Here is a 57,307-nt window from a genome sequence, read left to right on the forward strand (position 1 = left end):
CCGAGCCGCTGGACGCGCGCTTCGGCCGCGAGAGCGGTGCAGGCCGCCAGGTGCTGCCCGGCGAGCGTGGTCGCGACGGATTCTTCTACGCGCGCCTCGCCAAGCGCGCCGCCTGACGGCGCGATGCGGCGTCGCCCGTATCATCGCCCGATGCTCAAGGCTGCCGAATCCCGCGAACGCTGGCTGTTCTGGCTCGTCGCCCTGCTCGTGCTCGGCGCGGGGCTCGGCCTGCGCGACCCGTGGCCTGCCGACGAACCACGTTTCGCGCTGGTCGCGAAGCAGATGGTGGACAGCCACCAGTGGTTGTTCCCGATGCGCGGCAACGAGCTCTATGCCGACAAGCCGCCGCTTTTCATGTGGCTGCAGGCGGTCGCGCTGACGCTGGTCGGCAACCTGCGCGTCGCGTTCCTGCTGCCGTCGTTGCTCGCCTCGCTCGGCACGTTGGCGCTCGTGCGCGATCTTGGTGCGCGCCTGTACGACCGTCGCGCCGGCGCCTGCGCCGCGTGGGCGCTGCTCTTCACCTTCGCCTTCACCTTCCAGGCGCGGCGCGCGCAGATCGATCCGCTCCTCGTGTTCTGGGTGACGCTGTCGATGTACGGCCTGATGCGCCACCTCGTGCGCGGACCCGACCTGCGCATGTGGTACCTCGGCTGGTTCGCCGCGGGACTCGGCGTCATCACCAAGGGCGTCGGCGTGATCGCGCTGCTGGTGCTGATCCCCGCCGCGGTGCTGCATGCGCGCGGCTGGCTGCAGGTCGGCGCGCAGGGCTGGCGACGTCCGGCGACATGGCTCGGCCCGCTGCTGTTGCTGTTGCCGATCGCGCTGTGGCTCGCACCGATGCTGTGGACGGTCGAGCACAGTCAGGATCCCGCGCTGCGCGACTACACCGATAACATCCTGTTGCGCCAGACCGCCAAGCGTTACGCCGATCCGTGGCATCACCGCCAGCCGATCTGGTACTTCCTCGTCGTCATCCTCACGCAGTGGTTGCCGGCGCTGCTCGCCCTGCCGTGGATGTGGCGCGGCTGGCGCGATGCACTGCGCGCGCGCGACGGCCGGCTCGCGCTGCTGCTCGCCTGGGTCGCGCTCGTCGTCGTGTTCTTCAGCCTCAGCGCGGGCAAGCGCGAGGTCTACATCCTGCCGGCCTTGCCGATGTTCTGCGTCGCGCTGGGTGCGTGGCTGCCCGACGCGATCGAGCACACGAACGCACGCCGCTTCGCGTTCGCGCTTGCGACTGCGCTGGTGGTCGCCGTGGGCGTCGCTGGCGCACTGGTCGTGTTCGGGCATCCGGGCTTCGAGCAACGTCTCGACGAAGCGCGCGGTCTCGTTGGCGGGGCGGATGCGCTCGGCTGGGTGATGCTTGCGGTCGCGATGTGGGGGATCGCGATGCTTCTCGCCTTCGGCGTGCGACGTGGTGTCACCGCGCTGCTCGGCACTCTCACCGGGCTGTGGCTGCTGGTCGGCCTCGCTGCGCAGCCCTTGCTCAACGACGCCAGTTCCGCCCGCGGCCTCATGCAGCGCGCCGCGGCGTCGATGCGGCCCAGCGACGAACTCGCGCTGGTCGCGTGGAAGGAGCAGAACCTGCTGATGGCCGACCGTCCCGCGCGCACGTTCGGCTTCACCCGTGATGTCGCGGGGCAATTGCACGACGCGCTCGCGTGGCAGCACCTCGACCCGACGCGGCGCTGGATCCTGATGGAAGACGACGCGCTCGTTCCCTGCATCGATCGCCGGCACGCGATTTTCGTCGGCCACAGCAACCGTCGCGAGTGGTGGCTGGTGCCGGCGTCCGCGCAGGACTGCCTGCGGTGACGACGGGCACGCCGTGGCTGAGCGTGCTGATCCCGGCGCGCAACGTCGCGCGCTGGTTGCCGGAGTCGCTGGATTCGATCCTGTCGCAGGCCGATGCAGGCGTCGAACTCGTACTGCTGGACGATGCATCGACCGACGACACCGGCCGGATCGCGCGTGACTACGCGACACGCGATCCGCGCATTCGCGCGCTGCACAACGCGACGGCCGTTGGTGTCGCGACGGGGCGCAATCGGCTGCTCGACGAAGCACGCGGTGACTACTGCTGGTTCGTGGATTCGGACGACGCGCTCGCGCGGGGCGCCATCGCCGCCTTGCGCGCGGTCGTCACGACATCGGCGCCGGATCTCGTCCTTTGCGATTACCGCACGCTGCACGCATCGGGTGGCCTCCATCCCGGCGACTGGCGCCGCCGCAGCACGTTCGAGGGTGGTGCCAACCAACTCGCCACGCCGGAATCGCGCTTGACCGGCCTGCTGCTCGCGGGCCAGCTGCACGTGTGGTCGAAGATCGCGACGCGGGCGTGCTGGTCACGCATCCGATTCGACGACGGCCGCGTGTTCGAGGACGTGGCGCCCAGTCTCGACCTGGCGATCTACGCCTCGACCACTCTGCGTGCGCCGCTGGGCTGGGTGCGCTACCGCCAGCGCGACAGCAGCCTGGTGCACACGATCGACGCGCGCACGCTGCACGACCGGCTGCACTCGCTCGACCAGGTCGCCGAGCGCACTGCGCAGGCACAGACGCGCGAGCTCATGCTCGCATCCGCCTATTACCGGGCGCGCGGATTCGCCTGGCTGGCCCGTCGCCTCGACGAAAGCGCGGCCGACGCATCCTTGCGGGACGCGGCCCGTCGTGCGTTCGATCGTCACTTTCCCGATCGCGGCGCCGGCATGCTCACGGCATGCCGCGTGCGCGGATGGCACCTGCGCGCACGACGCCTCGCCCGTGATCTTGCGCCGCTGCGCAGTTAGACGCGCCCCTCGCTCAGAGCACCAAACCCAGCAGGCGGTACTTCGTCCAGACGTATCGCGCGTGCAGCAGGTGGAAGCGCAGACCGGCGCGCCCGTCGATCACACCTCCGCGCAGGACCAGGTTCTTGACCAGGTACATGGCCGCGGCTGCGCCAGCGCGCACCACGCCAGCGCGCTTGCCGCGCGCCGAACGTTCCCGCGCCCACAGGCGCGCATAGCACTGCAGCTTCTGCCAGTACTCGGCTTCGCTGCGCGCAGTGTCGTGTTCGAGCACGATCGACGACGGGCGCACCCGCCAGCCTTTCACGTCCAGGTACTCATGAACAGGAACGTCGCCATGCCGCAGCGTCCGCCGGAACAGGCGATGCACCGGTTCGCGCGCGAAGCTGCCGGCGCGCATCGTGTGACCAAGGAAATGCGTACGACGCTGCAGCAGCCAGCAGTCGGCGGTTTCGATCTCGCCGTCGAACAGCTTGCGCACTTCGGCGATCGCCGGCGGCTCCAGCCATTCATCCGCGTCCAGCAGCAAGACCCAGGGTTGCATCGCGCGCTCGATTGCCGCGTTCTTCTGACGTGCGAAGCCGTCCCAGTCGCGATGTTCGACGCGTGCCCCGAGGCGACGCGCGATCTCCACCGTGGCGTCCGTCGAGCCCGAATCCAGCACGATGATCTCGTCGCAGAGCTCGCGCATGGAGGCGAGGCAGCGCTCGATGCGGTCCGCCTCGTTGCGGGTGATGACGACGCCGGACAGGGGCAGCGGTGCGGTCATGGACGGTCGCCGACGAGGTCGGGCCGAGTATAGGCGGCCAAAGCGTCGCGCTTTAGGCTGTGCCTGATCAAGGAGTTCCCAATGGCCGTCGAGCGACCCCTGCGCGTCATCCATTTCGTCACCGGTGGGTTTTCAGGCGGTGCGACGCAAGTGGCCATTGCCCTGGTCAACGCGCATCGCGCCGGTGACGCTATCGAGCCATTGCTGGTGCTGCGACGCAAGCGCCGTACCGATCCCGCGCGCATCGCCGAGCTGCGCAATGCCGGGGTACCGCTCGAGGTCGTGACCGGCGCCGCGCATATCGCGACCGTCCTGTCCCTCGCGCGCCTGTGCCGGCGCTGGAAGCCGGATGTGCTCGTCGCGCATGGCTTCTCCGAGCATTTGTGGGGCCGCTACGCTGGTCTACTCGCGCATGTTCCGGCGCTCGTGCACGTGGAGCACAACACGCGCGAGCGCTATACGCCGTGGCGACGCGCCCAGACGCGCTGGCTGGCGCAGCGCACCGCGCGCGTCGTCGGGTGTTCGGAGGGCGTGCGGCAGGTGCTGCTCGGGATGGGCATGCCGCCCGAGCGCACCATCGCGATCCCCAACGGCATCCGCGTGACGCCGTTCGTGCGCATCGACATGCTGCCGGTTCAGGCGCGCGTGCCGGGCATCGTCATGGTTGCGCGCTTCTCCAAGCAGAAGGACCACGCGACGCTGGTGCGTGCCGTCGCAATCCTGCGCGAACGCGGCCTCGCACCGCCGGTGATGTTTGCCGGCGCGGGCAAGCGAGCGCACCGCGAACCGGTCGAGAAGCTCGCACGTGAACTCGGCCTGGACGATCAGGTGCAGTTCCTCGGCCTGCACCGCGACGTGCCGGCGCTGCTGATGCGTCATCGCCTGTGCGTGCTGTCGACGCACTACGAAGGCATGCCGCTCGCGTTGATCGAGGGCATGGCCGCGGGGTGTGCGGTGATCGGCAGCGCCGTGCCCGGCGTGCGCGAGACGCTGCACGACGGCGTCGACGGGCGGCTGGTTCCGGAAGGCGATCCCGCCGCACTCGCCGACGTCATCGAACATCTTCTGCGCGACGATGCTGAAGCCGCGCGACTGGCGGCCGCCGCACGCGCCGCCGCGCTCACGCGTTACAGCCGCGAGCGCATGGCGGCGGACTACGAAACGATGCTGCTGGACGTCGCCGCCGAGGCCGGCGTTACTCGCTCAGCACGTAGCTGATCGTCACCTGCTTCGGCGCCTGCTTGAAACGCGTGGCGATGGCGTCGCGACTCAGGCGGGCGATCTGCTCGTTGCTCGGGCCCGGCGGGATGCCGTCGAACATCACGGTGACGTTGGTGAGCGTGCCGTTCGCCCCGTTGAAGCCCACCTGCGGCTTCTTGCCCACCGACTTCTCGAGATCGGCCGCGACCTCCTGCGAGTGCGTGAAGCCTTCCTTCATCGTGTCCACCGCGCCGCAGCCCGTGAGCGCGAGTGCGAGCACGGCCGATCCCCCTATCGCCCGCATGGCATTCCCCCTCGTCAGTAGCAGTCCGGCCAGTACGGATTGATGCCGTCGGGCTGGATCGAAAATCGCTTGTACGTCCACTGGTATTGCGCGAGATCGCGACGCGCGACCCGTTCGATCGCGTGATTGAGCGCGGCGACCGAGGTCGCGATGTCGCGATCGGCGACTGCTTCGTCGACAGGCTCGAGGTGCAGCGCGAAACGCGGCCCACGCGCATCCTCACCGATGCGTTCGCACCACGCGATCAGCACCGTCGCGCCGGTGCGTGCGGCAAGGCGGCCAAGCAGGCTCATCGTCAGCGCAGGACGGCCGAAAAAAGGTGCGAATTCGCCGTCGCCCTGCTTGGGTTGCTGGTCCGGCAGGATGCCGACCACGCCACCGCCCTGCAGCCACTTGAACAGCTGGCGTGCGCCCGCGGCCTCGGCGCGGATCTGCGTGACGCGCGAGGCGTCGCCATGCGCCGCACGCACACGCTGCAGGAAGGCGTCGCCGATCGCAGACTCCGGCGGTGCGTAAAGGATCGCCAGCGGTGTGCGCGACGCGAGCCACTGATTGAGCAGCTCCCAGTTGCCGTAGTGCGGGGCGACGACGATGACGCCGCGGCCCGCGGCGATCGCGGCGTCGAGCCGTTCGGCGCCGTGGTGCTCGACGATGTCCGCCAGGTTCCGGCTATGCGGCCGCGTCCAGAAACGGAGCGTCTCCAGCGCCTGGCGTGCGGTGACACGGACGACGTCGCGACGCAGCGCCTCGCGATCGGCCGGCGCGGCGTCCGGCTGGATCAGTTCGAGGTTGCGCAGGGTGATGCGCGATTCCCGGCTGTTGCGGCGAAGCGCTGCGGCCGCGATGGCATCACCGAGCGCGGCGAGCCAGCGCCACGGCAGGCGCGCGGCGGTGGCGGCGAGGGCGTAGAGGAGGGCGGCGAGCACGCGCGGCATCCGGCCAGTCTACGGGCCACGATGTTTTCGGCGGGGTGCACCCGTGCGTCTGCTAGCCTGACTGCATGCCTGCCGACCGTCGTCCATGCTCGCCCTGATCCAGCGCGTGACCCGCGCGGACGTGGAGGTGGACGGTGAAACGGTCGGGGCGATCGGTCCGGGCCTGCTCGCCCTGGTGGGCATCGAGCGGGGGGACGGCGAGGCGCAGGTCGCGCGGATGGCCCAGCGCCTGATCGGCTACCGGCTCTTCGAGGACGAGGGCGGGCGGATGAACCTCAGCCTGGCCCAGACCGGGGGCGGCCTGCTGCTGGTCAGCCAGTTCACCCTTGCGGCCGACACCTCGTCCGGCATGCGGGCCGGGTTCCAGACCGCCGCGGCGCCTGAAATCGCTGAACCCCTCTTCAACCGCCTGGTCGAAGCCTGTCGCACGGCGCATCCAACGGTGGAAACCGGTCGTTTCGGTGCCCATATGGTGGTGAGCCTGGCTAACGACGGCCCGGTCACCTTCCTGCTGCGGGCCTGACCCGCTCAGCCTCCGGCCGCTTTTCCGGTCCAGTCCGGCAGGTCGCGCTGGTATAATGCACGGTTCCCTCGACCCCTTTACTCAGGTGGCGCAGCCCATGGCCAACGAACGTCAGACCCAGGTGTCGGACATCAAGCAACTGATCAGCAAGGGTCTGGAGCAGGGCTACCTCACCTACGCCGAAGTCAACGATCACCTTCCCGACGACGTCGTCGATCCCGAACAGATCGAAGACATCATCGGCATGATCAACGGCATGGGCATCCAGGTGCATGAAATTGCACCGGACGCCGAGACCCTGCTGCTCGCGGGCGAAGCCAGCGGCAACCGCGAAGTCGACGAGACCGCCGCGGAAGAAGCCGCGGCCGCGCTGACCTCGCTCGACACCGAGGGTGGCCGCACCACCGACCCGGTGCGCATGTACATGCGCGAGATGGGCACGGTCGAACTGCTGACTCGCGAAGGCGAAATCGCCATCGCCAAGCGCATCGAGGAGGGCCTGTCGCAGGTCCAGGCCTCGCTCGCGTCGTTCCCGGGCACGATCGCCTGGATCCTCGGCGACTACGAGCTGCACAAGGGCGGCAAGAAGCGCCTCGCCGAAGTCGTGGTCGGGTTCCTCGACCAGATCGACGAGGTGCCGGAAGTGCCGCCGGTGGCCGAAGTCGCCGACGCCGACGCGGAGGATGAGGACGACGCGGACGTCGACGGCGATGACGCCGCCGAGGAAGCCGGCCCGACCGGCCCGGATCCGGTCGAAGTCGCCAATCGCATGGGCGCGCTCGCCGATCTGTACGGCAAGTTCGAGAAGTCGCACGCAAAGAACGGCGCGGATCACAAGTCGACCAAGAAGATCCGCGAGGAGATGGCGGAAATCTTCGTCACGCTCAAGCTGCCGCTCGGCCTGACCGACGCGCTGGTACGCAACCTGCGCGATTCCGTCGCGAAGGTGAAAGAGCACGAGCGTCGCATCCTCGACCTGTCCGTGCGCATCGCGAAGATGCCGCGCAAGGACTTCATCCGCGCGTGGGACGGCAACCAGACCAACCTCGAGTGGGTCGACGAGCTGCTCAAGCGCAAGCAGAAGTGGGCGTCGGCGCTGCGCGACGTCAAGGATCGCATCGTCTTCGAACAGCGGGCGACGATCGACGAAGAACAGCGCATGAAGGTCACGCTGGCGGAGCTGAAGGAAATCAGCCGCGCGATGGCCTACGGCGAAGCGAAGGCGCGCAAGGCGAAGAAGGAGATGGTCGAGGCCAACCTGCGCCTCGTGATCTCGATCGCGAAGAAGTACACGAACCGCGGCCTGCAGTTCCTCGACCTCATCCAGGAAGGCAACATCGGCCTGATGAAGGCGGTCGACAAGTTCGAATACCGCCGCGGTTACAAATTCTCGACGTACGCGACGTGGTGGATCCGCCAGGCGATCACCCGCTCGATCGCCGACCAGGCGCGCACCATCCGTATCCCGGTGCACATGATCGAGACGATCAACAAGCTCAACCGCATTTCCCGCCAGATGCTCCAGACCTACGGCCGCGAGGCCACGCCGGAAGAACTGGCGAAGGAAATGGACATGCCGGAGGACAAGATCCGGAAGGTCATGAAGATCGCGAAGGAGCCGATCTCCATGGAGACGCCGATCGGCGACGACGAGGATTCGCATCTCGGCGACTTCATCGAGGACACGAACGTCATGTCCCCGATCGATGCGACCACCGACATCAACCTGTCGGAGACGGTGCGCGACGTGCTCGCCAGCCTGACGCCGCGGGAGGCGAAGGTGCTGCGCATGCGCTTCGGCATCGACATGAACACCGACCACACGCTGGAAGAAGTCGGCAAGCAGTTCGACGTCACCCGCGAGCGCATCCGCCAGATCGAAGCGAAGGCCCTGCGCAAGCTGCGTCATCCGAGCCGTTCGGAACAGCTGCGGTCGTTCCTCGACATCGACTGATCGATCGCGTCATCGCAATGCGCACGAGCCCGCCGATTGGCGGGCTCGTCGTTTGTGCAGCCGCTACAGCCGCTCCGCTCCGCGCCTATAGCTCAACGGCTAGAGCGGAGGACTCAGAGTCCGCTGGCGAACACTTTCCGATTGGCGTCGAAGGCTGCAAAAGTCCTCAAATTTCCGGGTTTTTCTGGCCCGATTACATGGGAATTACACAGCTGTGCTGCCAGTGGATGCTGGTCGGCTTTGAATTCGGGTCGTTGGCGCTTCGAATCTCGCGAAGTTCACGGCCAACGCCGCCCAGACGGAGGTCAGCATAGCGCCGCGATCTGCTACAGCAGATCGCCCGACCCGCCCAAGACGTCCGACAAGTCCGTTTTCATCTGGCGCACGGCGAACTGCAGTTGGGGGGCAATACGCGCCATTCTTGCGTGACGTGTCTTACCGAGCGCTAACGACGCCGGATAGGAGCCGCCGGGTTGCCGACCACCGTCTCTCCCGCCGCCACGCTGCGGGTGACCACTGCCCCCATGCCGATGACCGCGCCGCGTCCGATCACCAGCGGCGCATCTTCACTGCCGTGTCGGATCATCGCGCCGGCGCCAACATAGACGTCATCCTCAATTACGACGCGGCCGTTGCAGTGCACATTCGGGGCGAAGGTGACGAAGTGTCCGATCTCGCAATCGTGGGCAACGTACGAGTAGAGGTTTGCGTGGAAGTGGCGCCCGATTCGAGCGTTTGCAGTCACCGTCGTGAAGGGGCAGAGGATGGCGCCCTCGCCGATGTCGTTGTGCGTGAGCGACAGATGGTCAACGGCAGCGATCGTGAACGGCCGCACTTCAGCGGCCGTCATCTGAGTATCGATCTTGCGGCGTAGTGCCGAGTCAGCTATGGCGCAGCTGTATCGCTTATCGCCGGGATGATTGAGGAACTCCGCTTCGCTGATCACCAGCTTCCCGTTGATACGGTCCGCGGAGCCGGCGGTCGTCACGAACACGAGTTCGTACTTGTCGAACCCCTGCGCCAGCATCTCGTCGGCGACCGGCATGACCTCTCGCGCAAAGCCACCCGCGCCCATGATCCCGAACAGCGTCATCGACTTTTCCCGGAACATTAGGATGCCAAGCCTATCCTAGAGCTGCGCGCAACTGCGTCAGGCACCCTTTGCGTCGCGTCGCCCGTTCGTCCGATGGCAGCGTTCGACCCCAGCTGCCTACAGCGTCGAGGTCAGAGCCACCGACGTAGATCGACCCGCTGACGCTGTGCAGAAAGAAGCCTGGATCGGCACTGTCGCTGAGCGTGGCAGATCCCGAAACGCCACTTGGGGCGACTGCGCCGCCATTGGCCTGGTTGAGCGACGAAGACTGGAAGGCATGCGTCACGACGAGGCGCTCTGAAGACGCATCTGCTGCGACCATCAATCGCGAGGCTGCGGCGCTTGCGCACATGCTTAGGACGGCCCTGAAGCTGCGGCAGCTCATCGATGTGACGGCGATTGACCAGTCACGGCAATTCGCGCGATGTGTCGAGGGCGCTGAGGTGCCGAGCAAATATCACGCCGCAGACGATGCGCCGCACTGTGGCTGCCAACGCGGCGCACGCAGGACTCGACGCCGCTACCATTCAAGCCATTGGCGGATGAAAGACGCGTGCAATGGCCGAGCGCTACACGCGCGCCGCCAATCTGGTCGATGCAGTGGACGCCCTGCAAGCTCGACTCGCTGGCGGAGTTACACCAAAATTGCGGCGGCGTCGGGCTCAAGTGGCCTGAAAGCGTTTACGGGCCTATAGCTCAACGGTTAGAGCAGGGGACTCATAATCCCTTGGTTCCAGGTTCGAATCCTGGTGGGCCCAGCTTCCTGCGTGTCGTGCTGCCTGCCCTTCGGGCGGTTCAATCGGCGGCCTGTCGAAACAAGAGCGCTCTGCGAATCAGGCATCGAGCGGCGCGCGAGCATGCAATTGTGGAGCGCGCGCAATGACGGCGCCGATGCCCACGCGAGACGGTGCAACTAAGGAATACCGCCCGCACGTTCGGTCACGCCACCTCCAGCACCTTCACTGCCGGCGCGGCGACAGCATCCGTACGCGTTTCGCCGTCGACTTCGGTTCCCGCGTCTGCTTCCATCGTGCAACCCTTCCGGTTCGGACACGACATCTGCATGTAGTCCGCATCGAAGTTCAGGCGTTCGACGAGGAAATCCACGAACACACGGATCTTGGGCGATTGCACGCGGCCCTTCGGGAACACGGCACTGCAGTCGTATTCGGGACCGGTCCAACCGGCGAGGACGTGGCGCACCAAGCCCTGTTCGACGAAGCCCTTGATGGTGATGTCGCTGGACAGCATCAGGCCTTCGCCACACAGCAGTGCGCCGGTGAGGAAGCCCGGATCGTTCGCGACCAGCACCGGATCGACGCGGTATTCGACGCTGCGCTCGCCATCGGACAGCGGCCAGATGTAGGTGCCGTTGCGGCGGAACTTCGAGAACGTCAGCGCACGATGGTGTTGCAGATCGTCGGGATGCAGCGGTTCGCCATGACGCTCGATGTAGGTCGGGCTCGCGTACACCTGAGAGCGGAACGAGGCGAGCTTGCGTGCGACGAGATTCGAATCGGGCAGGTTGCCGACGCGCAGCGCGACGTCGATCTCCTTGTCGATCAGGTCGAGCGATTCGTTGGTGAGGATCATCTCGACGCGCACTTCTGGATGCTGCGCGTGGAACTCGCCGAGCAGCGGCGCGATCCAGTTGATGCCGATGGAATACGGCGCGGTCACGCGCAGCCAACCGCGTGGCCCGTCCTGCAGCTGGCTCACCGCGCTTTCGGCCTCGTCGAGTTCGCGTGCGATGCGCTGGCAATGCTCGAAATAGACGTTGCCCGCTTCGGTGAGCCCGAGCTTGCGTGTCGTGCGATGCAGCAGCTGCGCGCCGAGGCGCGTTTCCAAGTCCTGAACCTTCCGGCTGACGGTGGTCTTCGGCAGCCGCAGGGCGCGCGCGGCGGAGATGAAACTGCCGTGCTCGACCACCTTCACGAACACCAGCGTGTCGTTGAGATCGCGGGACATGCGACGGCTCCTGGCTTCGGGGCGTGCAGGATGGCACGGCATGGGGTCGGGGACTGTCCCGATTCCGGGATAATTATTCCCCGAAGTTGTGGCTAATCAAATCCGGGACGGAGGTCTAGCCTGCGCAGCCTCTGATCCGACTGCCGCGCGATGACCACCCCCTTCACCTTCCGGCTGCTGACGACCGCCTTCGTGCTGGTCGGCGCCTTCGCCGTGCTGACGCTTGGCGCGACGCTGATCCGGCACGTCGCGACGCTGCACGGGGGGCTGGCGTTGCTGGGCTGGGCACTCGGGTTCGCCGTGCTCCTGCCGGTCGGCGTCGCCGTCGCGGCGATCGTGGGTGCATCGGGCCTGCATTGGCCGCATCGTCCGATCGTCCCGAATGCGGGCTTGAAAGTCCCGGGAGCGGGACAATGAGCGGGGCACTGCTCGTGCTCGGTGCCAGCGGGACGGTAGGCCGCGCGGTGGTGGATGCAGCGGTCGAAGCGGGCCGTGCAGTCATCGCCGTGGCCCGCGGCTGCAGCGGCCTGAAGGCGCTGGAGACGCGGCATCCGGCCGCCGACCTCACGCTGCTGCGCGCCTCGGTGTCGAACGACCGCGGCGCCGTCAAGCTGGTCGCCCAATTGAAGCGGCTTGGTCGACCCATCGACGGCGTCGTGGTCGCGCTCAAGGGCGGTTCCGACCGCGGACGCGTGCTCGACGACGGCATCGACGCGTTGCATCGGCGCATCGACGAAGACGTCGCCCCGCACATCGCCGCCGCGCGGCAGCTCCTGCCGTGGCTGGCGGAGCAGTCGTCCGGCCTGCGCTACGTCGTGATCGGCGGACCTGGCAGCACGACGCCGTGGGCGGGCTACGGCCACCGGTCGGTCGCCGCCGCCGCGCTGCGAATGCTGGTGCGTGTGCTGCACGAAGAGGCGCTCGCCACCGGCGTGCGCGTGCAGCTACTCGACGTCGCCGCACCCGCATGCACCGACCTCAATGCCGCCCATGCGTGCCCGCAATGGCCGCGCGTTCGCGCGATCGGCGAGCGTGCGGTGGCGCTCGCCACGGCGCCGCGCGGCGTGAACGTCGCGCCGGTCGTCGAGTTCGAACCCGCAAGGCGACCTTCGCCGCGCGCCGCGACTTCGCGTGATCCGGATATCGCCGACGCGCGCGTTCTCCTTGAATCACTCACCTCTCATCTACCCAAGGACTTCGATCGATGAGCCGACTGCATCTTCTTTCGCGAGGCGCCGCACTGGCGCTCGCCATCACGACGCTGCTCGTCGCCGCGGGCTGCAGCAGCCAAGCCGAGCCCGGCGCCGCCGCAATGCCACCCCCGCCCGAAGTCAGCGTGGCGCAGGTGCTGTCCAAACCCGTCGGGCAGTGGGACGACTTCACCGGCCGCGTGTCGGCCGTCGACACCGTCGAACTGCGACCGCGCGTGAGTGGTTACATCGATCGCGTCGCGTTCGCCGAAGGGCAGGAAGTCCATAAGGGCGACCTGCTGTTCGTGATCGATCCGCGTCGTTTCCAGGCGAACCTCGACCGCGCCCTCGCCGAACTTGAACGCGCGAGGAGCGAAGCCCGCCTCGCACAGGCACAGGACCGCCGCGCCGCCACGCTGGTCGAAGCGCAGGCGATTTCGCGCGAGGAGTTCGAAAGCCGCCGTGCCGCGAGTGCGCAGGGTTCGGCCGCGGTGCGCGCCGCCGAAGCCGTGGTGGAAGCGGCACGACTCGAACTGCAGTACACGCAGGTTCGTGCGCCGGTGTCGGGCCGCGTCGGACGCGCGCTCGTCACTCGCGGCAATCTCGCACAGGCCGATTCGACGTTGCTGACGACGGTCGTCTCCGTCGACCCGATGTACGTCTACTTCGATGCCGACGAGCAGGCGTTCCTGCGCTACAAGCGCCTCGAGCGCGAGGGGCAGGGCGGTGCGCAGAACACCGTGCGCGTCGCGCTCGCCGACGAAACGGGCTATCCGCACGAAGCCAAGCTCGACTTCGTCGACAACCAGGTCGACCCGCAGACCGGTTCGATCCGCGCGCGCGCCGTCGTCGAGAATCCCGATCGTCGATTTACGCCCGGCATGTTCGCTCGCGTGCAGCTGCAGGGCGGCGCGACGCAGAACGCGATGCTCGTCGACGACAAGGCGGTATTGACCGACCAGGACCGCAAGTACGTCTACGTGCTCGGCCCGCACAACGCTGCGACGCGCAAGGACATCACGGTCGGTCGTGTCGTCGACGGCCTTCGCGTGGTGACCGCGGGCTTGAAACCCGATGACCGCGTGATCGTGCACGGCGTGCAGAAGGTGTTCTTCCCCGGCATGCCGGTGGTGCCCAAGCCCATCGCGATGGGTGCACCGCCGCCGTCGCCGGCGCTCGCCGCCCGCTGACGTTTTTGCTCCGTCGTTCCACCCGCCGCTTGCGCGAAACCGCGCAGGCGCGGGGCCCCTCGGCCCGGATTTCCGCCAAGGAACCCACGCATGGACTTCTCACGCTTCTTCATCGACCGCCCGATCTTCGCCGCGGTGCTGTCGATCATCATCTTCGCCGCGGGCCTGATCGCGATCCCGCTGCTGCCCATCGGCGAATACCCCGAGGTGGTGCCGCCGTCGGTGGTCGTGCGCACGGTGTATCCGGGCGCGAACCCCAAAGTCATCGCCGAAACCGTCGCGACACCGCTCGAAGAGGCGATCAACGGCGTCGAGGACATGATGTACGTCAAGTCCGTCGCCGGTTCCGACGGCGTGCTGCAGATGACGGTGACGTTCCGCCCGGGCACCGATCCGGACGACGCAGCGGTCAAAGTGCAGAACCGCGTGAGCCAGGCGCTCGCGCGTCTGCCCGAAGATGTGCGCCGCCAGGGCGTGACGACGCAGAAGCAGTCGCCGACGTTCCTGATGGTGGTGCATCTCGTCTCGCCGGACGGCAAGTACGACTCGCTCTACCTGCGCAACTACGCGCGCCTGCACGTCAAGGACGAGCTGGCGAAGGTGCGCGGCGTCGGCGATGCGCAGATCTTCGGCGGCGGCGACTACGCGATGCGCGTGTGGCTCGATCCGGACAAGCTCGCGTCACGCGGGCTCACGGCCGGTGACGCAGTGCGTGCGATGCGCGAGCAGAACGTGCAGGTGTCCGCCGGCCAGATCGGCGCCGAGCCGATGCCGAACAGTGATTTCCTGACGCTGATCAATGCGCGCGGTCGCCTCTCCACCGCGGAGGAATTCGGCGACATCGTGCTCAAGAACGGCGAGGACGGTGAGCTCGTGCGCCTGGCCGACGTCGCACGCATCGAACTCGGTGCGGGCGACTACACGCTGCGCTCGCAGCTCGACGGCAAGAACGCGGTCGCCATCGGTATCTTCCAGGCACCGGGCGCGAATGCGCTCGACATCCGCGATCAGGTGATCGCGAAGATGGACGGGCTCGCGAAGACGTTCCCCGCCGGCATCGAGTACCGCTCGGTCTACGACACGACGGTCTTCGTGCGCGATTCGATCAAGGCAGTGGTGTCGACGCTGCTCGAAGCCGTCGCGCTCGTCGTGCTCGTCGTCATCCTGTTCCTTCAGACCTGGCGCGCCTCGATCATTCCGCTAATCGCGGTGCCGGTGTCGGTGGTCGGCACGTTCGCCGCGCTGCACCTGCTCGGCTTTTCGATCAACACGCTGACGTTGTTCGGCCTGGTGCTCGCAATCGGCATCGTGGTGGACGACGCGATCGTGGTGGTCGAGAACGTCGAACGCAACATCGAGGAAGGCCTGAGCCCGCTGGCGGCGGCGCATCAGGCGATGAAGGAAGTCTCCGGCCCGATCATCGCGATCGCGCTGGTGCTGTGCGCGGTGTTCGTGCCGATGGCGTTCCTGTCGGGCGTCACCGGTCAGTTCTACAAGCAGTTCGCGGTGACGATCGCCATCTCGACGGTGATCTCGGCAGTCAACTCGCTGACGCTGTCGCCGGCGCTCGCTGCGCGCCTGCTCAAGCCGCATGGCGCAGCGAAGGATGCCCCGACGCGCCTGATCGACCGTCTGTTCGGCTGGTTGTTCCGTCCTTTCAACCGCTTCTTCAACACCAGCTCGTCGCGCTACCAGGGCGCGGTGTCGAAGGCGCTCGGCCGTCGCGGCGCGGTGTTCGTGGTGTACGCGGTGCTGCTGGTCGCGACCGGCCTGATGTTCAAGACCGTGCCGCCGGGCTTCATCCCGACACAGGACAAGGGCTACCTGATCGCGGGCGTGAAACTGCCGGAAGGCGCGTCGATCGAGCGTACTGACGCGCTGCTGCGCAAGGTGACGGATATCGCCTCGCACGTCGAGGGCGTCGAACACACGATCAGCTTCCCGGGTCTCAACGCACTGCAGTTCACGAACACGCCGAACACGGGCGTGGCGTTCCTGTCGCTGGAGCCGTTCGGCAAGCGCCATCGCTCGGCGGCCGACATCAACGCGGAGATCAACCAGAAGATCGCCGGCCTGCAGGAGGGCTTCACCTTCTCGATGATGCCGCCGCCGATCCTCGGTCTCGGTAACGGCAACGGCTACCAGCTGTTCGTCGAGGATCGCTCGGGCGCCGGCTACGGCGCGCTGCAGAACGCGGTGCAGTCGCTGCAGGGCGCGGTGTCGCAGACGAAGGGCATGAGCTTCCCGATCACGAGCTACCAGGCGAACGTGCCGCAGCTCGATGCCGACGTCGATCGCGTCAAGGCGAAGGCGCAGGGCGTGCCGCTGACGGAGCTGTTCGAAACGTTGCAGACCTACCTCGGCAGCGCCTACGTCAACGACTTCAACCAGTTCGGCCGCACCTGGCAGGTGATCGCGCAGGCCGACGCGCCGTTCCGCGACAGCGTCGAGGACATCGCCAACCTGCGCACGCGCAACATCCGCGGCGAGATGGTGCCCGTTGGCTCGATGGTGACCGTGCACCAGACGTACGGCCCGGACCCGGTGCTGCGCTACAACGGTTACCCGGCCGCCGACCTCGCCGGTGAAGCCGATCCGCGCGTGCTGTCGTCGGCACAGGCGATGGACACGATGGCCGCGCTCGCCGGCAAGGTGCTGCCGCACGGCATGGACATCGAGTGGACCGACCTGAGCTATCAGCAGGCGAGCCAGGGCAACGCCGCGCTCGTCGTGTTCCCGCTCGCCGTGCTGCTCGCGTTCCTCGTGCTCGCCGCGCTCTACGAGAGCTGGACGCTCCCGCTCGCGGTGATCCTGATCGTGCCGATGACGCTGCTGTCCGCGCTGGTCGGCGTCTGGCTTACGCACGGCGACAACAACGTGTTCGTGCAGGTCGGCCTCGTCGTGCTGATGGGCCTCGCGTGCAAGAACGCGATCCTGATCGTCGAGTTCGCTCGTGAGCTCGAGCTGCAGGGCCGCGGCATCGTGCAGGCCGCGCTTGAAGCCTGCCGCCTGCGCCTGCGCCCGATCGTCATGACGTCGATCGCCTTCATCGCCGGCACCGTGCCGCTCGTGCTCTCGCACGGCGCGGGCGCCGAGGTGCGCGGCGCGACGGGCATCACCGTCTTCGCCGGAATGCTCGGCGTCACCCTGTTCGGCCTGTTCCTCACCCCCGTGTTCTACGTCGCCCTGCGCAAGCTCGTGACGCGCGATGCCGCGCCCGCTGCCGAAGCGATCGACGCAGAACCTCTTCCCGCCTGACCCCGGAGAATCGACATGACCGCTTCCAACACCCGCATCGCCCTCGTCACCGGCGCCACCCGCGGCCTCGGCCTCGAAACCGTCCGCCAGCTCGCGAGCGAAGGGCTGCACGTCCTGCTCGCCGGTCGCGATCACACGCGCGCCGTCGCCGCCGCGCTGCCGTTCAAGGCCGACGGCTTGTCCGTCGACGCCATCGAACTCGACGTCACCAACGCCGACAGCATCCGCAAGGCGGCGCAGGAGGTCGCCGACAAGTACGGCCATCTCGACGTGCTGGTGAACAACGCCGGCGTGTTCATCGACGACTTCAGCCTGCCGCCGTCGCAGCAGTCGCTGCGCACGTGGCGTGAGACGTTCGACACCAACCTGTTCGGCGTCATCGCGACGACGCAGGCGTTCCTTCCGCTGCTACGCGCCGCGCCGGCCGCGCGCATCGTCAACGTGTCGAGCCTGCTCGGCTCGCTGACGTCGCATACCGATCCGGCGTCGCCGATCTTCGACTTCAAGATGCCGGCGTACGACGCCTCCAAGAGCGCGCTCAACGCATGGACCGTGCACCTCGCCCACGAGCTACGCGACACGAAGATCAAGGTCAACGCGGTGCACCCGGGCTCGGTCAAGACCGACATGAACGCACAGGGCGAGCTCGACGTGCAGACCGGCGCGCGTACGAGCGTGGAGATGGCGCTGCTCGGCGCGGACGGCCCGAACGGTGGCTTCCATCATCTTGGCGAGGTGCTGCCGTGGTGATCAAACCCCTCGTCCTTGCGACGGCGATGGTGCTGCTGAGCGCATGCGCGGTCGGGCCGGACTTCGTCAGGCCGGATACACCGGCGCCGGCGCAGTTCGTGCGCGGCGACGCTCTCGATGCCGGCGCGCAGCCGGCATCGCCCGGCGACATGCGCGAGTTCTGGCGCCAAGTCGGCGATCCCGTGCTCGACACGCTCGTCGACGATGCGCTGGCCGCCAACAACGACCTGCGCGTTGCACTCGCCCACTACGACCGCGCGAACGCGTTGCTGCGCAATGCACGCTTCGACCAGCTGCCGACCATCACGGTGCAGGGTGACGCGCGCGAAACGCGCCTGCCCGCCGACGAAGCTGCGAATGGCGACCGCACCCGGAAGTCGTTCCAGGCGGGTGCGGTGGCGAGCTGGGAGCTCGACCTGTTCGGTCGCGTGCGTCGTGACGTCGAGGCCCAGCGCTCGGAAGCCTGGGCCGCGGCGGCCGACCACGATGCGCTGCAGGTGAGCGTCGTCGCCGAAGTCGTGCGCACCTATGTCGAGCTGCGCGGCCTGCAGGCGCGGCTCGCGGTCGCACATGCGAACGCCGACAACCAGGCCGACACGCTCCGCATCGTCGAAGTGCGGGCGAAGGCCGGTCGCGATACGGACTTCGATCTCGAGCGCGCGCGTGCGTTGCTCGACTCCACCGAGGCCCGAATCCCGGCGCTCGAAGCGGCAGAGGGCGTGGCGATGCATCGTCTGGCGGTGCTGACCGGACGAACGCCGGATGCGTTGATCGCGACACTGTCGGCGCCATCGTCGATTCCCGCGATTCGTGCACAGCTCGATGGCGAGACGCCGGCGTCGGTGCTGCGCCGCCGGCCGGATGTCACCGCTGCGGAGTACCGCTTGCACGCAGCGACTGCCCGCATCGGCGTCGCAACGGCCGATCTGTTCCCGCGGCTGACGCTCGGCGCCCTGCTGGGTTCACGCTCGGGCGAGGCGAACAGCCTGTTTACGGCCGGGCAGGGCGCGGGTCTGGCGGCGCTCGGCATCGATTGGTCGTTCCTCGATGTTGGACGCGTGCGTGCGCGCATCCGGGCCGCGGGTGCCGATGCCGATGCGGCACTCGCGCAGTACCAGCAGACCGTGTTGCTGGCGCTTGAAGAGACCGAAGACGCGTTGCTGCGACACGGCCGCGCGGCGGTGGAAACGGATCGACTTGCCGACGCTGCGCGGGCGAGCACGCGCGCTGCCGAACTCGCGCGACTTCGCTACCAAGCCGGTGCGTCCAATCTGCTCGAGGTGCTCGACGCCGATCGCGTGCGCCTGCAGGCCGAGGATGCGCTCGCCGATGCGGAAGGCCGGCGTGGCGAAACCGGTGTGGCGGTATTCCGCGCGCTGGCGGCGGGATGGCCCGAGCACCAGGTGTTGCGCGTCGGGCTGCAGAAGGGAGCGCCCTGACCAGCGGGCCGGCGCCTGCGGGTTCGCCGGCCTACGCCTCGGCTTGGACGCGGTCCGATCTTCTTCCGGGTTCGATGTCGCCGGTGTCCCCTGACCGGCGCTGATTTCGGCACGGGCCGTCGATTCGCCCGTCAGAAGCCCGCGTGACGCCTCAAGGCGGCAGAGCGCACTTTTCTTCCGCCGTCCTGCTGCGTGTCGTCGAGGATCGCACCGCCCCAAGCCTGCGTCGGACAGCCGCATCCGCACGATGACGATCGCCGCGGGAATGCGGTCGCGGTGGCGAACGAATTCGCGCGGCAGTACTTGCGCGCCTGGCCCGTGCTGAAGGCAGTCCTTTCGGACGCACGGCCCGGACGGCATGGATCAAGACCGCACGAGCGCCCGATGAGGTGCCGCCGATCGCGTCACGATGATGCACTCGCGCGTCGCCTCGACGCTGCCCGTTTCGACGACACGTGCGAGAAACCGGACGCGCTCATCGGTGCCGTCTTCACTCGCCTGCGCGCCCGTCGCGTCGTCTAATGCGGCAGGTTCACGACGGACAGCGCATGGACGGTTCGCGAAAGGACAGCGGCAACCGCGATCTCGGCAGCGGCGGTTTCGTCCGCGTGCGCGGCGCGCGCGAGCACAACCTCAAGGATGTCGATGTCGACGTGCCACGCGATGCACTCGTCGTGTTTGCCGGCGTGTCCGGCTCCGGCAAGTCGTCGCTGGCGTTCGGCACACTGTATGCGGAAGCGCAACGGCGCTATTTCGAATCGGTGGCGCCGTACGCGCGCCGGTTGATCGACCAGGTCGGCGTGCCCGACGTCGACGCCATCGACGGCCTGCCGCCGGCGGTCGCATTGCAGCAGCAGCGCGGCGTCGCCAGCGCGCGTTCGACCGTGGGCAGCGTGACCACGCTCTCGAGCTTGGTACGGATGATGTATTCGCGCGCCGGCACCTATCCGCGCGGGCAGCCCATGCTCTATGCGGAGGACTTTTCGCCGAACACGCCGCAGGGCGCGTGCCCGCATTGCCACGGACTGGGCTACGTCTACGACGTGACCGAAACCGCGATGGTGCCGGACCCGACGCTCTCCATCCGCGACCGCGCGATCGCGTCGTGGCCGCCGGCATGGCACGGCCAGAACCTGCGCGACATCCTGGTCACGCTCGGCTACGACGTCGACCGGCCATGGAAGGATCTGCCCAAGAAGGATCGCGACTGGATCCTGTTCACCGAGGAGACGCCGACCGTACCGGTCTATGCCGGCTTCAGCCCCGCGGAAACGCGTGCGGCATTGAAGAAGAAACTCGAACCGGCGTACATGGGCACGTTCACCGGCGCGCGCCGCTACGTACTGCACACGTTCACGACCACGCAGAGCGCGTTGATGAAGCGGCGTGTCGCCCGCTTCCTCCAGGGCACGCTGTGCCCGGTCTGCAAAGGCAAGCGCCTGAAGCGCGAAGCGCTGTCGGTGACGTTCGCCGGGTTCGACATCGGCGAGCTGTCGCAACTGTCGTTCGACCGCCTGGCCGAGGTGCTCCGTCCGGTCGCAGAGGGTGGGGCGCCGCCAGCCGCCGCCGGCGATGCCGACGCCCGCGGCGCGGCCGCCACGAAGCGCGACCGCGCGAAGCGCGCGGCTGCGGGCGCATCCGCGCACAACGCGGCCCCGGATGTACACCGCACGCCCGCGATGTCGGAAGAAAAACGCCTCGCCGCGCAACGCATCGCGTCCGATCTCGTCGCCCGCATCGGCACGCTGCAGAACCTCGGCCTCGATTATCTGGCGATGGATCGCGCCACGCCCACGCTGTCGCCCGGCGAGCTGCAGCGCCTGCGCCTCGCGACGCAGATCCGCTCCAACCTGTTCGGCGTCGTCTATGTGCTGGACGAGCCGACCGCCGGCCTGCATCCGGCCGACAGCGAAGCGCTGTTCGACGCCCTCATGCATCTGCGCGACGTCGGCAATTCGCTGTTCGTGGTCGAGCACGACCTGGAAATGATGCGGCGCGCCGACTGGCTCGTGGACGTTGGCCCCGGCGCCGGCGAGCGCGGTGGCGAGGTGCTCTACAGCGGGCCGCCGGACGCGCTGCGCGAGGTCGCGTCGTCGCAGACTGCGCGCTATCTGTTCGACGACACGCCCGCACCGCAGATGCGGACACCGCGCGAGCCGACGGGCTGGCTGGAACTGAAGGACGTGCACCGCAACAACCTGCACGGCATCGGTGCACGCATTCCACTCGGTGTGCTCACCGCGGTCACCGGCGTGTCGGGATCGGGCAAGTCCAGCCTGATCAGCCAGGCCTTGGTGGAACTGGTTTCCGGCCACTTGGGTCACGAGCCCGAAGACGACGAACCCGATCCCGAGGCCGGTCCCAGCGTCGTGCAACGCACGCACGGGCACCTTGCGGGCGACGTCGACGCCGTGCGGCGCCTGGTGCGCGTCGACCAGAAGCCGATCGGGCGCACGCCGCGATCGAACCTCGCCACCTACACCGGCCTGTTCGATCACGTGCGCAAGCTGTTCGCCGCGACGCCGGACGCGCGACGTCGTCGCTACGACGTCGGGCGCTTTTCGTTCAACGTCGCGAAAGGCCGCTGCGAAACCTGCGAAGGCGAAGGCTTCGTCAGTGTCGAACTTCTGTTCATGCCCAGCGTCTATGCGCCGTGTCCGACCTGCCATGGCACGCGCTACAACGAGGCGACGCTGACGGTGAAGTGGAACGGCCGCAACATCGCGGAGGTGCTCGCCTTGAATGTCGACGAAGCCTGCACGTTCTTCGCGGACGAACCAGCAGTGCTGCGTCCGCTGGAAACGCTACGCGACATCGGCCTCGGCTACCTGCGCCTCGGGCAGCCGGCGACCGAGCTGTCGGGCGGCGAAGCGCAGCGCATCAAGCTGGCGACCGAACTGCAGCGCAGCCAGCGCGGCCGCGGGCTCTACGTGCTCGACGAACCGACCACCGGCCTGCACGCCGCGGATGTCGACCGCCTGATGGTGCATCTGCACAGCCTCGTCGACGCCGGCAACACCGTGGTGCTGGTCGAACACGAGATGCGAGTGGTCGCGCACAGTGACTGGGTCATCGATGTCGGGCCCGGCGCCGGGGAGAACGGCGGACGCATCGTGGCCTGCGGTGCACCGGACGTCGTCGCGACGTCGAAGGACAGCCGCACCGCGCGCTATCTCGCGAAGGCGCTCGGCGGCTGAGGCGTCGCCTCAACCGATGACGAGCATGTCGGAAATGAGCTGCGCGGCGAACTCGCGCGGCACCACGGCGCCGTGCGCGCGCCGCAACGGGCAGCCGAGGCGGCGCGACCACCGTGCCTCGTCGAGTCCGGCGCGCCCCACACGCATGCACTGCGCGAGTGCGCGTGCATCATCGATGTCGGCGTGGACGAGCAGCTGCCCGTTCTCGCGCCGGTACACGTCGACGAACACGCGTTCGACCGCGCGGGGCTTGCACTTCGCCAGCATGGCGTTGAGGTCATTCATCGCCGATCTCGGCCAGGCAGGACGCTTCGGCCAGCGCGTCCCAGTCCGGCTCGCGGATGGAGGCGTAGCCGTGCTGCCGGAGCGTTTGGCCAACGCCGGGTACGAAGTCGTGGAGGGCGATGTCGCATACGCCGGCGAACCGCAGGCTGCCATGGTCGAGGCAGGCTGCTGGCGGCCGCTGGTACGCGGGAACGATCACCAGCGCACGGTCGGTGCGCCGGAAGACGAGAAATTGCATGTTGGATCCAACCGAGTGCCGTGAATGGCGCGGAATCCGCTGAGCGCGGAGCGATCTCGGTTGCCGACCGGGAGGGCTTTGGAACATCCCACGTGGTAGAAGCGCCCGGGAATTGGGTCGCAGGGCGCTGTGCCGCCTCCGGCGGTCATTGCGTCGCGCGAGAGAAGCAGGACGCGAGTGCAAGGTACGCATCACTCGATGACGGCAACGGCACAGCGGCTGTGGCCGCCCGCTGCGCGTGCACATCGATGGACCGCGACGTCATCCGATCGCCGACCGCGGGATAGGCGGATTTACGGGGCGCCAACGCATCACCGGGAAACTCGGATCCTTCCGTCGTGCCCATGTCCATGCCCAAGGCCGCGACCCTGCTGGTGATTCGCCATGCGGAGAAATCCGGGGACAGGCATGACGTCGGTTTGACGCCGGCCGGCATGGCGCGTGCGCAGGCCTACGTGGCGTATTTCCAGAACCTTGCCTCGGGCGCGTCGCGACTGCCGCCACCGGCCTGGTTGATCGCCGCCGCCGATGCGCGCGACAGCCGTCGCTCGCGCCTCACGCTCGAGCCGCTGGCGGCCGCACTCGGCCTCGACATCGATGCACGCCTTGCCGACACCGCCTATCGCGCGCTGGCCGAACGCCTGCATACCGATCCACGGTACGACCACGCGACGATCCTGATCTGCTGGACGCACAAGAAACTGCGCGGACTTGCGAAGGCGCTCGGTGCGCCCGACACGCTGTTGCCCGACAAGTGGCCGGACGAGGTGTTCGACTGGCTGCTGCGGTTCGACTACGACGTCACCGGCGCGCTGACGGCGGCGAGCCTCATCCCGCAGCGACTCATGTATGGCGACAGCGACGATTAGCGAGGCACGTGTTTTCCGGCGCCACGCGTCTCCCCACGCGCTAGTGAAGGCTGACCACCTTGACCGCCGACGCCACCTCGTCGGCGGTGTAGCGCGTGTCGCCGGACACGTACCGGGCGTAGAGCGCGTCCCAGTCGACCTTCGGCGCAACCTCGTCGAGTGACGCACGGATGTCCGACCACGTGTACGCCCGTGCGCCGCGGTCCGTCTTTCGCCAGAGCGCAGCGAACACGTCGTCCATGCGGCGGTGTCCGCCCGTCGACTGGCGGATCAACGCATCCCAGCTGAGTGCGACGAGCGCGCCGCCGCTGTAGAGCGGCGGCCCCTTGTGCGTTCCCGGCGTGTCGAGTGGTGTCTGCAGGCGTCCCGCGGTACGCAGGTGCTCTGCGAAGGTCGCAGCGAATTCGGTGCTGGACACGGCGTCGGTCTGGCGGAGCGTCGTCGCCGCCATGTATTCGGTGAATCCTTCCTGGAACCATTGGCTGGACGCGTAGTCCGCGCCGCGCAGGCGCCAGCCGTTCCAGTAATGGAAGACTTCGTGCGCGAGCCGGCCCTGCCACGCCATCGCGTTTTCGCGGGTCCCGTCCAGCAACGCGTTCATTGCGAAGCTCGCCCGGAACGATTCACCGCCGGTGTCGTTCTGTGGCAGCAGGATCACGAGGTAAGGCGGGCGCCGTGGCAGCGGCATCGACTGGACGTATCGACGCAATGCGTCCTGCAGCGTGCGCCGGACGGTGCTTTCGCGGTCGCGCCACACGCCGAAGGTCAGCACGTGCAGGTCGACGTCCTTCGTCGACCAACGCGGAATGGTTCGGTCGGAGAAGGCGATCAGGTTGTCCGTCAGATCGTCATTCGAGGGCACCATGAACGTGGCGCGCGTGATCGGCGACCACGGCGTCTCGACGTGCCATCCGCGCGGGAGCGCGAACGTCACGCGCGCCGCACCCGTGCCTTGGCGGGTGATGAACAGCGAACGGCCGACGAGGGCGACGGCGTTCGCGTCGCGGAACATCGCTTCCCGCGGTGCAGGCCAGCCGGCTTTGCGCAGGCTGTCGTAATCGACGTCGTATTCAATGGTCAACGCGCCGCTGCACGCCGGTGCCAGTTGCCATCCCGCGCTTCCTTTCGCCACGAACGTGCAGGCGTCGCCGGCCTGGTTCCGAACCGTCAGGTTGCGCACGAGTGCCGGCCAGCCGCCGCTGGCGACGGGCTCCGCATCGCCGGGCCACGACTGCGCCATGCCGAGACGGTCGTCGCCCGTCGGAAGCTGCGCGTTGACGTGAATCCGCACGTCGTCGGCGCGCGGCCACGATACCGAGTACGTCCCCGCCGCCGAAGAGGCGAACGCTGGGGAAATGCAGATGCCGAGGACGAGGGCGAGAACGGCGTTTCGCATGCGGATGGCCTTCGGAAACAGTGTCCAAGAATGCCTCAGTCCATCCGTAATCCATGGCCACGACTCGTCGTCCCATTGCGCCGCCACCGCATCGCACGACATCAGTCCAGCCCGGCCAGGTCCCGCGTGACACGCGCCGCACTGCGCGCGTCGTCGGTGTGCCTGCGTTTCGTTCCCGACCACAGCGGCGTGAAGTCATCGCGTCCCCGCGCTTCGGCGTACGCGCGAAGGGGTGCGAGCGCTTGCGACGCCCAGGGGAATGCGGGCGGCAGGTTGGAGAGTGGACCGAGCTCGCGCATCAGGCGATTGGCGAGTCCGCGCGCCGCGCGGCCGCTGAAGAGGTTGGTGAGAGTCGTTTCCCGGCTGGCGTCGCGCAGTGCGGCGCGGTGCACGGTGCTCGTCGTCGCCTCCGGGCACAGCAGGTAGGCCGTGCCGACCTGCACGGCGGCGGCACCCGCGTCGAGCATGCGTTCGACGTCGCTGCGCTCTGCAATTCCGCCCGCGGCGATGACCGGAACGTGCAGGTGGGAGGCGAGCGCTTGGACGAGCACCTCCGTGGACGGTTGCAGCGCCAGATCGGACGTCAGGAAATGGCCGCGATGACCGCCGGCTTCGATGCCCTGCGCGATGACGGCGTCCGCACCGTGGTGCTGCAGCCAGCGTCCTTCTTCGAGTGTCGTGGCAGACGCCAGCACGACCGCACCCCATGCCTTGATGCGTGCAAGAAGTTCCGGCGCAGGCAGGCCGAAGTGGAAGCTCATGACGCGCGGGCGGTACCGTTCGAGTTGATCGACCGTCGCGGTATCGATCGGACGACGCGCGCCGGCGGTGCTCGGCGACGGCATGTCGAGGTCGAATTCGCGGTAGTAGGGGGCGAGCGCGTCACGCCAGCGCTGTTCCTGCGATGGGTCCGGCGCGGTCATCGCGTGGCAGAAGAAGTTGAGGTTGATCGGCGCGTCGAGTGTCGCGAAGCGCTCGAGCGCCGTGTCCAGTTGCGTGGAGCCCAGCAGTGCGCAGGGCATCGAACCGAGTGCGCCGGCGTTGGCGGCAGCGATCGCCAGCGTTTCATCCTGCACGCCTGCCATCGGCGCCTGGATGACCGGCAGCTCGACACCGAGCATGTCCTGAAGACGTGACATCGCCGTGGCCGTGGGGAACGGATGTGCAGTCTATGCCGCACGTCCACCCGTTGCGTCACCACGAAAAAAGCCCGGCTGGGGCCGGGCTTTTCGGTTGCGACGTGAATTGGCTTTACGCCGCCTGTCGATACACGAGGTCGAAGCGATCGAGGTTCATCACCTTCGTCCACGCAGCCACGAAGTCCCGGATGAAATCCGCTTCGCCGTCGCTCGCGGCATAGAACTCGGCCAGCGCGCGCAACTGCGCGTTCGAGCCGAAGATCAGGTCGACGAGGGTGGCGGTCCAACGCAATTCACCCGAGGCGCGATCGCGGCCTTCGAACACGCCGGCATCGGACTCCGATGGCTTCCAGGCGGTGCGCATGTCGAGCAGGTGGGTGAAGAAATCCGTCGACAGCGTGCCGGGGCGCTGGGTGAACACGCCGTGCGGCGTGTGGCCGGTGTTCGCGTCCAGCGCGCGCAGGCCGCCGACCAGTACCGTCATTTCCGGTGCGGTAAGCATCAGCAGATTGGCGCGATCGATCAGCGCGGCGGGGGCAAACGCCTGCGTGTCGGGACGCGCGTAGTTGCGGAAGCCATCGGCGGCGGGCTCAAGCACCTCGAACGAATCGACATCGGTCTGTTCGAGCGTCGCGTCCATGCGGCCCGGTGCGAACGGCACGGTGACGTCGTGTCCCCCCTTGCGTGCCGCGGCTTCCACCGCTGCGCTGCCACCGAGCACGATGAGGTCCGCCAGCGACACCTTCTTGCCACCCGACGCTGCGCCGTTGAAATCGCGCTGGATCGATTCCAGCGTCGACAGCACCTTCGCGAGTTCGGCCGGTTCGTTCGCGGGCCAGTCCTTCTGCGGTGCGAGGCGAATGCGTGCGCCGTTGGCGCCGCCGCGCAGGTCGCTGCCACGGAACGTCGATGCGGATCCCCAGGCGGTTTTCACCAGCTGCGGGATCGACAGCCCGGAATCGAGCAGGCGCTCCTTCAGCGACGCGATGTCGTTCGCATCGATCAGCGGATGGTCGACGGCGGGAATCGGGTCCTGCCAGATCAGGTCTTCCTTCGGCACCAGCTTGCCGAGATAACGCACCTTCGGGCCCATGTCGCGATGCGTGAGCTTGAACCACGCGCGCGCGAACGCGTCGGCGAACTTCGCGGGATTGGCCATGTAGTCGCGCGAGATCTTTTCGTAGATCGGATCGAAGCGCATCGCGAGGTCGGCGGTCGTCATCATCGGCTGATGGAACTTGCCGGGGATGTGCGCGTCGGGCACGTTGCGATTGGCATCGCCCTTGGGCTTCCACTGGTGCGCGCCAGCCGGGCTCTTGGTGAGTTCCCACTCGTTGCCGAACAGCGTCTCGAAATATTCCATGTCCCATCGCGTCGGCGTCGCGGTCCACGCGCCTTCGAGGCCGCTGGTGATCGTGTGTGCGCCGATGCCGGATTCGAACGAGCTGCGCCAGCCCAGACCGAGTTCTTCGACATTCGCACCTTCCGGCTCCTTGCCGACATGCGATGCGGGCCCCGCGCCGTGGCACTTGCCGAACGTGTGACCGCCCGCCACGAGCGCGACAGTCTCTTCGTCGTTCATCGCCATGCGACCGAAGGTGTCGCGGATGTCACGGCCGGAGCCGACCGGATCGGGAACGCCATTCGGGCCTTCGGGGTTCACGTAGATCAGGCCCATCTGCACGGCCGCCAGCGGATGCGCGAGTTCGCGTTCGCCGCTGTAGCGCTCGTCGCCGAGCCAGGTGGATTCCGGGCCCCAGTCGATCGGCAGCGGCTCCCACACGTCCTCGCGTCCACCGCCGAAGCCGAAGATGGGCCCGCCCATGGATTCGATCGCGACGTTGCCGGCGAGGATCATGAGATCGGCCCACGACAGGCGCTTGCCGTACTTCTGCTTGATCGGCCACAGCAGGCGGCGCGCCTTGTCGAGGTTGCCGTTGTCGGGCCACGAATTGAGCGGCGCAAAGCGTTGTTCGCCCGAACGCGCGCCGCCGCGGCCGTCGAAGATGCGATACGTGCCGGCGGCGTGCCAGGCCATGCGGATGAAGAACGGACCGTAGTGACCGTAATCGGCGGGCCACCAGGGTTGCGAGTCGGTCATCAGGTCGCGCAGATCCTTCACGACGGCATCGAGATCGAGCTTGCGGAACTCCGCCTTGTAGTCGAAGCCCTCGACCATCGGGTCGGAGAGATTGGCGTGCTGGTGCAGCACATCCAGGTTCAACTGGTCGGGCCACCACGCGGCGTTGTTGCGCGTCGGCTTGCGGTGATGCGCGACCGGGCACTTCGCTTCGACGTTCATTGCGGCTCATCTCCTGTGGCGTTGCACGAAGGCATGCCGGGGGGCCGGCACGTGGGGAGTTCGGCGATGCGCGATGTCGCGGCGTCATCGGCTTCGACGCGCCGTGGCGCGCCGCAGGATGCGCCGCGCGAAAGAAGCGCCGCGTCATCGATCTGCTAAACCTAGGCCGCTTGCGCCCATTTCGAAAATCGAATGTTCCGATCGCTCCCATAGCGGCGAGCTATGCGCGTGAAGCGGGTCATGGCGCGTCGGCAACCCCGTCTTGTGCGAGACCTCGCTACAGATCGGCCGCAAGCGGTGGTTCCGAGCGGCGGTGATCTCCAGCAGCCCGCCGCCGCTTCGTTGCGCAGTGCAGCACGGCGCTATGCGGTCCGCGCGAACCGTGCACGAGCGTCGCCACCGGCGACCGGCGCGTCCGCTTGCCGGGCGCTCAAGGCTCGCTGGCGTCACACGAAGCTCAAGCGAACGTTCTCGCGTGGCCTGCCGGTGACGTCGTTCGACACATGCACGACGTCGACCCGTCACACGCATACGGCAGCCGGTATCGGCATGATGCGGCGAGACGCGAGGGCGGGGAGGCCGTCGCGACGAACGAAAGGACGGGCATGACGTCACTGGGACTCGGTCGTTCGAGGATGGTGTGGTTCGCGGTCGCGCTGGTCGTGGCGGCGGTCGCCGTGCCGGTCGTGCTGTCCTTGTTGCTGGCGCGGGAACAGGCGCGCGTGGACCAGGCGCGGCGCGCGTCGATCTACGCCAGCGACGTGCTGCGCCGGAGTGACGACGCGGGCGACCAGATCGGCGCGGCGTTCCGTCGACTCGCGGCCACCCCGGATGTCGCGTCCTGCGGCCCGGCCGTGCACGCCGTGCTGCAGGGTATCGACGTCGGCTCGAGTTATATCCAGCTGATCGGCCTGGTGCGCGGCGACGCGATCTATTGCTCGTCGTACGGGCTGCACGATCCGCCGATCGCGCTGGGGCCGGTCGACTACGTGTCCGCCACGCGCGCGCGCGTCCGCCAGAACGTACAACTCGATTTCGCGGCCCCGCAGCGCTTCATCGTGATCGACAACGGACGGTTCGCGGCGGTGGTGCACAAGTCGCTGCCGGTCGACTCGACGGTGGTCGAGCCGGGCGTGTCGCTTGCCGTGGCGTCGGTGTCGACGGGCCGCGTGCTGGCGACCCGCGGGCGGTTCGACCGTGCGTGGATGCACGACGCGGCCGCTCTGGCCCCCGGCGCGCATCGCACGTTCAACGTGCGCGGACGCACCATCGCGCAGTACCGTTCGAGGAACTACGACGTGATGGCGATCGCGTCACTGGATGCGGGCAACTACAACGGCGCGCTCATCCGCATGGCGCGCGTGCTGGTGCCGATCGGCCTCGCGCTCGGCCTGGTGCTGGCGTACACGACGCACCACCTCGCGCGCCAGCAGATGTCGGCGGCCGCGGCGATCCGCTCCGGTCTTGTGCGCAACGAGTTCCACGTCGTCTACCAGCCGATCGTGCGTCTATCGGATCGGCGCTGGGTCGGCGCCGAAGTGCTGCTGCGCTGGCGACGCCCGGACGGCAGCCTGGTGCGGCCGGATCTGTTCATTCCGGTGGCGGAGGAGGCCGGACTGATTTCGGCGATCACCGAGCGCGTGATCGAACTCGTCGAGCCGACGCTCGCGCAGCTGGCGGCGCGCGAGGACGGCTTCTTCCTGTCGATCAACTTCTCGCCCCAGGACATGCATCGCGAAGGCACGCTGGATCTGCTGCGCGAGTTGCTGCGGCGCACCGGCGTCCAACCGAAGCAGGTGCACGTGGAGGTCACCGAGCGCGCCTTCGCGAACACGCTCAGCGCGCGCGACATGGTGCGGCGCATGCGCGACCTCGGGCTGCTGGTCGCCATCGATGATTTCGGTACCGGCTATTCCAGCCTGGCCGAACTCACCACGTTCGAACTCGACGCCCTGAAGATCGACAAGGCCTTCGTCGACACGGTGGGCAGTGACGCGGTGACCAGCCACGTCGCGTTCCACATCGTCGAGATGGCGCGCGGGTTGTCGCTTGGCATGGTCGCCGAAGGCGTCGAACAGGAAGGACAGGCCGCGATTCTCCTGAGCTGGCGCGTGCCGTTCGGTCAGGGCTGGCTCTTCTCGCGGCCGCTGCCCGCCGACGAACTGCTGGCGCGACTACCGGGCGTGGTCGACGTCGATACGTCGGCCATGGCGTCCTGACGCGCGATCAGTGCAGCGCGTTGCCGGGCGCGCCGAAGGCGAAACCCTGCGCGAATCGCACGCCCGCCTCACGCAGTGCCTGCGCCTCCATCGCGGTTTCCACGCCTTCCGCCACCACGGCCACGCCGGTGCGCATCGCGAACGCCATCATGCCGGCGACCAGTGCCTGTTTCGCCGGGTCGCGATCGACGTCGCGGGTCAGGCTCATGTCGAGCTTGGCGATGTCGGGGGCGAGCTGCAGCACGTGGCGCAGGCTGGAATAGCCCGCGCCGACGTCGTCGATCGCGATGCGTACGCCCGCATTGCGCAGCCGCGTCGCCGCGTCGATCACGGGCAGATAGTCGTCGACCGCCGCGTGCTCGGTGATCTCGATGACGAGACGTGAGGGATCGACGCGCGCGATCGCGTCGGCGAAATCCGCGTGTGCCACGGTGTCCGGCGATGCGTTGAGCGACAGGAAAGTGTCGCGCGGCAGCCGCTGCAGCAGCGGCAGCGCATTGCGCACCGACGCGAGTTCGAGATCGATGCCGAGGCCGACGGCGTGCGCCTCATGGAACCAGACGTCCGGCGTCGCGTGGACGGGCAGGTCGAAGCGGGCGAGGGCCTCGGCGCCGATCGCGCGCCCGCCGTCCAGCGGCACGATCGGCTGCATCACCATGCGCGGGCCTCCTGCGCGCAGCACTGCATGGACGGCCTCGTGCCGCTGCATGCGCAGATCGTGCGCGCGCAGCGACTCGCCGAGTTCATCGCCGACCAGTGCGGCGAGGAAATGCATGAAGCCGAGATCGCGGGCGCGGTGATCGGGTTCGGGCGGGAAGTTGATGCAGCAGAGCGTACCGAGCACGCGACCGTCGCGCAGCGTGACCGGCACGCCCATGTAGGACTCGATGCCGAGACGCTCGGTAAGCGGGATGTCGCGCGTGCGCACATCGACGCGGGCGTCGTAGATGACCTCGGGCAGCCGACCCTGCAACACGCGATGGCAGTACGTGTCCTCCAGCTCGAAGCGCGCGCCGACGGGCAGTCCCGCGGCCGCGGCGGGGCCGGCCGTCGCCCGCACGACCTCGGCCTCGGCGACCTCGGCCACGAAGCTCACATGCGCGTTGAGGTAGTCGCGCGCCGATGCGGCGATGCGCTGCAGGAAGGCCGTCGCGGCGTGGTCCAGATGCGCGAGCGGCGACGGAGGTGCATTCGTGTCCATGCGAAGGCCCGGCCGGCGTGTCAGGACGCGGCGGACGCCGCGCCCCGGGTGTGACCGTCTCCGGAGGGCCGTGGCGATTGCGTGAACCGGCCGTGGCCGCCTGGTGCCCGTGGGCAGTCGATTCCATCGGCGCGACGCCGTGCTGCATCGCAGCGGCACGGGTGGCGGTGGCTTCGCCGGGGACGAAGCCGGCTGACACGCGAAACCACGACATCTCGGGTTTTCGTGCGCTAGAAACGGCGTCCGATCGAGTTTGAGGACGCCGTTCGTCGGAAAGCGCGTACGCCGTCACGAAAGTAGCGCCGACCGCCCCGACCATCGCGCGCCAGGACTTCCTGCGCATGGATGCGGACCTCCTCCTCCCGGACTCCCCTTCATGACCCGATCCGCCCTCGTCGCCGCGCTCGCGCTCGCCGTGGCCTCCGCCGCGTCCGCCACCGATTTCGGCCACCCCGATCACTACGAGTTCGACGCTTCGATCGCCGCGCCCTTCCGCGCGCAGGCGGGACGCTTCCCGATCCAGCTGCACTTCGACTACCCGGGCGCGGGCGATCGCACCGCCGCAGCGTGGACGCTCGACGTGGTCGCGCCGAACGGCCAGGTCGTCGCCAGCGACCGCGGCCTGACCAAGCTCGGCGGCCGTCATGTCGTGGTGCCGGCGACGTGGAACGGCGGCCTGCAGCGGGGCGGTGCCGCGGCGGCGGGGTACTACACGCTGCGCCTGCGCGCGGTGCCGACCGTCGTCGACGCCGCCGACACGCGTCCGATCGCGGCGCGCATCGACGAGGCCTTCCGCCTGTTCGGCGACGAAACCGTCGAACAGAGCTACGACGTGCAGGTCGGCAGCGTCGCGCCGGCACGCATGACCGCGCGCGTTCCGCTGCGGGTGGGTGCGCAGTCGGCCGCCGCGCCGTCGCAGTCGCTGGTCGCGCAGGCGGTGCCGGCCACCGGCGGCCTCGGTTACACCGTGTACTACGGCAACCTGCACAGCCAGACCAACCACAGCGACGGCGGCACGCCTCTGGCGTCGTGCAGCGGTGCGGAAAACCCGCAGGCGGGCACCATGGGTCCGACCGACGCCTACACCATGATGCAGAACCAGGCGCACGGCGACTTCCTGCTCACGTCCGAACACAACCACATGTTCGACGGTTCGACGGGCACGAACGCGAGCGCGAACCCCACCACTGCGATCAATCTGTTCAAGAGCGGCCTGACGCTGGCGAGCAACTACCGGGCCGCGCATCCCACCTTCCTCGCGCTGTACGGGCTGGAGTGGGGCGTCATCAGCAACGGCGGCCACCTCAACCTGCTCAACGTCGACGCGCTCGCCGAGTGGGAGACGAATTCGTCGGGCCAGCTGATCGGCGAAGTGAACACGCCCAAGAGCGACTACCCCGCGCTGTACTCGACCATGAAGTCGCGCGGCTGGATCGGCATGTTCAACCACCCGGCCACGAGCGGGCAGTTCCTCGTCAACGGCACCCCGCTGGGCTACGACCCCAACGGCGCGCAGGTCATGGTGCTGGCCGAAGTGCTGAACTCGTCGGCGTTCTCGACCAACACCACCGAAACCGAAACCGGCCGCAGCAGCTACCAGGGCGCGTGGAACATCCTGCTCGAGCGCGGCTACAAGGTCGCGCCGGCCAGCGACCAGGACAACCACTGCGCGAACTGGGGCCTGTCGTTCACCAACCGCACCGGCGTGCTGCTCGCCAACGGCGCGACGCTCAACACCACGAACTTCTACGACGCGCTGAAGGCCCGCCGCACGTTCGCGACGGAAGACCGCACCGGCCAGCTCGTGCTCACCGCGAACGGCCACGTGATGGGCGAGTCGTTCAACAACAGCGGCGCGCTCACGCTCACCGCCAACTACGCGAGCACCAGCGGCCAGACCGCGCAGCGCGTGCAGTTCTTCGAAGGCGTGCCGGGTCGCAACGGCACGGTGACGCAGCTTTTCGAAGGCAGCGACACGACCACGATTACCCCGGCCACGGGCGACCACTTCTACTACGCGCAGATCACGCAGGCGAACGGCCTGCGCCTGTGGTCGGCGCCGGTGTGGGTGACGCAGGGCACGGGCGGCGGCGACACCACCGCGCCGACCGCGACCGCGTCCGAATCCGGCACCAGCGGCACGATCACGCTGTCGGCCACCGCGTCCGACAACGTCGGCGTGTCGAAGGTGGAGTTCTACGTCGACGGCAGCCTCAAGGGCAGCGACACGACCTCGCCGTATTCGACGACGCTGGATTCCACCACGCTCGCGAACGGCAGCCATACGCTCGTCGCCAAGGCCTACGACGCCGCCGGCAACGTCGGCACATCGTCGAGCGTGGCTTTCAGCGTGAGCAACACCACCGGCGACACCACCGCGCCGACGGTGAGCGCATCGGAATCCGGCACGAGCGGCACGATCACACTATCGGCGAGCGCATCGGACAACGTGGGCGTGTCGAAGGTGGAGTTCTACGTCGACGGCACGCTGAAGGGCAACGACACGACCTCGCCGTATTCGATGACGCTGGATTCGACGACGCTCACCAACGGCTCGCACACGCTGACCGCGAAGGCCTACGACGCGGCGGGCAACGTGGGCACATCGACCGGCGTCGGCTTCTCCGTCAGCAACAGCACGACCGCGACCGAGCTGATCAAGAACGGCGGCTTCGAGTCCGGCACCACGTCGTGGTCGGCCACGAGCGGCGACATCACCAGCAGCAGCACCTACGCGGCGCACGGCGGCACCTACAAGCTGTGGCTCAACGGCTACGGTTCGGCCAGTACCGACTACGGCTACCAGACGATCACCATCCCGTCGACGGCGACCACCGTGACGCTTTCGTTCTGGCTGCGCGTGGTCAGCGACGAGACGACGACCACGACCGCCTACGACACCGTCAAGGCGCAGCTGCGCAACAGCAGCAACACCGTGCTGACCACGCTCGCCACGTACTCGAACCTCAACAAGGGGTCGACCTACGTGCAGAAGACGTTCGACGTCTCGAGCTACCGCGGCCAGACCGTGCGCGTGTACTTCGAAGGCGTGGAGGGCTCGCAGGTGGCGACGTCGTTCCTGATCGACGACATCTCGGTGCAGTCGAAGTAAGTTTCACGCGTCACGTGTGCCACCGACGCCCCGCTTGTCCGGGGCGTCGTGCTTTGGCGGGCGGACGCATCGACGCGAACGCGACAGCGGGACAGCGAGAGTCGGCTGTCCCCCGATCGAGAACACTCGCCATGGAAGCAACTGCCCCACGCGACGTCGCGATGGACGACTGCATCGCGAACTGCACCGACTGCCACGCCCGCTGCGTCGAGACGCTGCGGCACTGCCTCGAACGCGGCGGCCAGCACGCATCGCCCGACCATCTCACGCTCATGGCGACCTGCGCCGACATCTGCCGCACCAGCGCCGACGCGATGCTGCGCGGCGCTGACGTGCACGTGTACACCTGCCGGGCCTGCGCGGAGATCTGCCGTCGGTGTGCCGAATCCTGCGAACGCATCGCCGACGACGCCACGATGCGCCGCTGCGCGGAGGCCTGCCGGCGCTGCGCGGAGTCGTGTGCCCGCATGGCTGCCTGAGGCCGCTATAGTCCGCCTCCCGTCGCACCGGAAACGCGCCTTGGATCTGCCCGAACGCATCGAGAAGGAAACCGGCGATTCGCCGCGCTGGTCGGTGATCTGGCTGCACGGCCTAGGCGCGGACGGCACCGACTTTGTGCCGCTGGTGCCGGAACTCGTGCGTCCGCAGTGGCCGGCGATCCGCTTCGTGTTCCCGCACGCGCCCGTGCAGCCGGTCACGATCAACGGCGGCATGCGCATGCGCTCCTGGTACGACATCGTGAGCTTCGATCTCACCGGTCGCGCGGATGCGAAGGGTGTCGACGAATCGGTCGCGCGCGTCGAAGCACTGATCGCGCTCGAGATCGAGCGCGGTGTGCCCGCATCGCGCATCGTGCTGGCCGGGTTCTCGCAGGGCGGCGCGGTGACGCTGGCCGCGGGCCTGCGTCGCACCGAGCCGCTGGCGGGGCTGGTCGCGCTGTCGACCTACCTGCCGCTGGGCACGGATGCACTCGCACGGCTGGACGAGACGCCCGTCGCCGCGCGCGCGCAGCCCGTGTTCGTCGCGCATGGTCGCCAGGATCCGGTGGTGCCCTACGCCGCGGGCGAGGACGCCGCGCGCCGCCTGCGCGCGCTGGGCTTCGCCGTGGACTTCCATGCCTACCCGATGCAGCACCAGGTCTGCCTCGAGGAAATCGACGCCCTGCGCGGGTGGTTCGACCGCGTTCTGGCGACGGATTCAGAAAACCGCTGACGCGCATCTTCCACGGACGCTCGGGAACGCTACTATCAGTCCCGGGGGTATCGGCGGAGGGGTACGTGGATACGCTGAATGTAGTGGTTGCCGAGGACGAGCCGTTGGCTCGCGACCGCCTGCGCGCGCTGCTCGAAGAGCAGCCCGGCGTGCAGGTCGTCGCGACGGCGGCGGACGGCACACAGGCGCTGCAGGCTTGCGCCGAACATCATCCGGACCTGGTCCTGCTTGACGTGTCGATGCCGGGCATGGACGGACTGGAAACCGCGCGCCATCTCGCCGCAAGCGAGCCGCGCCCGGCCGTGATCTTCTGCACGGCGTACGACGCGCATGCGGTGTCGGCGTTCGAAGCCGAGGCGCTGGATTACCTGGTGAAGCCGGTGCGTCCGGAGCGCCTTGCGGCCGCGCTGGATCGCGTGCGCCGGCTGACGTCGGTGCGCACCAACGGCGATGGCTCGTCGCGCAAGCGCACGCACCTGTGCGCGCGCCTGCGCGGCTCGCTGCGTTTGATCCCGATCGACGACATCCACTACCTCCAGGCGGAGGAGAAGTACGTCGTCGTGCACCACGCGCGTGGCGAGGACCTCATCGAGGAATCGCTGCGCTCGCTGGAGATCGAGTTCGGCGACCGCTTCGTACGCATCCACCGCAACTGCCTGGTCGCGCGTCACGAGCTGGTCGAACTCAAGCGCAGCCCGGATGGTCACGTCCAGGCGGTGCTGCGCCACGGCCGGCAACCGCTGGAAGTCAGCCGACGCTGCGTGGCCTCGCTGCGGGAGCGCCTCGCGCACCTGTGACCGACCACCGCGCAACGCGGCGCCTCGACCCCGCCGCCGCCGAAGCCGCGGCGGAACACGTGATGACCCTGCATCGCCTCCAGCAGGAGGCGGATACCCACGCAGCCGCGCAGAACCGGGGCATTGCACGCGTCTTCCTCGTGCTGATCGGGGCGATGGCCGGCGGCGTCTGCGGCGCGATGATGGGCGCGATGCGGCACCACCCGGTGGCCGGCGCGCTGTTGCTCGGTCTCGCCGGTGCGATGCTCGGGCTGATCCAGAGCCGCCCGCGCTGACGCAGCGACGGTTGGGCCGCGACGCCCGATCCGCGACAATGCCGCGATGACTTCGTCCACGCCCGGCGTGCTCCGCATCGCCACCCGTAAGAGCCCGCTCGCGCTGTGGCAGACCGAACACGTCGCCGAGCGCCTGCGCGCCGCGCATCCCGGCCTGACCGTCGAACTCGTGCCGATGAGCACGCGCGGCGATGAAGTGCTCGACCGCTCGCTGGCCGCGATCGGCGGCAAGGGCCTGTTCCTCAAGGAACTCGAGCTCGCGATGCTGCGCGGCGAGGCCGACTGCGCGGTGCATTCGCTCAAGGACGTGCCGATGGAGCTGGAGCCGGGCTTCGCACTGCCGGCGATCCTGACCCGCGCGGACTATGCGGACGCTTTCGTCAGCAGTCGTTTCGACGACATCGACGCGTTGCCGGAAGGCGCCGTCGTCGGCACGTCGTCGCTGCGCCGTCAGGCCCAGCTGCGCGCGCGCCGCCCCGACCTGGTTCTGCGCGATCTGCGCGGCAACGTGAACACGCGTCTCGCCAAACTCGACGCCGGCGACTACGACGCGATCGTGCTCGCCTGTGCAGGCCTGCAGCGCCTCGGCTTCGACTACCGCATCCGTGCGCGTCTCGCCGCACCCGATTGGCTGCCCGCCCCGGCGCAGGGTGCGATCGCGATCGAATGCCGCAGCGACGATGCCGTGACGTTCGCGCTGTTCGATGCGTTGAACGATGCGGCCACGCGCGCCTGCGTCGACGCCGAGCGCGCGATGAACCGCGCATTGCACGGCAGCTGCCATGTGCCCGTCGCAGCATTCGCCACGCTGGACGGAACACGCATGCACCTCGAAGGCCTGGTGGGTTCCGCGATCGATGGCCGCCACGTGCGCGCGTCGGCCGACGGCGGCATCGACACGCCGGAGGCGCTCGGCGAACTCGTTGCGCGCGAACTGCTCGCGCGCGGCGCTGCGGACCTGATCGCGGCGTCGGCGGAACCGGACACAGGGCCGTTCGTGTCGTGATGTGATCGGGAGACGCGGCTTGATCGCGCGTCCCGGACCAGCACGACGGCGTCAGCCCGGTGCTGCCAGCAGGTTGGCGTCGCGGACCAGGCGCCACTGGCGATCGACGTCGCGGCGGAACACCGACATCGCGTAGCCGCTGCGTTCGGTGGCGTCACCTGCGCCCAGCGACGCAACGCGAACTGACAGGTGCGTGACCGCAATGGCGAGATCGCCGGAGACCTGCACCTCGCGCACGTCGCCCGTCGAGGTAATGCGATGCGTCTCCAGCAATCCGCGCAGACCGGCCTCGAACACGCGACGACCCTTCATGGGTTCGCGGCCCGGGACGAGGAATTCCGCATCGTCGGCCATCAGCGAGGCGACGGCGTCCACGTCGCCGGCGGCCGTCGCCTCATGCCAGCGCTGGATGAGCGCGCGGATCGCCTGTTCGTCGGAGGTCATCGCACTGCTCCTGTCAGAAGGGGGCGGCGGCTCAATAGAGTCACGCGCACGGCTCAGTAGTACTGCGATACCACGTGGCGCGCTTCGGCGAAGAACAGCCAGCGCTCGACGAACGCACCGGCCAGCACCGATAGCGTCGCGATGATCAGCAACGCACTCGACGCCGCCGGCAGCATCCACGAGATCGCGAGCGCGAGGGCCGGCAGCGTCGCGAATGCGATCATCGCGATCGCCCGCAGCACCGCCGCATGCTTGCGGGCGAGCACGAAGACCATCTCGCGCGTCACGAAGTTGCCTTCGGTGTGCGGGCGCTCGAACACGCTGACCTCGCGCGCCGGCAGGCCGATCGCGTCACCGCGCGTGACGGGCAGCGGCGTGGTGTCGATCGCGGACCAGTAGCGGGCCTTGAGGAGCGCCAGCGCGCCCAGGCCGATGATCGTGAGCAGCAGCGTCATTCGCGACGGCGTCGCGCCAAAGATCGCGCGCAGTGCGAGGAATGCGAGACCGCCGGAAACCCCGGAGAACAGCACGTACACCGCGGGTACGCTGCGATGCGTCCACGCCGGAATCGGCTTGAGCGACGCGTAGATCATCGACGTGCAGTACACCGTGGCGAGCGCGCCGACGACCACCAGCCCGGCGGCCGCCGCCAGCACAATGCCGCTGGCCAGCGAAGCGCTGCCGAGGTCGATCGCGAAAAGACGCGGCGCGAATGCGGCGATGAGCAGCAGCGCCGGTACGAAGGTCGCGAGCGACACGACGCCTTCGCGCGACAGCCACGACGACCGCCACTGCGAGAACGCTCGCCATGCGCGCAGCGGTTTGCCTAGATGACCGACCGAACAGAGCAGGCCGACCGTCGACGTCAGCACGCCGAGCACGAGCGCGGCGAGCAACGCACGCGGTGACGTGCCGATCAGCGCGGCGACACCGCTCCACGCCAGCAGGCCGTAGCCGAGGCCCGAGAGCGTGGTGAAGAAGATGACGGAGAGGGCAGGGTGCATGTCAGCGTCGGTGCAAGTCAGTCGGAGCGGCGCAGGCGTCGATGGAGTCGATCAACGCGACAGCACGCGATCGAGCCAGCGCAACACCGGCGGCAACGCCTTCGCGTCGAGGGCCTCGGCAGGCGCGGGTGACGTCGCCGCCGCGCGACGCGGCCGCGGCGGCAGGTATTTGTTGGTCGGCTTGTAACCAAGGGACGCCATCAGGTCGACGCCGCCGCGTTCGGCGACCAGCTTCGACACCTTCGACTCGGGATCGGCGAGATCACCGAAGTGACGGGCGCGCGTCGGGCAGGCCTGCACGCAGGCCGGTTGGCGCTCAGCTTCCGGCAGGTTCTCGTTGTAGATGCGGTCGATGCACAGGGTGCATTTCTTCATCACGCCTTCGACGCTGCTGTACTCGCGCGCGCCGTACGGGCAGGCCCAGGAGCACAGCTTGCAGCCGATGCACTTGCTCTCGTCGACCAGCACGATGCCGTCTTCCGCGCGCTTGTAGCTCGCGCCGGTCGGGCAGACGGTGACGCACGCAGGCTCCTCGCAGTGCAGGCAGGAGCGCGGGAAGTGCAGCGTCATCGCCGGCTGCGCGGCTTCGGCGGCGATCGACATGGAGCCGCAGGCGCGCTTCGCGAGGGCCGCGTCCGCGCTGTCGGGGTGCGCCGGCTGCGCGCGCGCGGCGTCGAGACTGACGCTGCGGTCGAAATCGCCGAGATGGCCGGCGTCGCGCATCGACGTATCGGATTCCGACGGCGCAGCAAGCGGCGCGTCGTCGACCAGCACTGCCGCCAGCTCGTAGCTGTGCACGCGGTTGAACCACACACCGGTCGGCGCATCGCCGTAGGGCTTCTCATCCGGCAAAGGCGCGGCGAATCCGCCAGCGTTCCACTCCTTGCAGCTCACCGCACAGGCATGGCAGCCGACGCAGGTATCGAGGTCGATGACCAGCCCGAGCTTCTTGGGCGTCGGCGGCGGCAGCATGGTCACCGGCGACGTCCTCCGCGGGCGAGTCCGACGCCGACCAGGAAGATCGCGAACGGGATCAGGAAGCTCGGCGCGACCACGCGCATGAGATCGCCGACATCGCGCGCATCGGCGACATTGCCGAACGGCTCGATCACGCCGTAGCCGAGCAGGATGATGAGCAGGAAGCCCAGCGCGACGAGCGCGTAACCGATGATCTTGCGCGGTGTCATGAGGCCTCGCGGGTGTCGCGTTCGCGGCGGAATTCGGCGCCGTAGCGCAACGGCGAATCATCGACCGGTGCGTGTGGCAGGGATGCGAACTGTGGATGTGACAGCGCGTCGTGCGACGCGGAGGGCGCGATGCGCACACGCAGGTCGAACCACGCGGCCTGGCCGGTGACCGGGTCGGCGTTGGCGTAGTCGCCGCGCGGCGTGATGTCGGAAATCAGGTGGTTCATCAGGAAGCCCTTGGTGGCTTCCGGCGTGTCCTTCGGCAGCTTCCATGCGCCGCGACGCTTGCCGATCGCGTTCCACGTCCACACCGTGTCGGGCTGCACGTTCGACGCGGTGCGCGCCTGCACGGTGATGGTGCCGTGGTGCGAGGTGACGTCGATCCAGTCCTCGTCCTTGATGCCGTGCTGCGACGCGGTGTGCGGATGCAGGTAGAGGTAATTGCGCGACGCGATCTGCCGCAGCCACGCGTTCTGCGAATGCCAGGCGTGGTACATGAACATCGGCCGCTGGGTGATCGCGCTCAGCGGGAAATCGCGTGCCGCGGCGTCGCCGAGTTCCGCGTGTTCGAATGGCTCGTACCAGATCGGCAGCGGATCGAAATAGGTGGCGACGCGTTCGCGATGCTCCGCCGGCGGCACGTGCGCGCCATGCCCCTGCGCGGCGAGACGGAACTTCTGCAGCGTCTCCGAATAGAGCTGCTGCACGATGGGTTGCGTGCTGCCGACGAAGCCCATCGCCTGCGCCCATTCCAGATAGCCGCGGTTGGCCATCTTGTAGAAGCGCGCGTGTTCGGGAATCTCGCTGCGCCAGAAGCCGCCATTCGCGATATAGGCGTCGAGCTGCGAGGGGTTGGGGGCGCCCTTGGCTTCCAGCGTGCCGTCCGCACCGCGCCAGCCGGCGAGCAGGCCGACGCCCGGCGCGCGTTCGTGACGGACGATGTAGTCGGCGTAGTCGCGGTATTTCGACGAACCGTCTTCATTGACCAGGCCGGGCAGGCCGAGCCGCGCGCCGAGTTCGATCAGCACGCTCTGGAAGCCGCGCACGTCGCGCGGGCGATCGTCGGCGTCGTGCTGCGTGGCGGGATCGAACAGCGGATGACGGATCGCATCGGCGGCACCGTCCGCGTCGGAGATCGGGCGGTCGAGCAGCGAGATCGAATCGAAGCGCTCGAGATAGGTCGTGTCGGGAAACACGAGATCGGCATAGGCGACCGTTTCCGACGAGAACGCGTCGGCGTAGATGATGTGCGGGATGCGGTACTCGCCGGCCTCGTCCTTGTCGGTGAGCCAGCCGATCGTCTCCGCGGTGTTCATCGACGAGTTCCAGCCCATGTTCGCCATGAACATCATCAGCGTGTCGATCTTGTAAGGCTCGCCGGCCCACGCATTGCGGATGACGGTGTGCATCATCCCGTGCGCGGCCAGCGGATAGCCCCACGAGAACGCGTGGTCGATGCGGCGCGGCTGGCCGTGTTCGTCGACGACGAGATCTTCCGGCCCGTGCACGAAGCCGAGCGGTGCGGCGTCGAGCACGCCATTGGCCTGGCGGGTGCGCCCCGGGCGGTTCGGTGGCGGAATCGGTTTCGGGAACGGTGGCTGATAGCGGAACGAGCCCGGCGTATCCACCGCGCCGAGCAGCAGCTGCAGCACGTGCAGCGCGCGGCAGGTGTGGAAGCCGTTGCTGTGCGCGCTGATGCCGCGCATCGCATGCATCGACACCGGGCGGCCGACCATCTCCTTGTGTTCGCGGCCCCACGCATCCGTCCACGCGACCGGCAGGCGGATCTCGTGGTCGAACGCGTTCTCGGCGAGCTCGCGCGCGATGCGGCGGATGGTGTCGGCCGGAATGCCGCACCGCTCGCTCACCGCATCAGGCGAGTAATGCGCGTCGAGATAGCGCTCGGCGAGCAGGTGGAACGATGGCACCGCGGTGCGGCCATCGGCCAGCGTGTACTCGCCGACGACCGCGGGCTGCACGTCGATCGCATTCGCGTCGACCGGCGATGACGTCGCGCGATCGAAGCACAGCGTGCGACCGTCGGCATCGCGCGCAAACAGGCCGTCATCGGGCGCGCCCGGATCGTGGATCACCAGCCAGTGCGCATTCGTGTAGCGCACGAGGTAGTCGAGGTCGATGCGGTCGGTGCGCAGCAGCTCGTGGATCAGCGCGAACGCGAACAGGCCGTCGGTGCCGGGGCGGATGCCGATCCACTCGTCGGCGATCGCGCCATAGCCCGTGCGCACCGGATTGACCGAGACGATCTTCGCGCCCGTGCCTTTGAGGTGGCCCAGGCCGAGCTTGATCGGGTTGGAGTCGTGGTCCTCGGCGACGCCCCAGAGCATCAGGTAGCGCGTGCGCTCCCAGTCGGGCTCGCCGAATTCCCAGAAGCTGCCGCCGAGCGTGTAGAGCCCGCCCGCTGCCATGTTCACCGAGCAGAAGCCGCCGTGCGCGGCGTAGTTCACCGTGCCGAACTGCTGCGCCCACCAGCCGGTGAGGGCCTGGCTCTGGTCGCGGCCGGTGAAGAAGGCGAGCTCGTCCGGATTGCGTTCGCGGATGGGCTTGAGCCAGGACGTCGCGAGGTCGAGCGCCTCGTCCCACGAGATTTCCTTGAACTCGCCCGAGCCGCGCTCGCCCACCCGCAGCAGCGGCCGTGACAGCCGCGCCGGCGAGTAGTGCTGCATGATCCCCGCCGAGCCCTTGGCGCACAGCACGCCCTTGTTGACCGGGTGCTCGGGGTTGCCCTGGATGTACCGGATCCGACCGTCCTGCAGCCACACCTTGATACCGCAGCGGCAGGCGCACATGTAGCAGGTGGTGGTGCGGACCTCGTCGCCCGGTGTCGGGGAGGTATCGATCACCGGTTCGGAAGGGCCTCGCATCGCGACATTGTGCCCGAGAGCCGGTGCGTCCCCGCCGCACTGCTTCACACCCCGCGCCCGCCGCTACGCCGAGACTGCGCCGTCCCGGCCCTAGCCGCTGACCTGCGCGCGGTGCCATCCTTAGTCGCAGCCGGCTCCGAGATTGATCCCTGATGGAACGCATCGAACGCATCCACGCCCTGCACCGCATCCTCAGCGCCTCGCGCTATCCGGTGACGGTGCAGCGCCTGCAGGAAGAGCTGCAGTGCTCGCGCGCCACCGTTTACCGCGACCTCGCCTACCTGCGCGACTACCTGATGGCGCCCGTCGTCGGCAATGGCGAGGCCGGCTTCCGTTACGACCATAGCGACGGCACGCGCTTCGAGCTGCCGGGCCTGTGGCTGTCGTCGGAAGAACTCTATTCGCTGCTCGCCGCCCAGCAGTTGCTGGTGCGCTCGGGCGGCGGCGTGCTGTCGAACGCGCTGGCGCCACTGCAGCAGCGCATCGAGAAGCTGCTCGGCGAGCACGCGGGTGGGCGCCGCGTGCCGGTCGAGCGTATCCGCGTCATCCCGCATCGCCGTCGTCGGCTGGATGAAGCGAGCTTCCGCAACGTCGCCACCGCGGTGCTCGACCGTCGCCAGCTGGTGTTCGACTATCGCGCGCGTTCGACCGACGAGAAGACCCGTCGCACCGTCTCGCCGCAGCGCCTCACCCATTACCGCGAGAACTGGTACCTCGATGCCTGGGACCACGAGCGCGAAGCGCTGCGCAGTTTCGCGGTCGATCGTGTGCAGAGCGCCAAGGTCTCTGACGAGCCCGCCAAGGACGTGCCGGACGAGGAACTGGATCGCCAGCTGTCGTCGAGCTACGGCATCTTCAGCGGCGCACCGAAGGGCTGGGCGACGATCCTGTTCTCGCCCAAGTCCGCACGCTGGGTCGCCGACGAGCACTGGCATTCGCAGCAGCAGGGCCGGTTCCTGCCGGACGGGCGCTACGAGCTCAAGGTGCCGTACAGCAACGAGCGCGAGCTGCTCATGGACGTCATGCATTACGGCGCCGACGCCGAGATCGTCGAGCCCGCGGCGTTGCGCCAGCAGGCGATCACGCACCTCGAATTGTCACTGGGCAAGTACGGGCGCTGAGTCGACGGGCGCGGCGATGCGTTCGCGTCGGGACCGCTTCGAAGCAGCCGTCCGTCGGTCCCGCGCCGGGCATCGCAGCCCGTGAGATGAGCGGCCGCGATGGTGGACTCCTGTCCACCACCGACCGCCGTCATGTCGACCGAAGCCCGCGCTCCGCTGTCCGTTCTCGACGAAATTCTCTGCACCCTGCTCGCCGTGGGCACGGTGCTGGTGGTGCTGTTGCCGGCGGCGCGGGGCGACTCGGCGCTGGGGTGGCTGCCGATGTGGCTGATCGGCATGCCGGCGGTCGCGTGGTGGGCGTTGCATGGATTCGCGTGGCCGCGGCGCGCGATGGTGGACGAGCCGGTCGTCGTTGCGGCGACGACGCGACGCTCCGCACCACAGGCGCGACGTCGCGTGCGTCCCGCACCACGCAGCGAGATCCGCCGCGCGGCGTGACCTTCGCGCGTCGGCCGCATCCGGCGGCTGTGCTAGCGTCCGGGCTTTCCCGAAACCGCCCGACGCGATGACACGACGTACGACCGGAGCCCTTCTCGCCACCGTACTGGCCACCGCGGGCGCCGCGAGCGCGCAGGAGGCCGCCGTGCAGCAAACCCCCGATCCCTATCTCTGGCTCGAAGACGTTACCGGCGACCGCGCGCTCGCCTGGGTGCGCGAGCACAACGCAAAGACCGAAGCCGAACTCGCGACGACCACGCGCTTCCATTCATTGGAGACGCAGATCCGCGCCATCCTCGATTCGGACGCGAAGATCCCCGCGGTCGAGAAGATCGGCCCGTACTACTACAACTTCTGGAAGGACGCGCAGCACGAACGCGGCGTCTGGCGCCGGACCACGCTCGAGGAATACCGCAAGCCGCACCCGCAATGGGAGACGGTGCTCGACGTCGACGCGCTCAACGCGAAGGAAAACGCGAAGTGGGTCTTCCACGGCGCGAACTGCCTGAAGCCGGACTACGTGCGTTGCCTCATCGCGCTGTCGAATGGCGGTTCGGATGCCGACGTCACGCGCGAGTTCGACCTGTCGACCAAGTCCTTCGTCGAAGGCGGCTTTTTCCGTCCTGAAGCGAAGGGCGGCCTGGACTGGATCGATCGCGACCACGTCTACGTCTACACCGACTTCGGTCCCGGCTCGATGACGCCGTCGGGTTATCCGCGCATCGCCAAGGAATGGACGCGCGGCACGCCGCTGGCGTCGGCGACCACGGTGTACGAAGGCACCAACGACGACATGTACATCGCGGCGCTACACGACAGCACGCCTGGCTTCGAGCGCGACTTCGTCAGCCGCACGATCGCCTTCTACAACGACGAGCTCTACCTGCGCGACAAGGACGGCACGCTCGCGAAGATCGATGCGCCGAACTCCGCGCAAAAGCACGTGCACCGCGAATGGCTCGCGCTCGAACTGCGCGAGCCGTACACCGTCAACGAAAAAACGTACAAGGCCGGCAGCCTGATCGCCACGAAGTTCGACGACTTCATGGCCGGCAAGCGCGACTTCGAAGTGCTGTTCGAGCCGGACGAGCACACCTCGCTCGCCGGCGTGACGTGGACGCGCCACTACGCCGTGCTCAACGTGCTCGACGACGTCAAGAATCGGCTCAGCGTGCTCACGCCGACCGCGAACGGCTGGTCGCGCACGCCGTTCACCGGCGCACCCGCGTTCGGCACGCTCGGCGTCACCGCGGTCGATCCGGACGAGAGCGATGCGGTGTGGCTGACGGCGACCGATTACCTCACGCCGACCACGCTCTCGCTCGCGACGCTCGGTCAGCAGCCCGAAGTGCTGAAGACGATGCCGACGTTCTTCGATGCGACGAAGGACGTCATCGAACAGCACTTCGCGACGTCGAAGGACGGCACGAAAGTCCCGTACTTCATCGTCCGCCCGAAGGACCTCAAGCTCGACGGCGCCGCGCCGACGCTGCTCTACGGCTACGGCGGTTTCGAGATCTCGCTGACACCCGCGTATTCCGGCAGCGTCGGCAAGGGCTGGCTGGAGCAGGGCGGTGTCTACGTCGTCGCCAACATCCGCGGCGGCGGCGAGTACGGCCCGCGTTGGCACCAGGCCGCGCTGAAGGCGAATCGTCACAAGGCCTACGAGGATTTCGCGGCGGTCGCGCAGGACCTCATCGCACGCAAGATCACGTCGCCCAAGCACCTCGGCATCCAGGGCGGCAGCAACGGCGGCCTGCTGATGGGCAACATGCTCACGCAGTATCCGGAACTGTTCGGTGCGGTCGTCGTGCAGGTGCCGCTGCTCGACATGAAGCGCTACAGCCATCTGCTCGCCGGCGCGTCGTGGATGGCCGAATACGGCGATCCGGACACGTCGGACTGGGACTTCATCCAGCACTTCTCGCCGTACCACCTGTTCGACCCGGCGAAGACGTATCCGCCCACGCTGTTCATGACCTCCACGCGCGACGATCGCGTGCATCCGGCGCATGCGCGCAAGATGGCCGCGAAGATGCTCGATGCCGGCAAGAACGTGCGCTACTACGAGAACATCGAAGGCGGCCACGGCGGCGCGGCGGACAACGCGCAGCTCGCGCACATGAATGCGCTCGCCTACACGTTCCTGTGGTCGACACTGGGCGGCAAATGACCGCCCGCCGTCATTCCGCATGACCATACGGCCGCCTTCGGGCGGCCTTGTCTTTCCCTTGCCGAACGGATCCGCACAATGCGCGCCATCCTGACGCTTCTGACCCTCGCGATCATGACCACCACCTCAAACGCCGCTTCGCTTCCCACACCGCCCGACGTCGCCAGGAAGCCGCATACGGTCAAGGCGCCGTTCGGCGCCGAGCGCAGCGACGAGTACTACTGGCTGCGCGACGACACGCGCAAGAACCCGGAGATGCTCGCGTATCTCAACGCCGAGAACGCCTATGTCGATGCGATGATGCATCGGCTCAAGCCCGTCGAAGACCGGCTGTACGACGAGATCGTGGGCCGCATCAAGCAGGACGACAGCTCGGTGCCGTTCCGCCACAAGGGCTACTGGTACTACTCGCGCTTCGAGGCGGGCAAGGACTATCCCGTGCATGCGCGACGCCGCGACGCGGCGGGCGTGACTGCGCTGTCGATCCAGCAGGCGAACGACGCCGCCGACTTCAAGGACGAGCAGGTCCTGCTCGACGTCAACGCGCTCGCCTCCGGCAAGGACTACTACAGCGTCGGCGTCTACGAAGTCAGCCAGGACAACCGCCTGCTCGCGTACGCCGACGACGCGGTGGGCCGCCGCCAGTACGTGATTCGCTTCAAGAACCTCGAGACGGGCGAGATCTATCCGGAGGCGATCGAAGGCGCCTCGGCCGACATCGTCTGGGCCGACGACAACCGCACCGTCTTCTACATCGAGAACGATCCCGAGACGCTGCTGACCAAGCGCGTCAAGAAGCACGTGCTCGGAACGCCCGTCGCGCAGGATCCGGTCGTCTACGAGGAAGAGGACGACAGCTTCTACATGGGCCTCGATCGCACGCGCGACGATCGGTTCATCTGCATCTCGATGAGCAGCACCGTTTCCGATGAGATGCGCTGCGCACCCGCGGCGGACCCGAAGGACTTCTTCGTGTTCGCCCCGCGCGAGCGCGATGTCGAATACAGCGCCGACCACTACGGCGGCCGCTGGGTGATCCGCACGAACGAGAACGGCGCCAAGAACTTCAAGGTCATGACCGCCGACACTGAAACGCGCGAGCGCAAAGCGTGGAAGCCGTGGATCGAGACCAGCGACGACGTCTTCATCGACGGCTTCGAGCTGTTCCGCGACTTCACCGTGATCGCCGAGCGTTCCGACGGCCTCGAACGCCTGCGCGTGCTCAAGGCCGACGGCGCGCAGGAGTACGTCAAGGCCGACGAGCCGGCGTACAGCATGGGCCTGTCGACGAACGCCGAGCCCGAAAGCGAGTGGCTGCGCTACACCTACACCTCGCTGACCACGCCGACGACGACGTACGAAGTCAACACGCGCACCAACGAGCGCAACCTGCTCAAGCAGCAGCCGGTGATCGGTTACGACGCATCGAAGTACGTCACCGAGCGCGTGTGGGCGACGGCGCGCGATGGCACCAGGATTCCGGTGTCACTCGTCTACAGGAGGGGCTTCAAGAAGGATGGCACCGCCGCGCTGCTGCAGTACGGCTACGGCAGCTACGGCGCGTCGATGGATCCCGGATTCAATCTGCCGGTGGTGAGCCTGCTCGATCGTGGCGTCGTGTACGCCATCGCGCACATCCGCGGCGGTGAGGAGATGGGGCGTCGCTGGTACGAGGCAGGCAAGCTGTTCAACAAGAAGAACACGTTCACCGACTTCATCGACGTCACCGACGTGCTGGTGAAGGAAGGCTACGCGGCGAAGGATCGCGTCGCTGCGTACGGCGGCAGCGCGGGTGGCCTGCTGATGGGCGCGATCTCGAACATGGCGCCCGACAAGTACCGCCTCATCCTGTCGCAGGTGCCGTTCGTGGACGTGGTGACGACGATGCTCGATCCCACCATCCCGCTCACCACCAACGAATACGACGAGTGGGGCAACCCGGGGAAGAAGGACTTCTACGACTACATGCTCACGTACTCGCCGTACGACAACCTGTCGAAGCAGGCCTATCCCGCGATGTTCGTCGGCACCGGGCTGTGGGATTCGCAGGTGCAGTACTGGGAGCCGGCGAAGTACGTGGCGCGCCTACGCGATCTCGACACGTCGAACAATCCCATCCTGTTCCGCACGAACATGGACGCCGGCCACGGCGGCAAGTCGGGGCGCTTCCGCCGTTATCGCGAACTCGCCGAGATGTACGCCTTCGCGCTGGATCAGCTCGGCGTGGCCGACACCACAACGCACGCGAAGTAAAACGGCGCGCCGGCCCTGCGGCGCGGCGTAGCGGGGCGACACGGTCGAAATGACGATGCTTCCGGACCGCTTCGCGCGGCGTACGCCGGGGCGGAGCCTGTTCGGATGCGAACGTCCCGACGTGCGGTCGTCAGCGTGATCCACGCGATGGCAGGGTGGCGGCACGGCCGGAACCGACCCGGCACGCGGAGCCCGCGATGTCGAACGTGTCCTGGCGTCCCCTCGTACTCGGCGGCCTGCTCGCCGGCCTGCTCGACCTCACCTTCGCCTTCTGCTTCGCTGGTGCCTACGGCAAGAGCCCGGTCTTCGTGATGCAGACCATCGCCAGCGGCTGGCTCGGCAATGCGGCGTACGACGGCGGCACGACGGCGGCTGCGCTCGGCTTCGTCTCCCACTTCGCACTCGCGCTGCTGTGGGCCGTGCTGTTCCTGCTCGCGGCACGGCGCATGCCGGCGCTGGTCGACCATCCGGTGGTCGCGGGCATCGCATTCGGCATCGTCGTGTTCCTGGTGATGCGGCTCGCGGTGCTGCCGCTCTCGGCGTATCCGCGCCCGGTGGTATTCAAGCCGCTGTCGACGGTGCTCGATCTGGCCTCGCACACGCTGCTGTTCGGCGTGCCGATCGCGGTCGGCGCGCGGCATGCGCTCCGCGGCGGGCGCGCGGTCGGCGCCACCGCGCCGGCGTGAGCGCGGGGCTATCGCGGCCTCGCGCTACACTCGCCGCATGAAGCCCCGAATCCTCGTCGTCTCCCTCCTTTCCCTCGGTCTTGCCGCCTGCGGCAACAAGGGTCCGCTCGTGCTCCCGACCGCGCCGCCGCCGGAACAGGCGCCGCCCGCGGAGTCGCCGCCGGCCACGCCACCGACGCCGGAAACGCTGAACGACCAGCAGAGCGCGACCCCGCCCGAGGGAGCGGCCAGCGACGCCGGCAACACCACGCCGCCGCCGTCGAGCCCGCCACCGACGCCGTAAGGCCATGCGCTTCACCAAGATGCACGGCGCGGGCAACGACTTCGTCGTGCTCGACCTGCGCGACGGCCGCGACGCGCCCTCGCCAGCGCTGTGCCGCGCGCTCGCCGACCGCCACAGCGGCGTCGGTTGCGACCAGATCCTGACCATCGAACGCGCGGACGACGTGTCCGTCGTCGCGCGCTACGGCATCTTCAACGCCGACGGCAGTCGCGCCGGGCAGTGCGGCAACGGCGCGCGCTGCGTCGCCGCGTGGCTGCGTCGCGATGCGGCGTCCCGCGGCACGTTGCTGCCGGAGCGTTTCGACGTCACCAGTCCCGCCGGTCGCCACGCCGTCGAGTTCGTCGGCGACGATCGCGTGCGCCTCGACATGGGCCAGCCGCGCTTCGCGCCCGCCGACGTGCCGCTCGCCGGCTTCGATGCCGCGGACGAGTACGCGCTCCACATCGACGGCCGCGACGTGCACTTTTCCGCCGCGTCGATGGGCAACCCGCATGCGGTGATCCGCGTCGACGACGTCGACACCGCGCCGGTCGACACGCTCGGGCCCGCCTTGCAGCGCGATGACGCGTTCCCGGACTCGGTGAACGTCGGCTTCGTGCAGGTCGTCGATCGCTCGCACCTGCGCCTGCGCGTCTACGAGCGCGGCGTCGGCGAAACGCTCGCGTGTGGCAGCGGCGCCTGCGCGGCCGCCGTCACTGCCATGCGCCGCGGCTGGGTCGAGCGCGCGGTCGATGTCGCGCTGCCGGGCGGCACGCTGCGCATCGAATGGCCGTCCGACGACGCGAGCGTCGCGATGACCGGCCCGACCGCATTCGTTTTCGAAGGAGATTGGCTCGAATGACCGACACCACCGAAAAGCTCGGCGCGCACGAAGTCGCGACGTGGCTGCGGCGTCATCCCGAATTCCTGCGGCAGTTCCCGGACCTCGCCGCATCGCTCGTCGTCCCGCGCGAATCGGGCCCGGCGGCGTCGCTGGCGAGCTACCAGCTCGAAGTGCTGCGCGAAAAGAACCGCGAACTCACGCGCCGCCTGCAGGAGCTGTTCGCGAACGCCCAGGAGAACGAGCGCCTGTCGGTGCGCATCCACCAGCTGACGATCGCGCTGATGCGCCAGACCACCGCGATGGACACGCTGCGGGCGATGGCGGCGTCGCTGGCGGAAGATTTCAGCGGCGACCTGGTGCGCATCGTGCTGCTCAAGCCCATCGACGGCATCGAGCCGGCGGAATGGTTGGACGTGATCGGCCCCGGCGACATGCGCTTCAAGCCGTTCGCCGATTTCCTCACCAGCGGCGATCCGCTGTGCGGCCGCCTGCAGCCGGCCAAGCAGGACGTGCTGTACGGCGATCGCGTCGACGATGCGCAGTCCACCGCACTGTTCGCGGCGCAGGGGCTTGCGATGGTCGCCGTGGGCAGCCGCGACGCCAATCGTTTCTATCCCGGCATGGGCACGCTGTTCCTGCGCATGATGGGCGAATCGCTGGGCGCGGCGCTGTCGAGGTATGTCGACTGACGCCGCCACCGCGGGCGTCGCGCTGCCGGCGTCCGTCGATGCGTTCCTCGCGCACCTCGCGGGCGAACGCCAGGTGTCCGTGCACACGTCGGATGCCTACCGTCGCGACCTGACGTCGCTGAGCGCCTGGGCGACTGCGAAGAACGCCGCCGTCGATGCACTCGACGGCGAACACCTGCGTGCCTTCATCGCCGACGAACACCGTCGCGGCTGTTCGCCGAAGACGCTGCAACGTCGCCTGTCGGCCTGCCGCAGCTTCTACGGCTGGATGCTGCGCCACGGCCGCATCGCCGCGAATCCCGTGGCAGGGCTTCGCGCGCCGAAAGCGCCACGCAAACTGCCGCGCGTGCTCGATCCCGACGAGGCGAAGACGCTGGTCGAAACGCCGGTCGATGCACCGCTGGGCCTGCGGGACCGTGCGCTGCTGGAGCTGTTCTACTCGTCGGGCCTGCGCGTGTCCGAGCTGTGTGGCTTGCGGTGGGCGCAGATCGATCTCGACGATGGGCTCGTCACCGTCCACGGCAAGGGTCGCCGCGAGCGCACCGTGCCAATCGGCTCACACGCACGCGTAGCGCTGGTTGAATGGCGCGCGTCGACCGCGGCCAAGAACGAGGACGCCGTGTTCCCCGGTCGCGGCGGCGCGCCCATCACGCCGCGTGCCGTGCAGCTGCGCGTGCGCCAGCTCGCCGAACGTCAAGGGCTGTTCAAGCAGGTGCATCCGCACATGCTGCGGCACTCGTTCGCAAGCCACATCCTGGAATCGTCGGGCGATCTTCGCGGCGTCCAGGAACTGCTCGGCCACGCCGACCTGTCCACCACGCAGATCTACACGCACCTCGATTACCAGCACCTGGCCAAGGTCTACGACGCCGCGCATCCGCGCGCGCGCCGGCGCAAGGTGACGGAATCCGACGACGGCGCTTGAACGCCGCGCGGGCGACCCTCATGTCGGGTGAATGCCGGCGCCGCCGGTTCCCGGAGCCCGCATGGATCCCTCCCAGAATCCCCACGTCTTCCACGCCACGACCATCCTGTCGGTGCGTCGCGATGGTCACGTTGCCGTCGGTGGCGACGGCCAGGTCACCCTCGGCAACACCGTGATGAAGGCGAACGCGCGCAAGGTGCGCCGCCTCGGTCGCGACGGGCAGGTGCTCGCCGGTTTCGCCGGTGCGGCGGCCGATGCATTCACCTTGTTCGAACTCTTCGAATCCAAGCTGGAGAAGCACGGCCAGCTCACGCGCGCGGCCGTTGAAATGGCGAAGGACTGGCGGACGGAGCGCCGTCTCGGAAAGCTCGAAGCGCTGCTCTGCGTCGCCGACAAGGAAACCTCGCTGATCGTCTCCGGTACGGGCGACGTGATCGAACCCGAGGACGGCATCGTCGCGATCGGGTCCGGCGGCGCCTATGCGCTCTCGGCTGCGCGTGCATTGATCGCGCATACCTCGCTCGACGCGCGCACGATCGTCACGGAAGCACTGAACATCGCCGGCGACGTCTGCATCTACACCAACCGCAACATCGTGGTCGAAGAGATCTGAGCGCAGCGCGCCGATCGTCGCCCCTTCCTCGAATATCCCCATGCCCCTGAAGCCTGATACCACCAGCGCCACCATGACTCCGCGCGAAATCGTGCAGGAGCTCGACCGCCACATCGTCGGCCAGCACGACGCCAAGCGCGCGGTCGCCATCGCGCTGCGCAATCGCTGGCGTCGCATGCAGCTCGATCCCGAACTGCGCGACGAAGTGATGCCCAAGAACATTCTCATGATCGGCCCGACCGGCGTCGGCAAGACCGAGATCGCGCGCCGCCTGGCCACGCTCGCGAACGCGCCGTTCGTGAAGGTGGAAGCCACGCGCTTCACCGAGGTTGGCTACGTCGGCAAGGACGTCGAGCAGATCGTTCGCGATCTCGTGGACACCGCAGTCAAGATGTACCGCGAGCAGGCCAAGACGCGCGTCCGCACACAGGCGGAAGAGCGTGCGGAAGACCGCATTCTCGACGCGCTGCTCCCGCGACGCGAGAAGGGCCCGGTGTTCGGATTCGAGGACACGCAGGCGCATGCCGACGACGCGGAAGAACTGAAGAAGTACGAGGCCACGCGCACGAAACTGCGCAAGCAGCTGCGCACCGGCGCACTCGATGAGCGCGAGATCGAGATCGATACCGCGGTGAACGTCGGCGTCGACATCATGGCGCCGCCGGGCATGGAGGAGATGGGCCAGCAGCTGCGGCAGATGTTCTCGCAGGTGGCGGGCGCGAAGACGCACCGCCGCAGCCTCAGCATCGCGACGGCGCGCTCGCAGCTGATCGAGGAAGAGGCGGGCAAGCTGGTCAACGAGGACGATGTGCGCGAGGCGGCGATCGAGGCCTGCGAGCAGCATGGCATCGTCTTCATCGACGAGATCGACAAGATCGCCAAGCGCGGCGAGTCCGGCATCACCGGTGGCGACGTTTCGCGCGAGGGCGTGCAGCGCGACCTGCTGCCCCTGGTCGAAGGTTCGACCGTGTCCACGAAGTACGGCTCGATCAACACCGACCACATTCTCTTCATTGCCTCCGGCGCGTTCCATCTGGCGAAACCGAGCGACCTCATTCCCGAACTGCAGGGTCGCTTTCCGATCCGCGTGGAGCTCTCGTCGCTGAGCAAGGACGACTTCGTAAAGATCCTGACCGAGCCGCGCGCCTCGCTGACCACGCAGTACATCGAGCTCATGCGCACCGAAGGCGTCAGCCTGGTGTTCACCGCTGACGCGGTCGAACGCCTCGCCGAACTCGCCGCACTCGTCAACGAACGCCAGGAAAACATCGGTGCGCGACGCCTGCACACGGTGCTGGAACGCCTGCTCGACACGTTGAGTTTCGAAGCGCCGGATCGTGACGGGCAGGCGGTGACGATCGACCGCGCGTACGTCGACGCGCATCTCGGTGAACTGGTGAAGGACCCCGACCTGTCGCGCTACATCCTCTGAGTCGCGTTCGGCGACGTCGCCGCCGGCGTCGCTGCGAGGCGGCGCTGCGTGTCGGCCTGAAGTTGCGCGCGCGCGGCGGCCTGCAGCGCGGCGACTGGGACGGTCTCGGGTGAGGCGCCGAGCCGCGTGCGCAGATCCTCGATCACGCGTCGATTCGCGTAGTTGTGCGGCGCGTTGGTGTCGTCGCCCTGCGAGGTCAGGAAGTAGTGCAGACGCCGCTCACGCACCGTGTCGGCCATCGCGAGCTCGACCAGCTTGGCGCGGTATTCGAGTTCCCAGTTGGCGAGGTTCCTGAAGCGCTGCTTGTCGGCGAAGTGCTGCGCTTCGTGCGCGAGGAACACGACGCGGAAGTCCTCGCCGTCGACGCCGCCGTCGTACAGCGGCAGCACGGCGAAGAGCTTCGTGTCGGTGGTCCAGCCGCCGTTCGAACCGCGATCGCAGCGCGCGAAGGACGACCAGCCGTAGCTCGCGAAATCGCTCAACAGGTCGACGTCGACCGGTTGCGGGCCGTCGGGCAGTGGCACGACGAACGGGCGCGTCTCCTGCGCGTGCCACAGCATGAGTTCGCGCAGCGGCGGCGTGACGCCGAGCTGTGCGTGCCAGCCGTGTGCGGCGAGCGTCTGCTCGACGAGCGGTTCGATGTCGTCGAGTGTCGGCGCCGCCTTGGCGTCGACTTTCAGCTGTTTGCGCAGATGGGCGAGCAGGCCGCTCTCCGCTTTCGCGCGCTGCGCTGGCTCGCGCAGCGCCGCCCACCAGTAGCGCTGGTAGCTGCCGAGCACCTGGCGCACGGCTATGTCATCGATCGACGTCGAGGCAGGCGCCGGTGGCGGCGTCGCGCCGAAGCGCCCTTGCAGGCATTGCCGATACGCGAGTTCCTTGCCGCTCCATTGCGCGTCCGGCACGGCGGCGAGCGCAGCGAGCGCGCGCGGGCCGTCGCCTTCGAACATGGCGGCGCTGGAGGCGTCGATCGCCGCCTGCGGAGTCGATGGCCCGCCGGCATGCAATGGCGCGGCGAGGGCGAGCAGTGCGGTCAACAGGCAGGCGGGACGGGCCATGGGTGCGCGGTGTGGCGGACGAGGCCCCATCCCATCACGCCGGATCCAGCGCGTCTTGAACGCAGTTGAGGTGGCGTCGCAACGCGGCAGGCGCGAGCCCGGTTTCCTGACGGCAGACGCGGGTGAAATGCGGCTGGTCGGCGAAACCCGCGTCCACCGCGACATCGGACAGCGGCCGGTCACTCCGCAATAGCGTGAGCGCGCGCTGCCAGCGGATCTCGCGACGCAGGCGCTGCGGGGACAGTCCGTAGCTGGCGGCGATTGCACGACTCGCGTGCGCTGGGGTGATGTCGAGCGCCGTCGTGATCTCGCCGATCGCCAGTGCGTCGTCGCGCAGGCGTTCGACGAATTCCGCCTGCCAGTCGGGCAGCGCGACGCCGGCATCGTCGACGCGCGTGCAGCTCGCGAGCAGCGCGGTGACCTCCTGCGGCGCGCGCTCGAACACCGCGCAGGCCTCGGCGAGCGAGGGCGTGCGGAATACGCTGGTCACCGCGTCGCGCGGCATCGGCGCATTGAGCACGCGCGCACCGTGTCGACCGAAGCGGTTGCCGTGCGCCTGCAGCGCGGGATGCACGACGATCAGGCCCGGCTCGCAGCGTCGCGGCCCGTCGAGTCCGATCTCGACGTGATCGCCCTGGCGCACCAGCGCCGCGTATGCGCCCGCGTGGCGATGCACCGGCAGCCCGGTGCCG

49 protein-coding genes, 1 tRNA gene and 1 pseudogene (2 of these 51 cut by a window edge) are annotated in these 57,307 nt (G+C 68.2%); 33 read left to right on the forward strand and 18 right to left on the reverse strand.

Going from position 1 to position 57,307, the window contains the following annotated elements; all coding sequences use genetic code 11:
- The 3 genes in view from rsmB to DWG18_RS14710 are tightly spaced (at most 34 nt apart) and all read left to right on the forward strand, a layout consistent with a single transcriptional unit that may run on beyond the window.
- Positions 1 to 116 carry the end of a 16S rRNA (cytosine(967)-C(5))-methyltransferase RsmB gene (gene rsmB, locus DWG18_RS14700; protein WP_115647882.1) on the forward strand. Its footprint begins 1,210 nt before the window's first position, so 116 of the gene's 1,326 nt are visible here — the last part of the coding sequence; the start codon falls outside the window, past its left edge; its stop codon occupies positions 114 to 116.
- Between the two features lie 34 nt (positions 117 to 150).
- A complete protein-coding gene (locus tag DWG18_RS14705; RefSeq protein ID WP_162823881.1) occupies positions 151 to 1,812 on the forward strand; it encodes a glycosyltransferase family 39 protein in 1,662 nt (553 codons plus the stop codon).
- Entirely contained in the window at positions 1,809 to 2,786 is a 978-nt protein-coding gene (locus DWG18_RS14710) for a glycosyltransferase family 2 protein (protein ID WP_162823882.1), read from the forward strand. The genes DWG18_RS14705 and DWG18_RS14710 overlap by 4 nt, the downstream gene beginning before the upstream one ends.
- A gap of 13 nt (positions 2,787 to 2,799) precedes the next feature.
- Here DWG18_RS14710 and DWG18_RS14715 read toward each other — a convergent pair whose 3' ends face one another.
- On the reverse strand, positions 2,800 to 3,555 hold the full coding sequence (locus DWG18_RS14715; protein WP_162823883.1) for a glycosyltransferase family 2 protein: 756 nt from the start codon (positions 3,553 to 3,555) through the stop codon (positions 2,800 to 2,802).
- Positions 3,556 to 3,636: 81 nt separating this feature from the next.
- On the opposite strand from DWG18_RS14715, the gene DWG18_RS14720 reads away from it, so the two are divergent.
- Positions 3,637 to 4,773, forward strand: a complete 1,137-nt coding sequence (locus DWG18_RS14720) for a glycosyltransferase (protein ID WP_115647885.1) — start codon at positions 3,637 to 3,639, stop codon at positions 4,771 to 4,773.
- On the opposite strand, the gene DWG18_RS14725 is transcribed toward DWG18_RS14720, so the two are convergent.
- Both DWG18_RS14725 and DWG18_RS14730 read right to left on the reverse strand, forming a co-directional pair.
- Positions 4,751 to 5,035, reverse strand: a complete 285-nt coding sequence (locus DWG18_RS14725; protein WP_115647886.1) for a hypothetical protein — start codon at positions 5,033 to 5,035, stop codon at positions 4,751 to 4,753. The genes DWG18_RS14720 and DWG18_RS14725 overlap by 23 nt on opposite strands.
- A gap of 38 nt (positions 5,036 to 5,073) precedes the next feature.
- Entirely contained in the window at positions 5,074 to 5,994 is a 921-nt protein-coding gene (locus DWG18_RS14730) for a lauroyl acyltransferase (protein WP_115647887.1), read from the reverse strand.
- Between the two features lie 85 nt (positions 5,995 to 6,079).
- On the opposite strand from DWG18_RS14730, the gene dtd reads away from it, so the two are divergent.
- A complete protein-coding gene (gene dtd / locus DWG18_RS14735; RefSeq protein ID WP_115647888.1) occupies positions 6,080 to 6,517 on the forward strand; it encodes a D-aminoacyl-tRNA deacylase in 438 nt (145 codons plus the stop codon).
- A gap of 97 nt (positions 6,518 to 6,614) precedes the next feature.
- Positions 6,615 to 8,471, forward strand: coding sequence for an RNA polymerase sigma factor RpoD (gene rpoD / locus DWG18_RS14740; protein WP_115647889.1), 1,857 nt, complete (start codon positions 6,615 to 6,617; stop codon positions 8,469 to 8,471).
- A gap of 445 nt (positions 8,472 to 8,916) precedes the next feature.
- Here the strand turns inward: rpoD and DWG18_RS14745 are convergent, their stop codons facing one another.
- Positions 8,917 to 9,564 carry an acetyltransferase gene (locus tag DWG18_RS14745; protein WP_115648222.1) on the reverse strand — a complete coding sequence of 216 codons (648 nt, stop codon included), beginning with the start codon at positions 9,562 to 9,564 and terminating at the stop codon, positions 8,917 to 8,919.
- 685 nt (positions 9,565 to 10,249) lie between these two features.
- Between DWG18_RS14745 and DWG18_RS14750 the strand changes: the two genes are divergently transcribed.
- Positions 10,250 to 10,322 (forward strand) — tRNA-Ile (locus tag DWG18_RS14750).
- Between the two features lie 304 nt (positions 10,323 to 10,626).
- Here DWG18_RS14750 and DWG18_RS14755 read toward each other — a convergent pair.
- Positions 10,627 to 11,532, reverse strand: a pseudogene (locus tag DWG18_RS14755) (LysR substrate-binding domain-containing protein); the annotation flags it as partial.
- A gap of 150 nt (positions 11,533 to 11,682) precedes the next feature.
- On the opposite strand from DWG18_RS14755, the gene DWG18_RS14760 reads away from it, so the two are divergent.
- The 7 genes from DWG18_RS14760 (at position 11,683) to DWG18_RS14790 (ending at position 22,556) form a co-directional block, all read left to right on the forward strand.
- Complete coding sequence (locus tag DWG18_RS14760) at positions 11,683 to 11,949, forward strand: hypothetical protein (protein ID WP_115647891.1); 267 nt, start codon at positions 11,683 to 11,685, stop codon at positions 11,947 to 11,949.
- Entirely contained in the window at positions 11,946 to 12,740 is a 795-nt protein-coding gene (locus tag DWG18_RS14765; protein WP_115647892.1) for an SDR family NAD(P)-dependent oxidoreductase, read from the forward strand. Before DWG18_RS14760 ends, DWG18_RS14765 begins: the two co-directional genes overlap by 4 nt.
- Positions 12,737 to 13,912, forward strand: coding sequence for an efflux RND transporter periplasmic adaptor subunit (locus tag DWG18_RS14770; protein ID WP_115647893.1), 1,176 nt, complete (start codon positions 12,737 to 12,739; stop codon positions 13,910 to 13,912). The genes DWG18_RS14765 and DWG18_RS14770 overlap by 4 nt, the downstream gene beginning before the upstream one ends.
- 90 nt (positions 13,913 to 14,002) lie before the next feature.
- Complete coding sequence (locus tag DWG18_RS14775) at positions 14,003 to 17,170, forward strand: multidrug efflux RND transporter permease subunit (RefSeq protein ID WP_115647894.1); 3,168 nt, start codon at positions 14,003 to 14,005, stop codon at positions 17,168 to 17,170.
- Between the two features lie 15 nt (positions 17,171 to 17,185).
- The gene (locus DWG18_RS14780) at positions 17,186 to 17,920 is read left to right on the forward strand and encodes an SDR family oxidoreductase (RefSeq protein WP_115647895.1); all 735 of its coding nucleotides are present in this window, start codon (positions 17,186 to 17,188) and stop codon (positions 17,918 to 17,920) included.
- Positions 17,914 to 19,359: an efflux transporter outer membrane subunit gene (locus DWG18_RS14785; RefSeq protein ID WP_205289374.1), complete on the forward strand. Its 1,446-nt coding sequence runs from the start codon at positions 17,914 to 17,916 to the stop codon at positions 19,357 to 19,359. Before DWG18_RS14780 ends, DWG18_RS14785 begins: the two co-directional genes overlap by 7 nt.
- Before the next feature lie 548 nt (positions 19,360 to 19,907).
- On the forward strand, positions 19,908 to 22,556 hold the full coding sequence (locus DWG18_RS14790) for an excinuclease ABC subunit UvrA (protein ID WP_115647896.1): 2,649 nt from the start codon (positions 19,908 to 19,910) through the stop codon (positions 22,554 to 22,556).
- Positions 22,557 to 22,565: 9 nt separating this feature from the next.
- Here the strand turns inward: DWG18_RS14790 and DWG18_RS14795 are convergent, their stop codons facing one another.
- The gene (locus tag DWG18_RS14795) at positions 22,566 to 22,841 is read right to left on the reverse strand and encodes a hypothetical protein (protein WP_115647897.1); all 276 of its coding nucleotides are present in this window, start codon (positions 22,839 to 22,841) and stop codon (positions 22,566 to 22,568) included.
- Complete coding sequence (locus DWG18_RS14800) at positions 22,834 to 23,079, reverse strand: hypothetical protein (RefSeq protein WP_115647898.1); 246 nt, start codon at positions 23,077 to 23,079, stop codon at positions 22,834 to 22,836. The genes DWG18_RS14795 and DWG18_RS14800 overlap by 8 nt, the downstream gene beginning before the upstream one ends.
- Before the next feature lie 344 nt (positions 23,080 to 23,423).
- Here DWG18_RS14800 and DWG18_RS14805 point away from each other — a divergent pair, with 344 nt between their 5' ends.
- Positions 23,424 to 23,948: a histidine phosphatase family protein gene (locus DWG18_RS14805; protein WP_115647899.1), complete on the forward strand. Its 525-nt coding sequence runs from the start codon at positions 23,424 to 23,426 to the stop codon at positions 23,946 to 23,948.
- 40 nt (positions 23,949 to 23,988) lie between these two features.
- On the opposite strand, the gene DWG18_RS14810 is transcribed toward DWG18_RS14805, so the two are convergent.
- From DWG18_RS14810 to katG, 3 genes are all read right to left on the reverse strand, one after another.
- Positions 23,989 to 25,344: a hypothetical protein gene (locus DWG18_RS14810; protein WP_162823885.1), complete on the reverse strand. Its 1,356-nt coding sequence runs from the start codon at positions 25,342 to 25,344 to the stop codon at positions 23,989 to 23,991.
- A 101-nt stretch (positions 25,345 to 25,445) separates the two neighbouring features.
- Positions 25,446 to 26,483 carry a nitronate monooxygenase gene (locus tag DWG18_RS14815; protein WP_115647901.1) on the reverse strand — a complete coding sequence of 346 codons (1,038 nt, stop codon included), beginning with the start codon at positions 26,481 to 26,483 and terminating at the stop codon, positions 25,446 to 25,448.
- A gap of 112 nt (positions 26,484 to 26,595) precedes the next feature.
- On the reverse strand, positions 26,596 to 28,785 hold the full coding sequence (gene katG / locus DWG18_RS14820) for a catalase/peroxidase HPI (protein WP_115647902.1): 2,190 nt from the start codon (positions 28,783 to 28,785) through the stop codon (positions 26,596 to 26,598).
- Positions 28,786 to 29,390: 605 nt separating this feature from the next.
- On the opposite strand from katG, the gene DWG18_RS14825 reads away from it, so the two are divergent.
- Positions 29,391 to 31,004, forward strand: a complete 1,614-nt coding sequence (locus DWG18_RS14825; protein ID WP_162823886.1) for an EAL domain-containing protein — start codon at positions 29,391 to 29,393, stop codon at positions 31,002 to 31,004.
- 7 nt (positions 31,005 to 31,011) lie between these two features.
- Here DWG18_RS14825 and DWG18_RS14830 read toward each other — a convergent pair whose 3' ends face one another.
- Positions 31,012 to 32,205 (reverse strand): EAL domain-containing protein, encoded by a 1,194-nt coding sequence (locus DWG18_RS14830; protein WP_115647904.1) that lies wholly within the window; start codon positions 32,203 to 32,205, stop codon positions 31,012 to 31,014.
- A 376-nt stretch (positions 32,206 to 32,581) separates the two neighbouring features.
- Between DWG18_RS14830 and DWG18_RS14835 the strand changes: the two genes are divergently transcribed.
- From DWG18_RS14835 to hemC, 6 genes are all read left to right on the forward strand, one after another.
- Positions 32,582 to 35,317, forward strand: a complete 2,736-nt coding sequence (locus tag DWG18_RS14835) for an Ig-like domain-containing protein (protein ID WP_115647905.1) — start codon at positions 32,582 to 32,584, stop codon at positions 35,315 to 35,317.
- A 131-nt stretch (positions 35,318 to 35,448) separates the two neighbouring features.
- Positions 35,449 to 35,796 carry a four-helix bundle copper-binding protein gene (locus DWG18_RS14840; RefSeq protein WP_240318549.1) on the forward strand — a complete coding sequence of 116 codons (348 nt, stop codon included), beginning with the start codon at positions 35,449 to 35,451 and terminating at the stop codon, positions 35,794 to 35,796.
- Between the two features lie 46 nt (positions 35,797 to 35,842).
- Entirely contained in the window at positions 35,843 to 36,529 is a 687-nt protein-coding gene (locus DWG18_RS14845; protein WP_115648225.1) for an alpha/beta hydrolase, read from the forward strand.
- 74 nt (positions 36,530 to 36,603) lie between these two features.
- Positions 36,604 to 37,326 carry a LytTR family DNA-binding domain-containing protein gene (locus DWG18_RS14850; protein ID WP_115648226.1) on the forward strand — a complete coding sequence of 241 codons (723 nt, stop codon included), beginning with the start codon at positions 36,604 to 36,606 and terminating at the stop codon, positions 37,324 to 37,326.
- A gap of 62 nt (positions 37,327 to 37,388) precedes the next feature.
- Positions 37,389 to 37,601, forward strand: coding sequence for a hypothetical protein (locus DWG18_RS14855; protein WP_162823887.1), 213 nt, complete (start codon positions 37,389 to 37,391; stop codon positions 37,599 to 37,601).
- A gap of 46 nt (positions 37,602 to 37,647) precedes the next feature.
- Positions 37,648 to 38,607: a hydroxymethylbilane synthase gene (gene hemC / locus DWG18_RS14860; RefSeq protein ID WP_115647907.1), complete on the forward strand. Its 960-nt coding sequence runs from the start codon at positions 37,648 to 37,650 to the stop codon at positions 38,605 to 38,607.
- A 51-nt stretch (positions 38,608 to 38,658) separates the two neighbouring features.
- Here hemC and DWG18_RS14865 read toward each other — a convergent pair whose 3' ends face one another.
- Genes DWG18_RS14865 through DWG18_RS14890 form a run of 5 tightly spaced genes read right to left on the reverse strand, consistent with a single transcriptional unit; the run spans position 38,659 to position 44,124 of the window.
- Positions 38,659 to 39,051, reverse strand: a complete 393-nt coding sequence (locus DWG18_RS14865; RefSeq protein WP_115647908.1) for an SgcJ/EcaC family oxidoreductase — start codon at positions 39,049 to 39,051, stop codon at positions 38,659 to 38,661.
- A 53-nt stretch (positions 39,052 to 39,104) separates the two neighbouring features.
- On the reverse strand, positions 39,105 to 40,055 hold the full coding sequence (locus DWG18_RS14870; protein WP_115647909.1) for a DmsC/YnfH family molybdoenzyme membrane anchor subunit: 951 nt from the start codon (positions 40,053 to 40,055) through the stop codon (positions 39,105 to 39,107).
- Between the two features lie 51 nt (positions 40,056 to 40,106).
- Positions 40,107 to 41,027 carry a 4Fe-4S dicluster domain-containing protein gene (locus DWG18_RS15625; protein WP_162823904.1) on the reverse strand — a complete coding sequence of 307 codons (921 nt, stop codon included), beginning with the start codon at positions 41,025 to 41,027 and terminating at the stop codon, positions 40,107 to 40,109.
- Between the two features lie 2 nt (positions 41,028 to 41,029).
- The gene (locus tag DWG18_RS14885; RefSeq protein ID WP_115647910.1) at positions 41,030 to 41,242 is read right to left on the reverse strand and encodes a hypothetical protein; all 213 of its coding nucleotides are present in this window, start codon (positions 41,240 to 41,242) and stop codon (positions 41,030 to 41,032) included.
- On the reverse strand, positions 41,239 to 44,124 hold the full coding sequence (locus DWG18_RS14890; protein ID WP_115647911.1) for a molybdopterin oxidoreductase family protein: 2,886 nt from the start codon (positions 44,122 to 44,124) through the stop codon (positions 41,239 to 41,241). Before DWG18_RS14890 ends, DWG18_RS14885 begins: the two co-directional genes overlap by 4 nt.
- A 152-nt stretch (positions 44,125 to 44,276) precedes the next feature.
- Here DWG18_RS14890 and DWG18_RS14895 point away from each other — a divergent pair, with 152 nt between their 5' ends.
- The 11 genes from DWG18_RS14895 to hslU all read left to right on the forward strand — a co-directional run bounded on the left by DWG18_RS14895 (position 44,277) and on the right by hslU (position 55,560).
- Entirely contained in the window at positions 44,277 to 45,245 is a 969-nt protein-coding gene (locus tag DWG18_RS14895) for a YafY family protein (RefSeq protein ID WP_115647912.1), read from the forward strand.
- 132 nt (positions 45,246 to 45,377) lie between these two features.
- Positions 45,378 to 45,683: a hypothetical protein gene (locus tag DWG18_RS14900; RefSeq protein WP_240318550.1), complete on the forward strand. Its 306-nt coding sequence runs from the start codon at positions 45,378 to 45,380 to the stop codon at positions 45,681 to 45,683.
- A gap of 67 nt (positions 45,684 to 45,750) precedes the next feature.
- Complete coding sequence (locus tag DWG18_RS14905) at positions 45,751 to 47,856, forward strand: prolyl oligopeptidase family serine peptidase (protein ID WP_115647914.1); 2,106 nt, start codon at positions 45,751 to 45,753, stop codon at positions 47,854 to 47,856.
- A gap of 78 nt (positions 47,857 to 47,934) precedes the next feature.
- A complete protein-coding gene (locus tag DWG18_RS14910; RefSeq protein WP_115647915.1) occupies positions 47,935 to 50,109 on the forward strand; it encodes a S9 family peptidase in 2,175 nt (724 codons plus the stop codon).
- A gap of 197 nt (positions 50,110 to 50,306) precedes the next feature.
- Positions 50,307 to 50,795, forward strand: a complete 489-nt coding sequence (locus DWG18_RS14915; protein ID WP_115647916.1) for a hypothetical protein — start codon at positions 50,307 to 50,309, stop codon at positions 50,793 to 50,795.
- Positions 50,796 to 50,832: 37 nt separating this feature from the next.
- Complete coding sequence (locus DWG18_RS14920) at positions 50,833 to 51,078, forward strand: lipoprotein (protein WP_115647917.1); 246 nt, start codon at positions 50,833 to 50,835, stop codon at positions 51,076 to 51,078.
- A 4-nt stretch (positions 51,079 to 51,082) separates the two neighbouring features.
- Positions 51,083 to 51,919: a diaminopimelate epimerase gene (gene dapF / locus DWG18_RS14925; RefSeq protein WP_115647918.1), complete on the forward strand. Its 837-nt coding sequence runs from the start codon at positions 51,083 to 51,085 to the stop codon at positions 51,917 to 51,919.
- The gene (locus DWG18_RS14930; RefSeq protein ID WP_115647919.1) at positions 51,916 to 52,590 is read left to right on the forward strand and encodes a DUF484 family protein; all 675 of its coding nucleotides are present in this window, start codon (positions 51,916 to 51,918) and stop codon (positions 52,588 to 52,590) included. The genes dapF and DWG18_RS14930 overlap by 4 nt, the downstream gene beginning before the upstream one ends.
- Positions 52,580 to 53,515, forward strand: a complete 936-nt coding sequence (gene xerC / locus DWG18_RS14935; RefSeq protein ID WP_115647920.1) for a tyrosine recombinase XerC — start codon at positions 52,580 to 52,582, stop codon at positions 53,513 to 53,515. The genes DWG18_RS14930 and xerC overlap by 11 nt, the downstream gene beginning before the upstream one ends.
- Positions 53,516 to 53,576: 61 nt before the next feature.
- Complete coding sequence (gene hslV / locus DWG18_RS14940; protein ID WP_115647921.1) at positions 53,577 to 54,128, forward strand: ATP-dependent protease subunit HslV; 552 nt, start codon at positions 53,577 to 53,579, stop codon at positions 54,126 to 54,128.
- Between the two features lie 40 nt (positions 54,129 to 54,168).
- Entirely contained in the window at positions 54,169 to 55,560 is a 1,392-nt protein-coding gene (hslU, locus tag DWG18_RS14945) for an ATP-dependent protease ATPase subunit HslU (protein ID WP_115647922.1), read from the forward strand.
- Here hslU and DWG18_RS14950 read toward each other — a convergent pair.
- A complete protein-coding gene (locus DWG18_RS14950; RefSeq protein WP_115647923.1) occupies positions 55,548 to 56,615 on the reverse strand; it encodes a hypothetical protein in 1,068 nt (355 codons plus the stop codon). The two genes, hslU and DWG18_RS14950, sit on opposite strands and share 13 nt — an antisense overlap.
- Before the next feature lie 34 nt (positions 56,616 to 56,649).
- A protein-coding gene (locus tag DWG18_RS14955; protein ID WP_115647924.1) for a helix-turn-helix transcriptional regulator crosses the window boundary here: on the reverse strand, positions 56,650 to 57,307 show its 3' portion. Its footprint extends 38 nt past the window's final position; only the last 658 of its 696 coding nucleotides appear in the window; the start codon falls outside the window, past its right edge; the stop codon is at positions 56,650 to 56,652.

This window comes from Lysobacter sp. TY2-98 (assembly GCF_003367355.1).
Lineage (GTDB): Bacteria > Pseudomonadota > Gammaproteobacteria > Xanthomonadales > Xanthomonadaceae > Cognatilysobacter.

Excerpts from the sequence above, each read along its gene's own strand:
- DWG18_RS14840 (WP_240318549.1), top strand. The coding sequence starts at position 35,449 with ATGGAAGCAACTGCCCCACGCGACGTCGCGATGGACGACTGCATCGCG.
- DWG18_RS14865 (WP_115647908.1), bottom strand. The coding sequence starts at position 39,051 with ATGACCTCCGACGAACAGGCGATCCGCGCGCTCATCCAGCGCTGGCAT.
- DWG18_RS14895 (WP_115647912.1), top strand. The coding sequence starts at position 44,277 with ATGGAACGCATCGAACGCATCCACGCCCTGCACCGCATCCTCAGCGCC.
- xerC (WP_115647920.1), top strand. The coding sequence starts at position 52,580 with ATGTCGACTGACGCCGCCACCGCGGGCGTCGCGCTGCCGGCGTCCGTC.
- DWG18_RS14905 (WP_115647914.1), top strand. The coding sequence starts at position 45,751 with ATGACACGACGTACGACCGGAGCCCTTCTCGCCACCGTACTGGCCACC.
- DWG18_RS14835 (WP_115647905.1), top strand. The coding sequence starts at position 32,582 with ATGACCCGATCCGCCCTCGTCGCCGCGCTCGCGCTCGCCGTGGCCTCC.
- DWG18_RS14745 (WP_115648222.1), bottom strand. The coding sequence starts at position 9,564 with ATGACGCTGTTCGGGATCATGGGCGCGGGTGGCTTTGCGCGAGAGGTC.
- DWG18_RS14825 (WP_162823886.1), top strand. The coding sequence starts at position 29,391 with ATGACGTCACTGGGACTCGGTCGTTCGAGGATGGTGTGGTTCGCGGTC.
- DWG18_RS14900 (WP_240318550.1), top strand. The coding sequence starts at position 45,378 with ATGTCGACCGAAGCCCGCGCTCCGCTGTCCGTTCTCGACGAAATTCTC.
- DWG18_RS14915 (WP_115647916.1), top strand. The coding sequence starts at position 50,307 with ATGTCGAACGTGTCCTGGCGTCCCCTCGTACTCGGCGGCCTGCTCGCC.
- DWG18_RS14830 (WP_115647904.1), bottom strand. The coding sequence starts at position 32,205 with ATGGACACGAATGCACCTCCGTCGCCGCTCGCGCATCTGGACCACGCC.
- DWG18_RS14885 (WP_115647910.1), bottom strand. The coding sequence starts at position 41,242 with ATGACACCGCGCAAGATCATCGGTTACGCGCTCGTCGCGCTGGGCTTC.
- DWG18_RS14705 (WP_162823881.1), top strand. The coding sequence starts at position 151 with ATGCTCAAGGCTGCCGAATCCCGCGAACGCTGGCTGTTCTGGCTCGTC.
- DWG18_RS14790 (WP_115647896.1), top strand. The coding sequence starts at position 19,908 with ATGGACGGTTCGCGAAAGGACAGCGGCAACCGCGATCTCGGCAGCGGC.
- DWG18_RS14775 (WP_115647894.1), top strand. The coding sequence starts at position 14,003 with ATGGACTTCTCACGCTTCTTCATCGACCGCCCGATCTTCGCCGCGGTG.
- DWG18_RS14855 (WP_162823887.1), top strand. The coding sequence starts at position 37,389 with ATGACCCTGCATCGCCTCCAGCAGGAGGCGGATACCCACGCAGCCGCG.
- DWG18_RS14770 (WP_115647893.1), top strand. The coding sequence starts at position 12,737 with ATGAGCCGACTGCATCTTCTTTCGCGAGGCGCCGCACTGGCGCTCGCC.
- DWG18_RS14730 (WP_115647887.1), bottom strand. The coding sequence starts at position 5,994 with ATGCCGCGCGTGCTCGCCGCCCTCCTCTACGCCCTCGCCGCCACCGCC.
- DWG18_RS14910 (WP_115647915.1), top strand. The coding sequence starts at position 47,935 with ATGCGCGCCATCCTGACGCTTCTGACCCTCGCGATCATGACCACCACC.
- DWG18_RS14800 (WP_115647898.1), bottom strand. The coding sequence starts at position 23,079 with ATGCAATTTCTCGTCTTCCGGCGCACCGACCGTGCGCTGGTGATCGTT.
- DWG18_RS14930 (WP_115647919.1), top strand. The coding sequence starts at position 51,916 with ATGACCGACACCACCGAAAAGCTCGGCGCGCACGAAGTCGCGACGTGG.
- hslU (WP_115647922.1), top strand. The coding sequence starts at position 54,169 with ATGCCCCTGAAGCCTGATACCACCAGCGCCACCATGACTCCGCGCGAA.
- katG (WP_115647902.1), bottom strand. The coding sequence starts at position 28,785 with ATGAACGTCGAAGCGAAGTGCCCGGTCGCGCATCACCGCAAGCCGACG.
- DWG18_RS14765 (WP_115647892.1), top strand. The coding sequence starts at position 11,946 with ATGAGCGGGGCACTGCTCGTGCTCGGTGCCAGCGGGACGGTAGGCCGC.
- DWG18_RS14870 (WP_115647909.1), bottom strand. The coding sequence starts at position 40,055 with ATGCACCCTGCCCTCTCCGTCATCTTCTTCACCACGCTCTCGGGCCTC.
- DWG18_RS15625 (WP_162823904.1), bottom strand. The coding sequence starts at position 41,027 with ATGCTGCCGCCGCCGACGCCCAAGAAGCTCGGGCTGGTCATCGACCTC.
- DWG18_RS14815 (WP_115647901.1), bottom strand. The coding sequence starts at position 26,483 with ATGTCACGTCTTCAGGACATGCTCGGTGTCGAGCTGCCGGTCATCCAG.
- DWG18_RS14805 (WP_115647899.1), top strand. The coding sequence starts at position 23,424 with ATGTCCATGCCCAAGGCCGCGACCCTGCTGGTGATTCGCCATGCGGAG.
- DWG18_RS14715 (WP_162823883.1), bottom strand. The coding sequence starts at position 3,555 with ATGACCGCACCGCTGCCCCTGTCCGGCGTCGTCATCACCCGCAACGAG.
- hslV (WP_115647921.1), top strand. The coding sequence starts at position 53,577 with ATGGATCCCTCCCAGAATCCCCACGTCTTCCACGCCACGACCATCCTG.
- hemC (WP_115647907.1), top strand. The coding sequence starts at position 37,648 with ATGACTTCGTCCACGCCCGGCGTGCTCCGCATCGCCACCCGTAAGAGC.
- DWG18_RS14920 (WP_115647917.1), top strand. The coding sequence starts at position 50,833 with ATGAAGCCCCGAATCCTCGTCGTCTCCCTCCTTTCCCTCGGTCTTGCC.
- rpoD (WP_115647889.1), top strand. The coding sequence starts at position 6,615 with ATGGCCAACGAACGTCAGACCCAGGTGTCGGACATCAAGCAACTGATC.
- DWG18_RS14780 (WP_115647895.1), top strand. The coding sequence starts at position 17,186 with ATGACCGCTTCCAACACCCGCATCGCCCTCGTCACCGGCGCCACCCGC.
- DWG18_RS14890 (WP_115647911.1), bottom strand. The coding sequence starts at position 44,124 with ATGCGAGGCCCTTCCGAACCGGTGATCGATACCTCCCCGACACCGGGC.
- DWG18_RS14950 (WP_115647923.1), bottom strand. The coding sequence starts at position 56,615 with ATGGCCCGTCCCGCCTGCCTGTTGACCGCACTGCTCGCCCTCGCCGCG.
- DWG18_RS14760 (WP_115647891.1), top strand. The coding sequence starts at position 11,683 with ATGACCACCCCCTTCACCTTCCGGCTGCTGACGACCGCCTTCGTGCTG.
- dtd (WP_115647888.1), top strand. The coding sequence starts at position 6,080 with ATGCTCGCCCTGATCCAGCGCGTGACCCGCGCGGACGTGGAGGTGGAC.
- DWG18_RS14720 (WP_115647885.1), top strand. The coding sequence starts at position 3,637 with ATGGCCGTCGAGCGACCCCTGCGCGTCATCCATTTCGTCACCGGTGGG.
- dapF (WP_115647918.1), top strand. The coding sequence starts at position 51,083 with ATGCGCTTCACCAAGATGCACGGCGCGGGCAACGACTTCGTCGTGCTC.
- DWG18_RS14795 (WP_115647897.1), bottom strand. The coding sequence starts at position 22,841 with ATGAATGACCTCAACGCCATGCTGGCGAAGTGCAAGCCCCGCGCGGTC.
- DWG18_RS14810 (WP_162823885.1), bottom strand. The coding sequence starts at position 25,344 with ATGCGAAACGCCGTTCTCGCCCTCGTCCTCGGCATCTGCATTTCCCCA.